Origin of the sequence: Bradyrhizobium canariense (assembly GCF_019402665.1) — a bacterium.
In the GTDB taxonomy this organism is placed as follows: Bacteria; Pseudomonadota; Alphaproteobacteria; order Rhizobiales; family Xanthobacteraceae; genus Bradyrhizobium; species Bradyrhizobium canariense.
The window spans coordinates 57,672-100,142 of the sequence record NZ_VSST01000040.1 but is presented as its reverse complement, the minus strand read 5'-3'; the positions used below and the strand labels follow the sequence as shown (position 1 = coordinate 100,142).

At 60.5% G+C, this 42,471-nt stretch carries 41 protein-coding genes (1 of these 41 cut by a window edge); 15 read left to right on the top strand and 26 right to left on the bottom strand.

Features of this window, described 5'->3' with window-relative positions; genetic code table 11:
* The 4 genes from FXB41_RS21615 to FXB41_RS21600 form a co-directional block, all read left to right on the top strand.
* On the top strand, positions 1 to 585 hold a 585-nt coding region (locus tag FXB41_RS21615), incomplete at its 5' end, for an N-acetylglucosamine-6-phosphate deacetylase (RefSeq protein WP_219683149.1).
* A 708-nt stretch (positions 586 to 1,293) separates the two neighbouring features.
* On the top strand, positions 1,294 to 1,962 hold the full coding sequence (locus FXB41_RS21610; RefSeq protein ID WP_219683148.1) for a hypothetical protein: 669 nt from the start codon (positions 1,294 to 1,296) through the stop codon (positions 1,960 to 1,962).
* 207 nt (positions 1,963 to 2,169) lie between these two features.
* Positions 2,170 to 2,346, top strand: a complete 177-nt coding sequence (locus FXB41_RS21605) for a hypothetical protein (protein WP_219683147.1) — start codon at positions 2,170 to 2,172, stop codon at positions 2,344 to 2,346.
* 181 nt (positions 2,347 to 2,527) lie between these two features.
* Positions 2,528 to 2,755, top strand: a complete 228-nt coding sequence (locus FXB41_RS21600; protein WP_007601192.1) for a hypothetical protein — start codon at positions 2,528 to 2,530, stop codon at positions 2,753 to 2,755.
* A 1,610-nt stretch (positions 2,756 to 4,365) separates the two neighbouring features.
* Here FXB41_RS21600 and FXB41_RS21595 read toward each other — a convergent pair.
* The 10 genes from FXB41_RS21595 to FXB41_RS41995 form a co-directional block, all read right to left on the bottom strand.
* Positions 4,366 to 7,485 carry an efflux RND transporter permease subunit gene (locus FXB41_RS21595; protein WP_219683146.1) on the bottom strand — a complete coding sequence of 1,040 codons (3,120 nt, stop codon included), beginning with the start codon at positions 7,483 to 7,485 and terminating at the stop codon, positions 4,366 to 4,368.
* Positions 7,482 to 8,726 (bottom strand): efflux RND transporter periplasmic adaptor subunit, encoded by a 1,245-nt coding sequence (locus FXB41_RS21590; RefSeq protein WP_219683145.1) that lies wholly within the window; start codon positions 8,724 to 8,726, stop codon positions 7,482 to 7,484. Before FXB41_RS21590 ends, FXB41_RS21595 begins: the two co-directional genes overlap by 4 nt.
* Positions 8,727 to 8,780: 54 nt before the next feature.
* A complete protein-coding gene (locus FXB41_RS21585; RefSeq protein ID WP_007601199.1) occupies positions 8,781 to 9,023 on the bottom strand; it encodes a hypothetical protein in 243 nt (80 codons plus the stop codon).
* A gap of 80 nt (positions 9,024 to 9,103) precedes the next feature.
* Positions 9,104 to 9,376, bottom strand: a complete 273-nt coding sequence (locus tag FXB41_RS42000) for a twin-arginine translocation signal domain-containing protein (RefSeq protein WP_354128989.1) — start codon at positions 9,374 to 9,376, stop codon at positions 9,104 to 9,106.
* An 18-nt stretch (positions 9,377 to 9,394) separates the two neighbouring features.
* On the bottom strand, positions 9,395 to 9,952 hold the full coding sequence (locus FXB41_RS21575) for an HdeD family acid-resistance protein (protein WP_219683144.1): 558 nt from the start codon (positions 9,950 to 9,952) through the stop codon (positions 9,395 to 9,397).
* 151 nt (positions 9,953 to 10,103) lie between these two features.
* Positions 10,104 to 10,589: a DUF992 domain-containing protein gene (locus FXB41_RS21570; protein WP_007601203.1), complete on the bottom strand. Its 486-nt coding sequence runs from the start codon at positions 10,587 to 10,589 to the stop codon at positions 10,104 to 10,106.
* A complete protein-coding gene (locus FXB41_RS21565; protein WP_219683143.1) occupies positions 10,590 to 11,189 on the bottom strand; it encodes a hypothetical protein in 600 nt (199 codons plus the stop codon).
* A gap of 11 nt (positions 11,190 to 11,200) precedes the next feature.
* Positions 11,201 to 12,325, bottom strand: coding sequence for an AI-2E family transporter (locus FXB41_RS21560; RefSeq protein ID WP_007601206.1), 1,125 nt, complete (start codon positions 12,323 to 12,325; stop codon positions 11,201 to 11,203).
* Positions 12,326 to 12,627: 302 nt separating this feature from the next.
* Positions 12,628 to 14,067, bottom strand: a complete 1,440-nt coding sequence (locus tag FXB41_RS21555) for a basic amino acid/polyamine antiporter (protein ID WP_219683142.1) — start codon at positions 14,065 to 14,067, stop codon at positions 12,628 to 12,630.
* 152 nt (positions 14,068 to 14,219) lie between these two features.
* A complete protein-coding gene (locus FXB41_RS41995; RefSeq protein ID WP_376707506.1) occupies positions 14,220 to 14,444 on the bottom strand; it encodes a DUF6894 family protein in 225 nt (74 codons plus the stop codon).
* Positions 14,445 to 14,689: 245 nt separating this feature from the next.
* On the opposite strand from FXB41_RS41995, the gene FXB41_RS21550 reads away from it, so the two are divergent.
* On the top strand, positions 14,690 to 15,403 hold the full coding sequence (locus FXB41_RS21550; protein ID WP_219683141.1) for a Bax inhibitor-1/YccA family protein: 714 nt from the start codon (positions 14,690 to 14,692) through the stop codon (positions 15,401 to 15,403).
* A gap of 6 nt (positions 15,404 to 15,409) precedes the next feature.
* On the opposite strand, the gene FXB41_RS21545 is transcribed toward FXB41_RS21550, so the two are convergent.
* The 8 genes from FXB41_RS21545 to FXB41_RS21510 form a co-directional block, all read right to left on the bottom strand.
* Complete coding sequence (locus FXB41_RS21545) at positions 15,410 to 15,913, bottom strand: DUF1269 domain-containing protein (protein WP_007601211.1); 504 nt, start codon at positions 15,911 to 15,913, stop codon at positions 15,410 to 15,412.
* Positions 15,914 to 16,099: 186 nt separating this feature from the next.
* A complete protein-coding gene (locus FXB41_RS21540; protein WP_219683140.1) occupies positions 16,100 to 17,887 on the bottom strand; it encodes a complex I subunit 5 family protein in 1,788 nt (595 codons plus the stop codon).
* Entirely contained in the window at positions 17,887 to 18,228 is a 342-nt protein-coding gene (locus FXB41_RS21535; RefSeq protein ID WP_219683139.1) for an NADH-quinone oxidoreductase subunit K, read from the bottom strand. The genes FXB41_RS21540 and FXB41_RS21535 overlap by 1 nt, the downstream gene beginning before the upstream one ends.
* Positions 18,225 to 19,166, bottom strand: coding sequence for an MnhB domain-containing protein (locus FXB41_RS21530; protein ID WP_219683138.1), 942 nt, complete (start codon positions 19,164 to 19,166; stop codon positions 18,225 to 18,227). The genes FXB41_RS21535 and FXB41_RS21530 overlap by 4 nt, the downstream gene beginning before the upstream one ends.
* Positions 19,163 to 19,456 carry a monovalent cation/H(+) antiporter subunit G gene (locus FXB41_RS21525; protein ID WP_219683137.1) on the bottom strand — a complete coding sequence of 98 codons (294 nt, stop codon included), beginning with the start codon at positions 19,454 to 19,456 and terminating at the stop codon, positions 19,163 to 19,165. The genes FXB41_RS21530 and FXB41_RS21525 overlap by 4 nt, the downstream gene beginning before the upstream one ends.
* On the bottom strand, positions 19,453 to 19,647 hold the full coding sequence (locus tag FXB41_RS21520; protein ID WP_246649021.1) for an MrpF/PhaF family protein: 195 nt from the start codon (positions 19,645 to 19,647) through the stop codon (positions 19,453 to 19,455). The genes FXB41_RS21525 and FXB41_RS21520 overlap by 4 nt, the downstream gene beginning before the upstream one ends.
* Positions 19,648 to 19,735: 88 nt before the next feature.
* Entirely contained in the window at positions 19,736 to 20,422 is a 687-nt protein-coding gene (locus tag FXB41_RS21515; protein ID WP_246649019.1) for a Na+/H+ antiporter subunit E, read from the bottom strand.
* Between the two features lie 81 nt (positions 20,423 to 20,503).
* A complete protein-coding gene (locus FXB41_RS21510) occupies positions 20,504 to 20,707 on the bottom strand; it encodes a DUF3551 domain-containing protein (RefSeq protein WP_007601212.1) in 204 nt (67 codons plus the stop codon).
* Positions 20,708 to 21,040: 333 nt separating this feature from the next.
* On the opposite strand from FXB41_RS21510, the gene FXB41_RS21505 reads away from it, so the two are divergent.
* From FXB41_RS21505 to FXB41_RS21470, 8 genes are all read left to right on the top strand, one after another.
* Positions 21,041 to 22,144 (top strand): efflux RND transporter periplasmic adaptor subunit, encoded by a 1,104-nt coding sequence (locus tag FXB41_RS21505; protein WP_219683135.1) that lies wholly within the window; start codon positions 21,041 to 21,043, stop codon positions 22,142 to 22,144.
* Entirely contained in the window at positions 22,141 to 25,203 is a 3,063-nt protein-coding gene (locus FXB41_RS21500; protein ID WP_219683134.1) for an efflux RND transporter permease subunit, read from the top strand. Before FXB41_RS21505 ends, FXB41_RS21500 begins: the two co-directional genes overlap by 4 nt.
* Before the next feature lie 143 nt (positions 25,204 to 25,346).
* Positions 25,347 to 26,780, top strand: a complete 1,434-nt coding sequence (locus FXB41_RS21495) for a basic amino acid/polyamine antiporter (RefSeq protein WP_219683133.1) — start codon at positions 25,347 to 25,349, stop codon at positions 26,778 to 26,780.
* A gap of 25 nt (positions 26,781 to 26,805) precedes the next feature.
* Complete coding sequence (arcA, locus tag FXB41_RS21490; protein ID WP_219683132.1) at positions 26,806 to 28,068, top strand: arginine deiminase; 1,263 nt, start codon at positions 26,806 to 26,808, stop codon at positions 28,066 to 28,068.
* Positions 28,069 to 28,270: 202 nt separating this feature from the next.
* On the top strand, positions 28,271 to 29,089 hold the full coding sequence (locus tag FXB41_RS21485) for an outer membrane beta-barrel protein (RefSeq protein WP_007601217.1): 819 nt from the start codon (positions 28,271 to 28,273) through the stop codon (positions 29,087 to 29,089).
* Positions 29,090 to 29,761: 672 nt separating this feature from the next.
* Positions 29,762 to 30,955: a sensor histidine kinase gene (locus FXB41_RS21480; protein ID WP_219683131.1), complete on the top strand. Its 1,194-nt coding sequence runs from the start codon at positions 29,762 to 29,764 to the stop codon at positions 30,953 to 30,955.
* Between the two features lie 65 nt (positions 30,956 to 31,020).
* Positions 31,021 to 31,647 (top strand): response regulator, encoded by a 627-nt coding sequence (locus tag FXB41_RS21475; RefSeq protein WP_219683130.1) that lies wholly within the window; start codon positions 31,021 to 31,023, stop codon positions 31,645 to 31,647.
* 156 nt (positions 31,648 to 31,803) lie between these two features.
* Entirely contained in the window at positions 31,804 to 32,439 is a 636-nt protein-coding gene (locus tag FXB41_RS21470) for a response regulator (protein WP_007601223.1), read from the top strand.
* Between the two features lie 402 nt (positions 32,440 to 32,841).
* On the opposite strand, the gene FXB41_RS21465 is transcribed toward FXB41_RS21470, so the two are convergent.
* Entirely contained in the window at positions 32,842 to 34,704 is a 1,863-nt protein-coding gene (locus FXB41_RS21465) for a sensor histidine kinase (protein WP_219683129.1), read from the bottom strand.
* A gap of 187 nt (positions 34,705 to 34,891) precedes the next feature.
* Here FXB41_RS21465 and FXB41_RS40910 point away from each other — a divergent pair, with 187 nt between their 5' ends.
* Positions 34,892 to 35,152, top strand: coding sequence for a hypothetical protein (locus tag FXB41_RS40910; protein ID WP_051058478.1), 261 nt, complete (start codon positions 34,892 to 34,894; stop codon positions 35,150 to 35,152).
* Positions 35,153 to 35,573: 421 nt separating this feature from the next.
* Here FXB41_RS40910 and FXB41_RS21455 read toward each other — a convergent pair whose 3' ends face one another.
* From FXB41_RS21455 to FXB41_RS21445, 3 genes are all read right to left on the bottom strand, one after another.
* The gene (locus FXB41_RS21455) at positions 35,574 to 35,891 is read right to left on the bottom strand and encodes a hypothetical protein (protein ID WP_219683128.1); all 318 of its coding nucleotides are present in this window, start codon (positions 35,889 to 35,891) and stop codon (positions 35,574 to 35,576) included.
* A gap of 131 nt (positions 35,892 to 36,022) precedes the next feature.
* Positions 36,023 to 36,505 (bottom strand): T6SS phospholipase effector Tle1-like catalytic domain-containing protein, encoded by a 483-nt coding sequence (locus FXB41_RS21450; protein WP_219683127.1) that lies wholly within the window; start codon positions 36,503 to 36,505, stop codon positions 36,023 to 36,025.
* Positions 36,506 to 36,868: 363 nt separating this feature from the next.
* Positions 36,869 to 37,138, bottom strand: a complete 270-nt coding sequence (locus FXB41_RS21445; protein ID WP_219683126.1) for a hypothetical protein — start codon at positions 37,136 to 37,138, stop codon at positions 36,869 to 36,871.
* Positions 37,139 to 37,619: 481 nt separating this feature from the next.
* Here FXB41_RS21445 and FXB41_RS21440 point away from each other — a divergent pair, with 481 nt between their 5' ends.
* On the top strand, positions 37,620 to 38,153 hold the full coding sequence (locus tag FXB41_RS21440; RefSeq protein WP_007601232.1) for an HdeA/HdeB family chaperone: 534 nt from the start codon (positions 37,620 to 37,622) through the stop codon (positions 38,151 to 38,153).
* A 211-nt stretch (positions 38,154 to 38,364) separates the two neighbouring features.
* On the opposite strand, the gene FXB41_RS21435 is transcribed toward FXB41_RS21440, so the two are convergent.
* The 4 genes from FXB41_RS21435 to FXB41_RS21415 all read right to left on the bottom strand — a co-directional run.
* The gene (locus FXB41_RS21435; protein ID WP_219683125.1) at positions 38,365 to 39,414 is read right to left on the bottom strand and encodes a SphA family protein; all 1,050 of its coding nucleotides are present in this window, start codon (positions 39,412 to 39,414) and stop codon (positions 38,365 to 38,367) included.
* A 279-nt stretch (positions 39,415 to 39,693) separates the two neighbouring features.
* On the bottom strand, positions 39,694 to 40,458 hold the full coding sequence (locus FXB41_RS21430) for an outer membrane protein (RefSeq protein WP_219683124.1): 765 nt from the start codon (positions 40,456 to 40,458) through the stop codon (positions 39,694 to 39,696).
* A gap of 950 nt (positions 40,459 to 41,408) precedes the next feature.
* The gene (locus tag FXB41_RS21420; RefSeq protein WP_219683123.1) at positions 41,409 to 42,461 is read right to left on the bottom strand and encodes an HlyD family secretion protein; all 1,053 of its coding nucleotides are present in this window, start codon (positions 42,459 to 42,461) and stop codon (positions 41,409 to 41,411) included.
* Positions 42,458 to 42,471 carry the 3' end of a glycosyltransferase family 2 protein gene (locus FXB41_RS21415; RefSeq protein WP_219683122.1) on the bottom strand. 1,252 nt of this gene lie beyond the right edge of the window, so only the last 14 of its 1,266 coding nucleotides appear in the window; its start codon lies beyond the right edge, outside the window; its stop codon occupies positions 42,458 to 42,460. Before FXB41_RS21415 ends, FXB41_RS21420 begins: the two co-directional genes overlap by 4 nt.

The following is a 42,471-nucleotide window of genomic DNA, read 5'->3' as shown; positions in this document are numbered from 1 at the left end:
AGCGACGCCACCGCAGCCGAAATCGGGCAGGCGGTCGATCGCGGTGTCTTGGGCGTGACTCATCTGTTCAATGCCATGTCGCAGTTGAGCGCCCGGGAGCCGGGCCTGGTGGGCGCCGCGCTTTGGGATGACCGGCTGTTTGCAGGGATCATCTGCGACGGCATCCACGTTGATCGCGCCGGTTTGCGCGTTGCGTTCCGCTGCAAGGGACGTGATCGATTGATGCTTGTCACCGATGCCATGCCATTGGCGGGCACCGACGACCGGCAATTCATGCTGCAAGGAAGGCAGGTCACATTGCACGAAAATCGCCTGACGGGCCCCGATGGCACACTCGCTGGCGCTCACCTCACCATGATCGAGGCGGTGCGCAACGCTGTTGAGCTGCTCGAAATCTCCCTTGTCGATGCTCTCATCATGGCCTCTCGGACGCCCGCGGCATTTCTGGGCCTTGAGTCCGCGCTTGGACGGATCGCGCCCCGACACCGCGCAGACCTTGTCGCCTTCAATCCGAACTTTGAAATCGTCGGCACATGGATAGGCGGTGTCGGTTCGATGGGCAGAGAACTTCACGCTGAAGATTGAAGGAGAGGACGCAAGTCGGCGGCCCGGTTCATAGCGGACCACCGACTCGCAACCGCGACACTGAGGCGGGCGGTGTTGGCCATCTCTTCCCGCTGGTGCTTGGGAAAGCCTCCAAGAGACCCGTCAAGCAACAGTGGCTGCCGTTCTCTCAGAACTCCGCAACGAAATCGCAACGAATTGGGTGAAGGGACCGTGAACAAAGCGGGACGGAAACGCCTGTCATCTCAATAAAAATCAATAACTTAGGAGATGTTCACTGCGTTCGGGACGCCGGGTTCGCAGGACGATGCCGACCTTCCGCCCATATCTACAAACAATGTCGTCGCTGGCGGTTCGGTTCTCGTATTGCCGACGGATCGGCCGACCGATCCGCCTGTTCAGGCCACCTAGCGATTTGAGATGGTTGCGGGTCCGTGGTTGTGCTGTCCGGCCCCTCGTATCGAGTGCTTGAAACCGGCCCTACCGAAGAATGTGGAGCCGAAAAGCGGTGGAGTCCAAAGAATGTGGCCCTCGATTCCATTGCCTCAGCGACGGCTCGGCATTTGGGGAAACCGTGGTAGAGCTTTTCACGTAGGGCGTGATCGCGTCCCTGATATTAGGATGACGACTACTTCTCGGTCAGCGTTTCGCTCAGGAATAGCGCGATCGCGCTTTCAAGATCCGTGGTGCTTCCATCTTCTTGCGTAACGGCGACGTTCGGGGATAGAAATGCGTGGCGCCGGGCAAGTGCACGATCCGATGTGCAGGGACATGGCAGCATCTTGCCATTACGCTGACGGCATTTTGTTGAGCAGCGGTGGTCGCCTGGTCGATGCCGTGTCCGCGGTCAGCGGAAAACTGCCCTCGCTCGACGTGGGCATCGGCGACGAGGTGCGCCGCGATCAGGTGATCGCCCGGGTCGTGCAGACCGAGACCGAGCAGCGCCTTCAGCAGGCGAGGGATGTTCTTCGCGAGCGCGAGCATGTCGAGCTCACCGGGGCGATCTCGCGCGAGATCGATGCCATGCTCCTTGTCTTTGGAGCCCCTGGCCAGCTTATCGCTGGCGCGGCAGGAGCACGGCCGGACCATCCCATTAGCGGACTTCCCTCCGTTCACCGACTCGACCGGCGGCAACAAAGTGACGGCCGACTCGCGAGAGAACAACGAAAGTTGCTTGGACTGGAAATTCCGCGATCCGAAGCACATATCATCGGCATGGTGACAATTGTGCAATGCACTTGCGGTGCTGAGTACAGACGCACCGAAGAGAAGTTCCTGGTACCGCATACAGGTGACGCGGTCTGCGCAATCTGCGGAGCTGCTCTGGAATCGTGGCAGGAAAGCACCCACGTTCCCAGTTACCAACTTATTGAACGTCCGAAGACGAAGACGGAGTGACAGAATGAAGCGGACTCCAGATGAAACCGATCTCAAGCAGCGATCGGCGTGAGGTCCCTTATTGGCCCGAATCTGAGAAACTCGACACTTACCTCTGGCTTGGCTGACAGGGATAACCGGACCTCGTCCGCGCCGGCCGCCAACTCCGTGTCTGCCCCGCCAAAAAAGGGGTAAAGTGCTCCAGGGTCACATCTGAGGAGTAACAACATGACCCTACTCCCCAAGTTAATTCGTGCGATCGACCGGCGTGCCTTCGCGATCATGGGCAACACGATGCCGCCCCAAGATCCTGATGATGACGAAGAGGAAGACGACGAAGAGGAAGAGGAAGAAGAAGACAAAACCGACGAACCGCCGGTCGTGCGCGAGCCGGATGAAGACTAAGCAGGGTCCTTATACGTAGCCTGAGCTTCGGAGAGCGTGATCCCCAGCCTGCGTGCCGGCGCGCTCGTGCGTCCGGCGGCTTTCAAGGTCGGTCTAATTCCGAGAGAGCAGCGGACAGGCGCTGAATGGACCACGGGTTCTCGGCGCACACTCTCGGCGTTCGCGGGTAGAGGAGGCGAGCATGACCCTCATATGGCTTGGTGTGCTCCTTGTTTTCGGCGGCGTGCTCCAAATGGCGTTTCAGCCCATTTGGCGAGGCCGACTCAGCGGTGGAAGGCGGCTTCGCTCCGGGCGTGATACGCTGGAGCCTGAAAGACCGGGTAGCGGCTTCGGCATCAAATCGAACTGGCCTGGACTTGTGATGGTCGCGCTTGGCGGCGCTTTTTTGCTGGCCGGTGCTGCCATCTGAGTTGAAACGAATGTCTCAGGCGTTGCCCGTTATCTGGCCAGGCCAATGTGCCAGAGCCATGTCTCCTCCTGGCCCGTGGCTGCCTTGATCCCACGCTGCCAAATGTCGGCTGATAGGGACAGACCGGAAATTTGCGGATGAGAATTGGCACTTTTGACGAAGCGGATATTGAAGGCGCCTAGTTCGCGCATCATCCCTCCGGCACGTCGGCTAGGCAGCTCTGCATTTGGGTTTATCCGACGTTCCGCCGTCTTCATGAAGGATGGCTTCCCTGGTGGGCGAGGACCTACGCCGATTTGACCTACCGTTTAAGCGGAAGATCGGAGGAAATATCGCAGATTTGCGCCATGTGAGGAAAAGCGGTAGCGGTCTCCCGCTACCATGTATCCCCCACTATTGTGGTGGGCCTGAGGAAAGACCTCGCCGCCTATCAGGCCTAGGCACCGACAAAGCGCGGCGAGGCTGCCATCGCGAACGCGGTTTATCACGCGATTGGCAAACGAGTTCGCAGCCTCCCCATTCCTATCGAGAGCATTATCGACCAAGGCATGGGCAAGCCCAGGTTAGGCTAAGTCAACGGACACCAACTTCGGCAAACCAAGCTAAGGTGCAGAAAAGGGATACCACCTGATACCCGTTGAAGCCCTTCCATTCTCGAATGGCTGCTTCTGGCGCAAAGTGGTCGATGGGATATACGAACTTAGATTTCGATAGCGATCACTGGATGGACTAGCTCAAACTTCGCCATGATGGATTGGATCGAGAGTTCAAGCTTTACAAGCGGTTAGAAGGCCACGTGTGCACGATGTGTGCACCGGGAGATCAAGAAATATCTCATTAAAAGCTATGTGGGCCTCTCCTGACGAGCCTCGCACGTTGACGCAACCGCAGACATCGAAATACCGGCGCGTAGGCGAGCGCTGACGAGCAGCCTCAGAGTGCGGAGGCGGGATGCGTCACAGCCATTCTGAGCATTGGCGCAACCCCCAGTACCATCGCGAGTGCGACTTGCACGAGACTAGTCGAGGTGGGCACGTCACGTTTTGTTGGCTTTATCTTCCGGTCTCTTTTGGTGCGCACAGCCTCGTCGTGTGGCTTACACCGATCTCTGTTGCGCATCGCATGCTCCAGAGCTTGTCGGACCGGTAAACCTTACCGCGGACGATTGCATTCCAACGCCAACTACATTGGTTGCCGGCCGCGCGACGCCGGCGGATACCACAATCGAGGACAGCTGCGCGGGCACCGCGTAGCCGCAGCCCCAAGTGGCAGCAGGCGGCGGTACACCGGTTTCTCTCACGAGGTCGAGCCCTTTCGGAACTCGCTTGGATCCAACGCGACCGGAATCCTTTTTGTGCCTTCAAAATCGATAACACATCCCGTCGGCAGTGCCAGCAGCACCGGCATCCTAGGAGTGCAAGGAAACCATCACGGGTTCGCACGTTCATTATCGTCTTCCTTTGCTTGCGCGATCTCCGGATGGATTTGGATGCGTGCCATGGACTGAATGATGCTGGATGCGAACAGAACCGTGCCCTTGAAGTAGCCAGGATGAGGAGCCCGGTACCAGCTGCATGGGGATCCGCGCTTCTGGAGTTTGCTGCGGCATGTCAATGGCCAAGGGCGCCCGTCTTCACGCGCTCGCGCAGGCGCTGGAACGTCACGTAGAGCATCGGCACCAGGAAGATCCCAACAGAGCTCGCTGCAAGCATGCCTGCGAACACGGCTGTGCCGACGGCCCTGCGGCTGAGCTCGGCGGCGCCGGTCGCAATCACAAGCGGCAGGAGACCAAGGATGAAGGCAACGGAAGTCATCATCACTGCGCGGAAACGCATATATGCGCCCTGGATCGCGGCTTGCTCGAGCGCCACGCCCGCCTCACGCTGCTCCTTCGCAAACTCGACGATCAGGATGCCGTTTTTGGCGGCGAGTGCGATCAGCACCACGAGTCCGATCTGACCGTACAGATCGAGATTGAGGCCAGCGACCTTGATGCCGACATAGGAGCCGAGCACGCCGACCAGGACCGACAACAGGACCGGGATCGGGATAATCGTGCTCTCATAGAGCGCGACCAGGAACAAATACGCGAACAGCACGGCAAGCGTGAGCACAATGCCGGTCTGGCCAGCGGCCTGTTGCTCCTGATAGGCGGTACCGGTCCACTCAAAACTGTAGCCCGCAGGCAGTACGGCATGAGAAACGTCGGCCATCGCTGTGAGCGCGGTGCCTGATGAGACACCGGGCGCCGGGCTACCGTTCACCGTCACTGAGCGATAATTGTTGTAGCGGGTGATCACCTGAGGTCCGGTCACGATCTTGATCCCGGCGAGCGATCTGATCGGCACCATTTGGCCGTTGGCGTTGCGCACGAAGATTTGCCAGATGTCCGAAATATCGGCGCGATCGAGCGCTTCGCCCTGAACGTTGACCTGCCAGGTGCGGCCAAACCGATTGAAGTTGTTGACGTAGATGCCGCCGAGCGTCGCTTGTAGGGCCGTGAAGATGTCGCTGATTGTCACTCCGAGCGCCTGAGACTTGCGGCGGTCGATATCGAGATAGATCGACGGATTGGTTGCAGTGAAGGTCGAAAAGACGCGCGAGAGCCGTGGGTCGGCGTTGGCGGCGCCGATCAGCGCACCCGTGACACTGGAGATTTCGGCCGGGTTCTGTCCTTCCAATGCTTGGAGTTGGTATTCGAACCCGCCGCCGGTGGAGAGCCCGATGATCGGCGGCAGATTGAACGGCAGGACATTGGCTTGGCGGATCTGCGCGCCAGCGGCGAAGGTTTGGCCGATCAGCGCTCGCGCAGAATCTGTTGCTGCCTTGCGATCGGCAAACGGCTTCAGGCGCGTGACCACCAGCGCGCTGTTCGGTTCGGATGCGCCGTCGAGCAGGGAAAAGCCGATGATGGCAAGAACATGATCGACCGCGGGCATCTGCTTCAGGATGCGTTCGACCTGTTGGGTGATTTCGCTGGTTCGTGCCACCGACGCGCCGTCCGGCAGTTGTACCGAGGTGAAGAAGGCTCCCTGATCTTCCTCGGGCAAGAAACCCGTCGGCGTGATCAGCGACATGCCGAAGATGCCGGCGCCGAATAGGGCAATCAGCAGGAGCGAGAGCCCCGCCTTCCGCACCAAGCGGCGCACGCCGCTGCTGTAGCGGTCCCGCAACCAGTCGATGCCGCCAAGCACACGACCGATCAGGCCACGCCGCGGCCCGGTGTGGCGCAGGAACAGCGCGCATAGCGCCGGCGACAGCGTCAGTGCATTCAGTGCCGAAATCATCATCGCGGCGCTGATTGTCACTGCAAACTGGCGAAACAGCATGCCGGATATGCCGGGAATGAAAGCGATCGGCACGAAGACGGAGAGCAGTACCAGCGTGATCGCGATGATCGGCGCCGTGATCTGTACCATAGCCTTCTTGCTGGCCTCGGCGGGAGAAAGCGAGGGCTCCTCCTCCATGATCCGCTCAACATTCTCAACGACGACGATGGCGTCATCGACCACGATGCCGATGGCGAGCACCATGGCGAGCAGGGACACCGTGTTGGCCGAATATCCGAGCACCAGCAGCACGGCGAAGGTGCCGATCAGGCTCACCGGAACGGCAACGGCCGGGATCACGGTGGCCCGGAGATTGCCGAGGAACAGGTACACCACGATCACGACCAGCAGGAAGGCCTCGCCTAGCGTCTGTAACACTTCCGCGATGGTGGCACGCACGAAGCTCGTTGAGTCGTATTGGACGAGGTAGCTCAGCCCGGTGGGAAAATGCTGCGACAGCCGCTGCATCGTCGCTGTCACCGCCTGTGCGGTGGTCACCGCATTGGCACCTGGTGACAGATAGATCGCGATCGGCACGGCCGCACGTCCGTCGATCCGCGCTTCGCTGTCGAGATTTTGCGCGCCCATCTCGACGCGGGCAACGTCGCCCACGAGCAGCGATGAACCGTCCGGATTGGCGCGCAGCACGATTTGGGTGAATTGATCGACGGTGGCGAGCCTGCCCAGGGTCTGCACATTGAACTGGAACTGCTGGTCGTCGCTGATCGGGCGCGCGCCGATGCGGCCGACCGGGGCCTGGACGCTTTGCGTACGGATCGCGGCAATGACGTCCGACGGCGTGAGATTGAGGCTGGTGAGCCGCTGCGTGTCAAACCAGATCCGCATCGAGTAGTTCATCTTCGCGAACAGGTTCGCCTGGCCGACCCCCGGCGTGCTGGCGATCGCATCAAGCACGTTGATGATTGCATAGTTGGTGATGAAGAGCGGGTCCTGTTGGCCATTTCCGCTGTAGAGTACGAGGAACTGCAGGATCGACGAGGAGCGCTTGTGCACCGTCACGCCCTGCTGCTGTACTTCGGTGGGCAATTGCGACAGAGCACTCTGCACGCGGTTGTTGACGTTGACGGTGTTGATGTCGGGGTTGGTACCGAGCGCGAACGAAACCGTCAGTGTGTAGCTGCCGTCATTGGCGCTAGTCGACTTCATGTAGAGTGCGCGGTCGCTTCCAATGATCTGCGCCTCCAGCGGCTGGGCGACACTGCTCTCTACAACCTCGGCGGACGCGCCAGGGAAGATGCCGGCGACCGTGACCTGTGGCGGCACGATGTCTGGAAATTGTGCCACCGGGATTTGCGCCAGCGCCAGTGCGCCGGCAATCGTGATGATGAATGCGATCACCATCGAAAGCCGCGGACGATCGATGAAGAGGGCGGACATCATGGTTTGTTATCCGCCGGACCAGCCTTGCCGGAGGGGCCGTGATCCGTTTGCGGAGCCGTGCCATCTGCGGCGGCTTTCATGCTCGACAGGATCCGCGCGCTGGCTGGTCCTGGCGACACGGTCTGGCCGGGACGAACCCGCTGCAGGCCTTCGACAATCACCTTGTCGCCGGCCGCAAGTCCGGCGATCACCGCCGCGACAGTCGGGGTCGATTGCCCGAGCTGGATGCGACGCTGTTCGGCTTCGTTGTCGGCGCCGACAGCGAGAACATAGTTGCCCTGCTGATCGGAGAGCACGGCCGAGCGAGGGATCACCAGCACCTCGACCGGCTGAACGCCCTCAAGCACTACGGTCACGAACTCGCCATCGGTCAACTCGTGAACGGAGACGCCGGCCGCCGAGGGCGCCCGCAGGATCGGATTGGCGATCTCGCCACGCACGGTGATCGTATCAGTGCTCTGGGCGATGGTATTGTCGACAAAGTTCAGCTTGCCGGTTTTTCCGTACATTCGCCCGTTCGGCAGTCGCAGCCTGATGACCACGGCTTCCAGACCGCCTTTCGGCGCGTATCGTTCGCGCAGCTCCAGTCCCTGACGCACCGGCACGGGAAAGGTGACATACATCGGGTCTTGGCTGACGATGCTGGTCAGTACCCCCGAGCTTGGACTGACGACGTTGCCCACCGTCACCGCCGTTCGTCCGATCTTGCCGGCGATCGGCGCGCTGATCACTGTGTAATCGAGATTGATCTGAGAGGCCTGGACCCCGGCTTGCGCGGCTCGCACCTGGGCTTCGAGGCTGCGCTGGTTCGCGATTGCTGCGTCGTAGGTGGACTGTTGCCCGGCAGGGCCTCCGAGCAAGGTCCGCGCGCGTTCGGTCGTCAGCTTGGCATTCTCGAGTGTGGCCTCAAGCTGGGACACCTGCGCCTGTTTCGATGCGAGATCCGATTCGAAAGGGCCACGCTCGAGCCGATAGAGCTCATCGCCTTTGCTGATTTCGGCGCCTTCCTCGAACAGGCGCCGTTCCAGAAATGCAGTGACGCGAGCAACGAGGTTGACCCGATTAATCGCCTCGATCCGCCCGAGAAATTCACTGCTCTCGGTGATCGGCCGCTTGGCCGCTTCCACGATGCCGACCGCGGGTGGCGCGGCCGAAGTCGACTGGGCTTGGGCCGATCCGCCGGCGGTGACCATCAGGAGAGTGACCCCCAGCAGCCTGATCGAGACGCCAGCAAAGGTCATTGTCCGCTCCTTGCAACGGATCCGGAGCCGGGTCAGTGCTTCACCGGCGCCTCGCTACTCCCGCCGCATGCGATTGCTGCGCGCGGGTTCGTCGTAGCCCTTGCGGCGGCTGTGGAACATCAGCCCGATCAGTCCGCAGCCGGTGACCAGCATCAGGATTGCAGCGCCTCCCAGGATGACGTTGCGGTAAAGCGGCATGGACGGCGTTGCCTGCCATACCGCCACGCAATACCAGGTTGCCGCAACGAGAAGAGCTGCCAGGAAGGTCCCAACGACCCATCGTTTCGTGATGCGCAAGGCTGCCTCCTTCGTCTGATTGGGACTGGTGCCGGCTTCGCGGAGTATCTGTCGACCGCGGATTGCGCGAGGACGCGTTGTTAGCGCCACCGCCATCCGCAACGGCGACGACCGCGATGCCACCAGCACACCCAGCGACGCCGGCGCGGCCGGCCCCATCCCCGACGACGAGACGGCGGTCCCCATTGTGCTTGCGTCGGGAGGTCTGGTTGCTCGCTCGGCCGGCCGAGATCGTGAGCAATAGGCATTGCTTCCGCGGCCTCAATGAAACGAACCCCGATGGCGCCGATCGCCACGGCAGCGACGGCATTCTGAGCAAAGCCAAGGAAAGCCCGACGGCTCGGTGTGTCCATCATGTTTCTTCTCCTTTGTTAGGCGGTTCGCCGCGCCGCCTGAAGCGCGTAAAGCAGCCAGGCGAGGCCGTGCGAAATCAGGTCGACGCCAAGCAGAAATCCGAGGGCCCAGACGCTGATGGTCGGAAAGCCGAATAGAATCAGCACGCCGGCGAGCAGCCCAAAAATGCCCGAGATCAGCATCATCCATCCGTTCTGCCGCCAATGGGCGAAGCTCAGCACGCATCGAATGACGCCTGAGGCGAACAGCACCGCGCCGAGGAGGTAGGTGAGGATCAGGGCACCCGAGGCGGGCTGGGTAAGCAGCACAAGGCCGAAGGCGGCGTAGAGCGCGCCGAGCAGGATCTGCCATAGGAACCCACCCCATCCCTTGGTCCAGAATGCATGGATGATCTCGAACGCGCCGGCCGCGATGGCCATCAGCCCGATGAACTTGACGCTGATGATGGTTGCGAACGCCACGTCGCTGAGAGCTGCGAAACCGGCGGCGATCATCACGATTCCGAGAAGGGCACAGACCCACAGCGGAGGGCCGCCCAAAGCCTCGATATCGGAGCGGTCGTCATAAACTGTCATCCCATCCTCCTGGTCTGCGTGATGGTCGGCACGCTTGGGACGCTAGCGTCGAACCTCCGCTATCGACATCCGACGAAACCCTGAGCGATGGGGCGGGAATGTTCTCGTGGGCCACGAGCGGAGCGATTGTGTGCTCGATCGCCTTTGCAAGCTATCGCGGGCCGCGCGGACCCAGCGTCAGGTTAGTGACGCCGGCGGCCAGGTTGATCCCGATCGATCGCTCGATCGACAGGGGTTGCAACATCACGCTCCGTCGCGAGCCACCGATCAGGACGTTCGCGCCGAGCCCGGGGCCGAACGCAAAGCTGCCGCTCGCGCCGACATAGTTGCCGCGCAAGGTGGCGGATCCGATCCGCGAGTTTTTGGCGAGCACGGCCCAAGACAAGGTGCCTGCGCTGGTCACGCCGATATCAAGGCCGACACGCCGGATTCGTCCCTCATAGATGAACTGCCTCGGCGGATTTCTTGCAAAGAATGTGCAGCGCAACGACTGCACCGATCCGAGCACAAGCCCGACGCGCGGGTTGCTGAAGCACAGGAGCCGGCCGACCCTGAACGTTTCGGCGCGCGCCGGCAGGGCTGCGACGCATAGCAACGCGGACGTGCCGAAGACTGCCACAAACCGCATCATTCGCATTCAGGCCTCCACTTGACTGTTGGTATCGGAGAGCGCGCTCCTCGGTCGGCTGTCCTGGCGGAACCAGAATGTGATGCCGAGTCCGATCAGCAGCACTGCGCCCAGCAGGAAGAAAAAGACGGACTGCTTCAGCCAGGATATCGCCGGGACGGCAATGCCCATGGCAAGGCCGAGGAAAGAGATCTGCAGCGATAGAAGGTTGACGCCAGCGAGGAACGTGCCGAGCGCAAGCAAAGTCAGCAGGACAAGGCCGGTCGCCGGGGTCGGAAGCAATTGCTGAACGCCCGAGACCAGAATGATGTTCATCGTGACCAGCACGGCGACCCAGTGCAGCGCCTGGGTCCAGATCAAGCGGAGCCGGGCCTCCTTGCCTTGGGTTTCCGGCCATTTGGTGACGACGCACACGATGCAGATGGCAAGCGCCAGGAATTCCCAGTAGCCGACGAGAGGTTGGTGGGAAACGTTAGTATAGGCGACGCCCGCGATGGCAAGCACCAGCGCCACGACATAAGGAAGCTGCTGCCACAGGAATTGAGCCATTGTCGATTGAGGCGAGGGAGGATCGGTACCCTCCTGCCGTGGCGCCCCGCTCTGGTTCATGGGGTCCTCACTCACGATTCACCGCTGTTGAACGTCTGCTTGAACTCGTCGCCGAGGTAGTCCTCGACATAGAATCGGATGATTGCGACACGGCCGATCGCCACCAGCGGCATGGCGAGCGCGATGCCCAGGACGCCGAACAGCGCACCGAGCAGGACGATGGCGACCAACGTCCAGGCAGGAGGGATCTCGACGGCCTGGCGCTGGATCAGCGGACCGATCACATAGCCTTCGACAGACTGGATGATCGAGTAAATGAGGACGGCCCAGATCAGCAGGGAACTGCCGAGCGGCATTGCGACCAGCGCGATCGGTATTGCGGCTACGATTGGTCCGACATAGGGAATGAAATTCGACAGGCCCGCCTGCAGTCCGAGCACGAAGGGTCCAGGCAACCCAATGAGGTAGAGCGCGGCCCAGACCCACAACGTCATGAGTATGACGCGGATGAACTGCCCGACGAGCCACAGCCGCATGACATTGCCCATCTCGTCCATGACCGTTCTCGCCCGCTGGCGCTGGGAGGGCTTCACCAGCATGACCAGGCTTTCACGGTGGCTGGTTGGGTCTAGACCAAAGAGGATCCCGAGGAACAGGACCACTAGGACACCGGTCAGAAGGCTCGACGCTCCGCCAAGCAGGAACTGAGCATGGCTGAGAAACCGGCCTTGGTCCGAGAACAGCCACTGCGCAAAGTCGCGGCCCCATTCCGGACCGAGCAGATCCACGCCATATGACAGAAGATGCTCCTGCAGGATGTCGAGCTGGTTGTCCATGACCTTCAGCAAGAGGCGCGTCTGCTCCGGCAGCTTGCCCGCGCCCCAGATCAGTCCAAATCCCGACAGAGCGGAGAACAGCAACAGAACCAGCGTCAGCCGCGAGGCGCGATTGAGCGGGAGGACGGCCGCCAGGGCCCTTGCGCAAGCATCCAGAAACGCGGCGAACAACACGCCTGCAAAGATCAGCAGGAGACTCGAGACCGTCTGCCACACCAGAAACAGCAAGACGCAGGCAGCCACCAGGCCGAGCCCGGTTGCGAGAATGCCGCGTCGTGTGCCGTTCTCCGGCACGACGGCGGAGCCATCGCGTGGAGCGATCTCGCAGAGTCTCTCCGGTGCTGTCCTGGACTCGTTCATGGTATCGGTTCAATCGCCGTCGCCTGTGGTACCTAGGCCCGGACGCGCCGGCTGCCAAAGTGCGGATGCTTTCCTCCGCGATGACGCCAGTAGCGGTGCTTCGTCGGGTTCGTATTGGTGTTTGGAGCTGCTTTCTCCGGTGGCGACGCGCCGGCGCCGCTTTGGGCAGACACGCCGGTCTCAGTCGATTGGGCCAGCGACACGGTTGGAAAGGCGCAGACCGCCATCGATCCGTATATGATCAAGGCGCCACAGATGGCCCGTGTGCTCATATTCGCCTCCATGCAACTAGGGACAAAGATTCAAATCGATATGGCTCCGGTTGCGAGTGCGTAAACGCCGGCGCACGCGGCAATCGTGATCGCTGCAAAAAGCACAGCTTCGAATGGCCCGAAGATCGTTTCCTTGCGCTCGCGTTTCGCAAGCAGGAACAGCAGAGTGCCGGGTGCATAGAGGATGGACGACAGCAAGAGAAATTTCGGTCCGCCGGCGTAGATCATGCCAGCTGCATAGATCGTTGCGATAGCCGATCGGATCCAGTCGGTGGTGCGAGCGCGCTCGCCCGCGCGGTAGGTCTCGCCCGACCAGGCAAGCTTTAAGCCGTACGCCGCGACAATGAAATACGGGATCAGCGTCATCGCGCTCGTCATCTTCAACGCGAGTGTGAACGCGTACTCCGCAAACCAGGCGACCAGCAGAAAGATCTGGATGACGCAATTTGTGAGCCAGAGCGCGCCGGCAGGGACCTTGTGCGCATTCACCCTGGCAAGAAAGGAAGGCATGGTGCGGTGGATCGCCGCGGAATGCAGGATCTCGGCCGCCAGCAGTGACCAAGATAGGTAGTTGCCGAGAACCGAGATCAGGAGCGCCAAGCTGATGAATACGCCGCCCCAGCGGCCGACAATCGCTTCCATCACGCCAGCCATGGATGGCGTCGGAAGATCCGCCAGTTCAGCCCTCGGCAACACGCCGTAGGACAAGAGCGTCACGAGAACGAGCAGACCGAGCACCGTCAGAAATCCGGCAATGGTTGCGAAGCCGATGTCGGCACGGCTCCGGGCGTAGCGGGAGTAGACGCTCGCGCCTTCAATTCCGACGAACACGAACACGGTTAGCAGCATCGTGCCGCGAACCTGAGAAGACACACTCGACGCATCCGACTGCTCCGTTCCGTGGAAATTAACGGCGAACAGATCGCCGTTAAAAGCAATGACGGCAGTGCCGATGAACAGCAAAATCGGGATGATCTTTGTGTAGGTCGCAATCGTATTGAGCGTGGCTGCGCTCTTGATGCCGCGCAGCAGCAAAATGTGCACTCCCCAGAGCAGGACAGACGCCGAAGCGATCGCCACCGGAGTTGTCCCGTCGCCGAACACGGGAAAAAACTGCCCGAGCGTTGCCTTGATCAAGACGAGACAGGCGACGTCTGCAAGACAGCAACCGATCCAGTACCCGACGGCTGAAGCAAAGCCGATGTAGTCGCCAAATCCGGCTCTGGCATAGGCATAGATTCCGGCATCGAGGTCGGGCTTGCGGTGTGACAACGTCTGGAACACGAAAGCCAGCATCAGCATGCCGCTGCCCGCGATAGCCCAGGCGATCATTGCTCCAAGCGCACCCGTGGTTCGTCCGAACGCCGCAGGTAGTGCGAAAATGCCGGACCCCACCATCGAGCCGATCACGAGCGCGATGAGAGCATTCCGCGAGAGTTTCTGGTCGGCCGCATTCGGCGGGTGAGCCATGACGGGATGGCCTTCCAATCCGGGATGCGACGGGCATTGATGCCCGCCGCATTGGAGAGGACCCTAGACGTGGCTTTCCCCTTCGCACATCCGGGATTCTCTGTAGGCAGCGAGGGCAGGAAATTGACGTACTGTAAGGTTGGGCATCGCCCTCAAGTTTTTGGGGGAGGGGCAGTCGCGATTTGACCGGGACCGGATGATGGCCCGGAAGCGGCCGCCAAAAGCACGACGCTGAAACGGCAGAACTCGCCGGCCTTCGCGAGCTCAGCCGCTATGCATCGGGCATGCAGGGACGCTGCGTCCTGATTGGCGAGCTCGCATCCGGTCCTATCGGGCGAGAGACCGTATTTGTCGACGATATGAAAGTAGAAGCGCATACTGGCCGGATTAGGCCGGATCGCGGCCGTTTTCCAAGTGACAAACGCGTAACGCGTCTCCGCCCAAAGGAGGACACTTCCGGCGGTTTCGATTACCGGTTCGTAATCACCGTGCTCAGGTGCGCAGTAAAAAGCTGTGCGATAGGGTGATTGTCCTTGCCAACTCTCGGGTGATTGTCCGATGCCGTCTACTGATACCCAGAGATAGCATGACCTGATTAGCGAGCTCTGGCAGGAGACAGGCAATGTCGAACTATGATCCGAACGTGACGATGGCGGGAGCGGGCGGCGGCGCGGCAATCGCGGTCAATGCTGGACTGCGTAGCTACATGCTGCGCATCTACAACTATATGGCTGCCGGCATCGGCCTAACGGCCGTTGTCGCGTGGCTCACCTATCAGCTCACCAGTCCTGCACTGCTGCAGAGCCCGTTGATGTGGGTCTTCATACTGGCGCCGCTGGGTTTGGTCTTCTTCATCGGCTCGCGGATCAATACGCTGTCGGTGTCGACCGCGCGTCTGCTGTTCTTCATCTATGCGGCGCTGGTCGGCGTGTCGCTCTCGACGCTGCTCCACATCTACACCAGCGCCTCGATTTCGCGCGTCTTCTTCATCACCGCGGCGACGTTCGGGGCGCTCAGCGTCTTTGGCTATACCACAAGGCGCGACCTATCCGGTCTCGGCACCTTCCTGTTCATGGGCCTTATCGGGATCATCATCGCCACCCTGGTGAATCTGTTCCTGCAATCCAGCGGGCTTGACTGGCTGATCTCGATTGTGGGCGTCGGCGTGTTTGCCGGGCTGACGGCCTACGACACGCAACGGATCAAGGCGATGCATGACAGCCGGGACGACGAAACAACCAGAGGCCGCAAGTCGGTGATTTCAGCGCTGTCGCTGTATCTCAACTTTATCAACCTGTTCATGATGCTGCTGCGTCTGGTCGGCAATCGCCGCTAAGTGGCTTCAGGCCGCCGGCCGCTCCGCGGCGCTTGCGAGTGCGTCGCGCAGAGCCTGTTCTTTGGCGTCGTCCAGGGACGTCTTCAGCACGGTCCCTCCGGCGTCCTTGATCTCCTTCAAGACCTTGTCCGCAGTCATATTCTTGATCAGCACGAACAAGGCGGCGTTGCCCGTGTGAAGTGATACTGATAATTCCTTCATGAAGGAGTCGTCGATGCCGAAATCGGACAGTGCGCCGCCAAGTGCGCCGGAAGCTGCGCCGACAGCGACACCGAGGATCGGATTGAGGAAGATCATGCCGATCAGAAGTCCCCAGAAACCGCCGGTCACCGCGCCCATCGACGTCGTGTTGACGAGCTGATTGAGCTTGATGCCGCCGGAATCCGTCTTCACGGCGATCACTGCGTCGCTGATGGTGATCAGATATTCCTTCTGCAGCTTGAGTAGCCGCTGACGCACTTCCTCGGCCTTCGCCTCGGATGGATACACGATCGCTACTAGATCGGACATGCAAACCTCCTGCTGGATCAAGCTCCCGCGGCCAAGACGATGCGCCAACCGGTGCAACCGTGCCACTGGCGGAACGCGCTGTTGAACACTAGCCTTCGATCGGTCGGCTTGGGATCGGAGAAAACCCTGAGGCGTGGGGATGGATGTTCCTGATCGTTGTTGCTGGAGGGGCGCCTGAGGCTGACCTTATCCCGGCCGAAAGGTATGCGCCCCAACCATCAGCGCGCCAAACAGCAGCGCCAGGATGAGGAGGAACATGCTGGCCGCAGGCCACTGGCAGAGAACGTGATTGGCCCTCTCTAGGCAGCCAACGGACCTATGGCAGCTGCGTTGAAATAGACCGAGTATGCTGGCGACCATTTTCCAGCGCGTCAAATAGGCATCCGGATGCGGCCAGGGAGCGATCAGGATCGCCAGCACAACGCCGCCCAGGACGGAGGAGAGTGTTTTGGTGAGAGTCTCGACCGCAAAGAAACCTGACACCGAACCGTGCGAGACGGCTAGATAGGAATCCCAAGGCAACAGGCCGAGCGATAGCGAGCACAGGGCCAGCACAAGCGCCGCGATGTTCCGGACGTGTAGTGCAGGACCGGTCGATGCAATCCGCCCGTCCGTAGGCACCAGTGCGTGAGCCAGGACCAAGACAACGTAGGCCGCTGTAAGCATTCCGCCCGCCTCGAGCACGACCGCCCACCACCACTGCCCCCTTTCGGCTGCGGCACGAAGCAACAGCTCTTTTGCCAGCGACGCACCGCTCGGCTGTACGCCTACCAACGCGATGCCGGCGAGAGCAAAAGCTAAGACGCTCAACGGCATCGTTCTCACTAGACCATGCAAGTCTGTGAGGCGATCATGACCCAGCCTCGCATAGATCGATCCGGCAGCCATGAACATCGCCGCTTTGGCCGTGGCATGGGAGACGGCCTGCAGCAGACCGCCTGACAAAGCGTTGCCGTCCTCCAGCTTGCCCGAAGCCTCGAACGCGAGCGGAAACATCAGGAAGAGATATCCGAGCTGTGCTACGGTCGAATAGGCGACCAAGAGCTTCAGCCTTTGCTGGCGAAGAGCGAGAACGCTGCCGAAAATGATCGCCGATGCTCCCAGAGCGGCGAGCAGCTGCGTGGCTGGCAAACCAGGCAGCGCGGGCATCACCTTGAACCAGAGCCGCACGATGATGAAGAAAGATCCCTTCACGACAAGGCCAGACAGGATGGCGCTGGCGGCCGCCGGCGCGCCCGCGTGGGCGGGGGGCAGCCAGAGATGTAGGGGGAACAGTGCGGTTTTGGCCAGAAGACCCGCCGTCATCAATGCCGCCGCGAGGAATGAGGCGGGTTCTGCCTGGATCCGATGCGACAGCAGCGCGATATCCAGCGTACCATAGCCGCCATAGAGGAGCGCCGTGCCCAGCAGGTAGAGCACGGAGCCGAGCAATGCGAACAGCAGGTACCGTATCGCAGCTCGGAGCGTATCCGGATGGCCTTCCAGCGAGACCAGCGGCACTGCGGCGAACGTCAGCAATTCCAGGGCGACGTAAAGCGTGAAGAGGTCTCCGCCGACAAAGATCGTGTCCAGCGCCGCCCAGATCGCCAGCAGCAGGATCCAGAATGCGAATGGCGCGCGCGTCGCCGTATCCTTGAAATCAGCATGGGCATAGACGGCGACCGCGCAGATCACGACCGCGGTCGCCGCGAGCATCACCGCAGACACTCCGTCCGCGCGCAGAGCCACCCCCAATGGCGGCGGCCAAGCGCCCAGCAGGTAAACGAGAGGCCCTGCGCTCTGCCGAAGGGCCACCAGAATCGTGACCGCGATCGCCAGCCCCAGCGGGATTATCGCGTACGCGACCAGCCTGACGTATCGGTCACCAAGAACGAAGGCCAGCACAACGCCGGTAAGGGGCACGGCAATCGACGGCACCAGCAGGAAACCGCTCGGAGTTGTTATGGCCTCGAGCGCGGGGGCAGGGGGCAGCATCAGCTAGCGGCCCGATCTGGGTCATCGCCTGGGGCGGCACGAATGCTCGGCTCCAGAAAGGCGGTCGTCTGGAACAGCCGCAGCAGGAGCGCAATCGCCAGAGCCGTTGCTGAAAACGCGACGACGATGCCGGTGATCACCAAGGCCTGCGGCACCGGATCGTTGCCTATCCCTGCCGCCGCACCGCGCCGCCCGACGACGCCGAACAGGAGAAACACGCCGCTGCCCAGCAAATTGAAGGCGATGATCTTCCGCAGCGGCCGCGGGTCCGTGATCAGACCGTAGAGTCCAAGACTGGCCACCGCAGCAGCGCACAGTCCGAACACAGTCACGGTGCTCATGGTTGTGCGCTCCGTTCTGGTGCGCCCGCAAGCAGCAGGCCAAGCGTTGCCGCGATCGTCAAAGTCATCGTGACCTCGATGCCGAGTATCAGCGGCTTGGCCAGCGCCGGCGGATAGGAAAGGAATGCGTCGTCAAACAGAAGTCCGACGAGGCCAACAACAAGGAATAGGCCGGGCCCGGCGACGAGGATCAGCCTTATCCAGCGAAGGCTCACGGATGGCGTGTCCGCCAGACCCGTCATGATGGCCAGCAGCCACATGGACGCGAGGATCGCGCCGCCCTGAAACGCACCGCCAGGCTGGTCGGCGCCGGCCCAGAGGACATGAATCCCGACGACGATGCCAATCGGGGGCAACAGGCGCGCAAGAAAGACGAGGACGCCGCGTGGATCGGCTTCGTGGCGCGGCCCGGGACGACCGCCCCAGGCAAAGTCGGATGCAAGTGACCAAACGCCGACGACGGCCAGCAGCAGTACGATTTTCTCGAGCATGGTATCCATCGCACGGAACGCCATCAGCACGTTCGTGACCGGATTGGACAGACTTGTCGCCCCGGCCTTTGCAACAGCCGCCGGAGCAAGCGTCGGAGCTGGATCGGGCAGCACCAGGACCGCACCGGCCAAGGCTGCGGCCATCAACACCGACAGCGCTGCCGCGCTCGCTCGCAGCGTGCCCGGCGTTTTCTCCGCCATCAGGTCGGCATCACGCAATCGCGCCGCCGCACCCAGCAGCAACACGCCACCGAGCCCTCCGCCGATTGCGGCCTCGGTCAGCGCGACATCGACGGCGTCGAGACGTACCCAGACAAGTGCCACCAGCAGTCCATAGGCGACGAATCCGACCGTGGCCGAAAAAGTCTCCGGCACGACGATCGTCCAGACGCCAAGTCCCAGAACGACCGCAGCGAGCACAATTTCGAAGACCGTTGCAATGCTCATCGGTTCAATTGGCCATGGCGCGCCGCGCGCGCAATCAGTTGGGAGACTGTGGCGCCGGCGAGCAGGCCAAGCAGCCAGATGCCGACCAGCTTCAACCCGTCGCGAAGGCCCGCAGCTTGCGGGAGCAGTCCGAGCACGACGAGACCGAGGCCGAGATTGTCCGCCTTCGTGAGCGCGTGCAGACGTGTTAGGGTGTCGGGAAAGCGAAGCAGGCCGACCGTGCCGGCCAGGAAGAAGAACGCGCCGGCTGAGACGGCTGCAACTGTCATCATGTCGCGTGCGAGGCTCATTTGTCCTCCGCTGATGTGATCCCATCAGCTTCGAAGCGCGAAAGTCCCTTCTTGACGAACGCGATGGAGGCGAAGGTGGCGAGCAGTGCCAAGGTCAAGGCCACGTCGATTGCCGCGGGTGAGCCCGCCACAGTGCCGAGCAGCAGCAGCGCCGCAATACCTCCGGTCCCGATCAACTGCGTCGCCATCATGCGGTCGGCGTCTCCTGGACCTCGCAGGATAGACACCAGGCCAAGCGCCAGCATGGCCAGGATGAAGCCGACTGCGGCCGTCAGGAACTCAGTCGTTGTACAGCGCTCGGACCAGAGCAGCCTCCTCTTCGGCAAGCTCGGCGACCACGGGATGTTCGATATTCAGACAGTGATAGAGGATCTGCGCGTCATCTTCTGCGGCCGGCACGGTGCCCGGTAGCAGGCTCGTCAGCGTTGCAAACACGTTACGACGAATGCCGCGGGGAAGACGGGTTGGATATGCGATAAACCCCGGGTGTAGCGGCAGGCGGGGGTCGAGTGCCCGCCTCGCGACGTCCACTCCGGCAACAATGGAGTGATATAGGAAGAGCAATGTCAGTCGCGAGATGGCGCCAGGTGAGCGCCGCGATCCGCCAGGTTCCAGCCAATGCAAGCTCGTCCACGTTGCCGCCGCGACGGCGACTGCCGCGGCAGGAATGTCATCGAGAGCGGCGCCGGAAAGTACCAACCAGAGGCAGAGGAACGAAGCCGCGCGGGACGTCGCGCTCCACCAGGACGCGCGGGCTGTGGCGCCCGTGAGCGCATCTGGCTTTCCCGCCGACCCTCTCACAGGCGATTCCTCGATTGGCGACGGATGGCGCCGTCCCGTGCGGTGCTTCGAAAATCCGGCATCGTGTATTGACTGGCGGGTGTCCGGCGGCACGACTGTCGGTGTCTGCAGCCGGGTATCCTTCGACGTGCGGATGCGTGAGTTGGCGTAGCGATACAGCAGCATCCACACCGGCTCGAATGGCGTCCACGAGCGGATCGTTCGACGCCATCGTTTTGGATGGCCCTTCGCTGCCCTGCTACGCAACTAGCGCGACGCCTGCCGGGGGAAGCAGGTGCCGCCCCTCCCGCTTCGGGACGCCTGGCACTGATCTTGGGTGGAGTACCTGCAGTTCACATGCCCCTTGAACTTGGAGCACCATTGGTTTTGCTCGGTCTGCGCTGATGCAGTCTGTGGCATGATGGCCAGCATTCCCGAAACCGCCATTGCAACTAGGATAAATCTCCGCATTCGAAAATCCTCCGGGTTCATCGGGCCGACAGGCCCGATCGCTTTAGCTGACCCTGACGATGCGCTCTTGATACGACCTGCGATATTGGGTCTTTGCCCGATTAGGCGGCAGGAATTCCCCGGAGCGCTCCATGAGGCGCCGTTTCATATATCGCCGGCGTTTCGCCTGCGACTGCGGCCCGCGGTCGCGATTGCATCCGGACGCACCAAGTAGATTTGCCGATGTGTGTGGCCCCTCCTTTGGGCAAGAATACCAGGGACGACACCGTAGATCGCGAGATGTGAAAGGGCGACCTGCCTGATCTAACGTCTGGAATCGAGGAGGGCATGGCGATGCGCGGTAGGCGAACCACATCTCGGCAAGTCTTCGCAGTGACGTTGATCGCCTCCGTGTTCGCACCGTTTCTGGTAGCCTGCGGCCGCCAAGCGGAAACGAAGGAGCTGCCCCCGCGTCCGGTTCGGACCACGACGGTCGAGAAGCGCGATAGCCTGGTGCCGTTGATTTTTACAGGCCGCATCGAGGCCGAGGACGAAGTGGCCGTCGCCTTTCGGATATCCGGACGCTTGCTGGCGAGCCATGCGAAACTCGGAGACAGGGTCGAGGCCGGACAGTTGCTGGCGCAACTGGAGTCCCAGAACGAGCTGAGCACATTACGGCAGGCAAAAGCGGCTCTTTCCGCTGCGCAGGGCCAGTTGACGCAGGCACGCAACCACTACGAACGTCAGGAAACGCTGTTGGCGCAGGGGTGGACCACGCGTGCCAATTTCGAGGCGGCGACGCAGGCACGACAGGCCGCGCAGTCGCAGGTCGAGGCGGCGGAGGCGCAAGTCGACTCCGCGCACGACCTCGTCAGCTTTACGGAGCTGCGGGCCGATGCGCCCGGCAAAATCACCGCGACAGGTCCCTCTGATGGCGAGGTCGTTCAGGCCGGGCAAATGATCGCGAGGATCGCGAGGCAGGACGGCCGTGACGCAGTCTTCGACGTTCCGGCTCAAATGATCAGATCGACGCCGGCCGACGTGCAGGTCATGGTCAGCCTGACAGATGACGCGAAGATCACGGCACAGGGCCGCGTCCGCCAGGTCGCGGCGCAGGCCGACCCCGTCACCCGCACGTTCGAGGTCAAGGTCGGTCTAACGGATCCGCCATCAGCCATGCGGCTCGGCGCCACCGTAAACGGCCGCGTCGAGTTGGGTTCCGGACCGGTGATCGATGTACCCGCTACCGCCTTAACAAGAATAAATCAGCAGCCGGCCGTCTGGATCCTCGATCCCCAGACGAACATCATATCGGCGCGTAATGTCGACATCCTTCGTTTCGACCAGACCGACGTCATCGTCTCGCAGGGACTGAATGCCGGCGACATCGTTGTCACCGCGGGCGTCCAAGCGCTCCATCCGGGCCAGAAGGTGCGCGTGCTCGGATCAGAGCCATGACCGGGTTTAACCTCTCCGGATGGGCGCTCAGGCACCGCTCGCTCGTCGTCTATGTGATGATCGTTGCCGCGATCGCAGGTTATCTCGCGTTTTTCCGCCTTGGCCGGAGCGAGGATCCTTCGTTTACGATCAAGACGATGGTCGTGCAGGCTACCTGGCCGGGGGCAACGGCCGAAGAGACGATGAAACAGGTGACCGAGCGACTCGAGCGGCGATTGCAGGAAACGCCCCATCTTGAGTTCCTGCGCAGCTTCACTCGCGCCGGTCTCGTCACTATCTTCGTCAACCTGAAGGGAAGCGCGAACAGCAGGGAGGTCGCCGATACCTGGTATGAGGTGAGGAAGAACATCGGCGATATGCGCCACACGCTTCCCGCTGGCGTTGTCGGCCCCGGCTTCAACGACGATTTTGGTGACACGTTCGGGATCGTCTACGGCTTTAGCAGCGACGGCTTCACACAGCGAGAGTTGCGAGATTACGTCGAGAATGTCCGTGCGCGCTTGCTTCAGGTTCCTGACGTGTCGAAGATCGAGCTACTGGGTGCCCAGGACGAGGTGATCTTCGTCGAGTTCTCCAAGCAGGACCTTGCGACCTTGCAGGTCGATCGGGCGGCTCTGCTCGGTGCGCTGCAAGCTCAGAATATTGTCCGGCCGGCGGGGACAATCCAGACGGGCAAGGAAACCATTTCCGTTCGAGTGTCCGGCGGCTTTGGGTCGGAGCAGGACATCGCCGGTGTCAATTTCGTCGCAGGCGGTCGCACGATCCGGCTAAGCGACATTGCGAAAGTACGGCGTGGCTACGCGGATCCGCCGCAGCCGATGTTCCGGGTCAACGGCCAGCCGGCAATCGGGCTTGCTATCGCAATGCGTGATGGCGGCGACATTCTTGCACTTGGCAGAAATATCAAGGCGGCGATGGCCCAGATGACCGCCAATCTCCCGATTGGAATCGAGCCCGCGCTCGTCGCCGACCAGGCTGCGGTGGTCGATAGTGCGATCAGCGAATTCATGACCTCGCTACTACAGGCCGTCGCAATCATTCTAGTGGTGAGTTTCATCAGCCTCGAAATTCGTCCGGGCCTCATCATCGCGCTTGCCATTCCGCTGACCCTAGCCGTCGTGTTCCCGATCATGGAGATCGCCCGCATCGACATGCAACGAATATCGTTGGGCGCGCTGATCATCGCGCTCGCACTCTTGGTCGATGATGCGATGACGACCACGGACGCCACCCTCAACCGGCTGGCCCAAGGCGGCAGCAAAATCGATGCAGCGACCTTCGCCTACCGCAGCCACGCCTTTGCTATGCTTGCAGGGACTCTGGTGACGATCGCAGGCTTCATCCCGGTTGGCTTCGCCGCGAGTTCGGCCGGCGAGTATACATTTTCGCTGTTTGCAGTAGTCGCGATCGCTCTCCTGGTGTCATGGCTCGTTGCTGTGATCTTTACGCCATTGCTGGGTGTGATCATTCTCGTTCCGCCGGGACAGGAGAGCTCGGACGCGCCAGGCAGGATATTCCGCTTCTATCGCACGTTTCTTACGCTGGCGATGCGCGCCAAGTGGCTCACGATCGCCACCTCGCTGGTGCTCTTTATCGCGTCGGTTCTTGCGCTTCCGCTGATTCCGCAGCAGTTCTTCCCATCGTCAGATCGACCTGAACTGCTGGTGGACCTCAGTTTGCCCCAGAATGCATCGATCCATGCGAGCGAGCTGGCAGCCAGGCGCTTGGATGCCGCATTGACCGGCGATCCGGACGTCGATCATTGGAGTACCAACGTGGGGCGCGGTGCCATCCGTTTCTATCTTCCGCTCAATGTCGAGCTTCCAAACGATTCGTTCACACAGGCGGTTGTCGTGGCGAAGGACGTCTCGGCGCGCGAGCGTCTGCGCGTGAGGCTGGAACGTTTGCTCGCGGAGGAAGTTCCCGCCGCCGTCTCGTCGGTTTCGCCGCTCGGTCTTGGCCCACCTGTGGGATGGCCGCTGCAATATCGCGTCAGCGGACCGGATGTCGAACGGGTACGTGAGATTGCGCTCAAGCTTGGGCAAATCATTGCCTCCGAGCCCAGGGCCAAGGGCGTCAATTTCGATTGGATGGAGCCGGAACGCCAGCTCCGCATCCAGGTCGATCAGGACGAAGCGCGACGTCTCGGACTGAGCTCGCAAGCGATATCGAGCGTGCTGAACACGGTGATATCCGGCGCAATCGTCACGCAGGTCCGCGACGACATCTATCTGGTCAATGTGGTGGCCCGGGCGGTCGATGAGCAGCGCATCTCGCTGTCCAACCTGCGTACGCTTCAGGTGCCTTTGCCCAGCGGCAGGACGGTATCTCTCAGTCAGTTTGCGACATTCGCGTATCACCAGGAGCATCCGCTGATCTGGCGGCGCGACCGCATTCCAACGCTGACGGTGCGCGCCGATATTGGCGGCGGATCACTGCCGGCTGCGCTGGTGGACGCTCTGTCGCCCGCAATAGGCGAGTTGAGGAAGACACTACCGGCGTCCTACGAGGTGACCGTGGGCGGAACCGTTGAAGAGAGCCGGAACTCGCAGGCGTCGGTGCTTGCTGTGGTGCCGATGATGCTGTTCGTCATGCTCACGGTCCTGATGATCCAGTTGCAGAGCTTTCCGCGACTGCTCATGGTCATAAGCGTGGCGCCACTCGGGATGATCGGTGTTGTCGCCGCACTGTTGCTTTCCGGCAGACCGATGGGCTTTGTCACTATCCTCGGAATTCTCGCGTTGCTCGGCATGATCAGCAAGAACGCGGTGATTCTGATCAGCCAGATCGACGCCGAACGGGCACAGGGCAAGAGCCCGTGGGACGCAGCGGTCGATGCCAGCAGCTCCCGGTTTCGTCCCATCATGCTGACGGCGGTGTCGACCGTGCTCGGCATGATCCCGATCGCTCCCACCGTATTCTGGGGGCCTATGGCCGTCGCAATCATGGGCGGTCTTCTGGTTGCGACCGTTTTGACGCTGGTCTTGCTGCCTACATTGTATGTGAGCTGGTTCGGAGAGAAGGGGCGGGTAGGGACTTCCGCTCAATCGGTCGGCTAAGCCGCTGGTTTCCGGCGAGGGGAATCCTGTCTCGGGATTAGGAGTTCACCTGATATTCCGGGCTCCGCCCGAGGTGCATGGTGAAGTGCCGGCAAGTCGATCGGCCAGGATGTTGCGCACCCGCGCTATCGCGAGGTCTTCACATGACTGGGACGCCGTCAGTCCAGAAGCTCTCCCTGTTCGCGTTGACCGCGATGGTGGTCGGATCGATGGTTGGCTCGGGCATCTTCTCGCTCCCGAGAACATTCGGCATCGCCACTGGTCCGTTCGGAGCGGTCTTCGCCTGGTGTATAGCCGGCGGCGGCATGTACACGCTCGCGCGGGTGTTCCAAACGCTGGCTGAACGAAAGCCAGAGCTCGATGCTGGTGTCTATGCCTATGCGAAGGAGGGATTTGGTGATTATCCTGGTTTCCTATCGGCGTTCGGATACTGGATCGGCAGCTGCATCGGCAACGTATCCTATTGGGTCCTTATCAAGTCGACCTTGGGCGCCTTCTTTCCTGTCTTTGGAGACGGGAATACGGTCACCGCTATCATCGTTGCCTCGATAGGAATCTGGCTGTTTCACTTCATGATTCTTCGCGGCGTGCAGCAGGCCGCGGCGATCAACACCATCGTCACGATTGCGAAGATCGTGCCGATCCTGGTCTTCATTGCTATCCTGATCTTTGCGTTCAAAGCCGATCTTTTCCGCGCCAATTTCTGGGGCGGCGAGGGGATGCCGAACAAGAGTCTGTTCGACCAGATTCGCGCGACGATGCTGGTGACGGTGTTTGTCTTTCTCGGCATCGAGGGCGCCAGCGTCTACTCGCGCTATGCCAAGGAACGGGCGCATGTCGGCGCGGCGACCATTTTAGGGTTTGCGATCGTTACGACCCTGATGGTGCTCGTGACCATGCTGCCATATGCCGCGCTGCCCCGCGCCGAGATCGCCGGCATGCGACAGCCGTCCATGGCAACGGTATTGGAGGCGGTGGTCGGGCATTGGGGCGCGATCTTCGTCAGCATCGGACTCCTGGTTTCGGTATTGGGGGCCTATCTCGCCTGGTCGCTAATCTGCGCTGAGGTGCTCTCCGCCGCCGGACGAACGAAGGATATGCCAGCTTTGTTCGGCACCGAAAATGCGAACAAGGTGCCGGCTGCGGCGCTCTGGCTCACCAATGTGATCGTTCAGCTCTTCGTCATCAGCACCTATTGGTCGCAGGATGCATTCGCGCTGATGCTCAATCTCACGAGCGTGATGTCACTCATTCCGTTCTTCCTCGTCGCAGCCTACGGGCTCCTGCTCGTCCGTCGCGGCGAGACCTATGAGAAAAGCAGCCGTGATCGCAAGCGCGACATGATCTTTGCCGGCGTCGCCTTGGTCTATACGCTGTTCCTGATCTATGCCGCCGGGATGAAGTTCCTGCTGCTGTCCTTGATCCTCTACGCGCCAGGCACTGCACTCTATTTCTGGGCGCGCCTGGAACAGAAGGCGCGGGTCTTTACAGCCATCGAGTGGGGCCTCTTCATTGCAGCCGCCCTCGGCGCTGCTGTTGGAATACACGGACTGGCCACCGGCTACATCACCATCTAGGCAGGCAACTCCCGGGAGAACTCCCATGGCAAAGCAGACATCGGACACCTCGGCTCCCTTCGGCGTCCATTCAGAGGTCGGCCAGCTGAGGAAGGTGATGGTCTGCTCGCCAGGGCGGGCTCATCAGCGCCTTACGCCCTCCAATTGCGATACTCTGTTGTTCGATGACGTGCTGTGGGTGGACAATGCCAAGCGCGACCATTTCGACTTTGTTCAAAAAATGCGTGACCGCGGGATCGAAGTCGTCGAGATGCACAATCTGCTCGCCGAGACGGTCGCGATCCCCGAGGCCAGGAAGTGGATCCTGGACAACCAGGTTGTTGCCGATCAGGTCGGTCTCGGTCTGATCGACGAGCTGCGCGGCTATTTGGAAGGTCTCAATCCGCGCGAGTTGGCGGAAACGCTGATCGGCGGAGTATCGACTCACGACTTTCCGGATGCCCATGGCGGCGAGATGCTCAAGCTGGTGCGCGAAGCAGCCGGGATGACCGAGTATTTGCTACCGCCGCTTCCCAACACCTTGTACACGCGGGACACCACTTGCTGGATCTACGGCGGCGTCACGCTGAATTCGCTCTACTGGCCAGCGCGGCACGAAGAGCCGATCCTCGCCGCAGCCATCTACAAGTTCCATCCGGATTTCGCCGGCAAGGTCAACGTCTGGTGGGGCGATCCGACGCACGATCACGGCCTCGCGACGCTGGAAGGCGGCGACGTGATGCCGATCGGCAAGGGCAACGTTCTGATCGGATTGAGTGAGCGCACCTCGCGGCAGGCGATCAGCCAGGTTGCCGCAGCCTTGTTCAAGAGAAAAGCGGCCGAACGTGTGATTGTGGCGGCCATGCCGAAGCTGCGCGCGGCGATGCATCTCGATACTGTCTTCACGTTCGCAGATCGGGATTGTGTCCTGCTCTATCCGGACATCGTCAACAACATCGCGGCCTTTTCCTACCGGCCGGCCGACAATTCCGCCGGCCTCGATCTACGCAGGGATGAAAAGCCGTTCGTGGATGTCGTGGCCGAAGCGCTCGGCCTGAAGAAGTTGCGCGTGATTGAGACCGGCGGCAACGCGTATATGCGCGAGCGGACCCAGTGGGATAGCGGCGCGAACCTGGTCTGCGCCTCTCCGGGCGTGGTGTTCGCTTATGACCGCAACACATACACCAACACCTTGCTGCGCAAGGAGGGGATCGAGGTGATCACCATTGTCGGTGCAGAGCTGGGACGCGGCCGGGGAGGCGGTCATTGCATGACCTGCCCGATCACCAGGGACGCGGTGGATTATTAGCCGACCTGCGGGCGCTCCGGCCCTGAAGGAGGGCGTTCACGGCCGCGTGGCATTCGGCCGTTGCTGGGTAGCATCCGGGGAGTTCCAGCCAGACGGCGTCTGCCGCCTCAATCACAGATTTAATTCCTGACCATTAACACGCCACAATCAGCACCCACGCTCAGCTGATTCCAGGTGTACGCAGAAGCCATCGGGGGACACCATGCGCGCGCTGACGATTCTTTGGCTGGTCGTTGGATGGTTTGGAGCAGACACCGCTTGGGCGGCGGATGTTGATCTCACCGAACTGAAGGCGAGCGGTCCTGTGCCGTATTATTCCGCTCCGTCATGGAGTGTCGTTGGCTCCGTCGCGCCAACCTTCACTGACAATGCTTTGTTCAGCCGGAACAACCGCAGGTCGGATTTTTATTATGAGCCCGACGTCAGTCTCAGGTTGGATGGGAACCTCACAAGCGACCTGTCGTACCGGCTCTATGCTCGCGCCCAATACGAGGCCTTTGCGACCGAGAAGGACGGCAACGCCGCAGTGGCGCGAATGGGAGCGCGCTTGACCGAGAATTGGGACGGCTGGCGCTTCTCCGCTATTTACGAGAACCGGTACGATTTCGACGGTGTCTATCGCGATCTTGCTTTCACGTCCCACGACGTGATGGGCTCGGTAGCGCGCGACTTCCGCGTGAACAATGTCACGCTGTCGCCACTGTTGCTCCTGACCTACCGGTTTTCCGATCTTGCGGAAGCCCGCCGCTGGCGCTTTGACGCGGTGCTGGGTATCGAAGTCAAGCTGGACCCGAAATGGTCGATTGTGAGCACGCCATTGTTAGAAGCCTTTTGGTTCACGGACGGGCTGAACAGGGGCCGACAGGATCAGATCTACTCAGCGGACGTCGGGCTGAGGTATAGTTTCGCCAGCAACGTGTCGATCACGACCAGCGTATTGTACGAGGCGCGAACATCGAACGTTCCGGAGCGGCGATACAGGGATCTCAGGGTTGGTCCCCGACTTGATTTCGCGTTTTGAAGGGCTTGGAAGATGACGAGATGCGGGTGTGTATTGGTGGGAATCATCGTTGGTCTAACGGCCGCCTCCGTGGCTTCTGCGGATCCCCGCGATTCTGCTGACCGGAGCCAGCGCCTGGATACCGATGCACTGAGGGATGATGTCGGCGTCAACCGCCTCCAGGTGCCGTCTCATCCGCTGGTGCTTTCGCCGCCTCAACAACCCGCTCCGAGCGCGAAGGCAGGAAAGAAAAAGAAATCCAGCGCGAGCGGAGTTGGAGCCCGGTAGCGCACGGACGCAAGTGCGGCCGGATTGCCGTGGCGGTACCCGAGAACGACTTCACGAGTCTCGGAAGCCGCTGATTGCGCATTGGGGAGCTGTTGTCGACACAAGCAGCTCATGAAGGCTTTCTACGATACTTTAGCATCTGTTGCATTTCATTTGAATCCAGTGCTGCCCAGTCTGGAATGAGTTGCATATTTCGATCACCTCCAGGTTCCATCTGGATCCGCGATTTTAAACCGTGACGATTACTACCTCTGGTGCAGTCAATCAGACGGTGTATAATCGGCGTGCGCCGCAAGGACGTCCGTACTCTGATTGACAATGGACGCCTCGCGCGCGGCACAGGACGGCGAGTCTCGATGTTGAGCTGCAATGTCGGATGTTGCCGCAGCTAAGTGAGTGCGTACCGTGAAGCTCCGTAGCTTTCCCGCCCGCGGATCAGTTCGAACCAGCAGTACAGGGTGGTTGCCGCTCGGGTTTGAAGAAGCCAGCGACCGCCTGTACTGGATGTACTCACCGGATTTTCTTTTCGTCGTGCGCCCTTTGCCCTGCGGACGCTTCGTCTATGAGGGGATCAATCCGGCCTTCGAGTCGCGTCTTGGCATTTCGGCCGACGACGTCCGGGAGATGGATGTGTCCAAGTGCATGAGCAGGGACGACGCCAGATCTACCCGCGAAGCTCTCCGCGCCTGTCTCGCAGAAGGAGCGGAAGTGAAGATTCGCCACCGTCTCGCATTTGCGGGCCCGCTACAAAATATGGAAACGACGATTGTCCCCGTCGTGGACCCGGCCGGCAGTGGCGCGAACCGGCTGATCGGGAGCCATCGTCGCATGCACAATAGCGCGCCCGAAGCCGCGACCGACGGAGCGGACAACGCGTATGTCGACCTCGATTTGGCGTCCATCCAGGAAGGAATCCAGCAACGGATTGCTTCCGATCTCCACGATTCGACTTGTCAGCATTTGATTGCCGCGAGCCTCGGCCTGATGCGAATCCGGCGAAGCATCAGCGATACGGTCGACGCCGAACGGCTTTGCGATGACATCGATGCGTCAATCGACGAGGCCCTCAGGGAAATTCGTGCCTTCTCGTATCTGCTGCACCCCCGAACTCTGACGGTCGACAGGGTTAAAGCCGCGATAGAAAACTACGCCGATGGATTTGCGGTTCGGACCTCATTGCGGGTCACGAGCAGGATCGTGCCCGACGTCGATCGTCTCCCGTACGAGAAGCAGCGGACATTGCTGCGGATCGTCCAGGAAGCGCTCACGAACATATTTCGCCATGCGCAAGCGACAGAAGTGAGCATCGTCATCGACGCGGTCGATAACCAATTCCGATTGACGGTCAGCGACAACGGGCGGGGGTTTGGCGCAGACAACGGCAAGCAACGAGCAAAGGCGACATCAATCGGCGTCGGGATTCCGGCGATGAGGGCAAGGCTCGAGCAGATTGGAGGGACGCTGGACATCAGATCCGATCCGGCGTCACGGCGCCCCGGCACCATCTTGCGCGCGGTACTTCCGCGTGAGCTCGCGACGAATGCGGATAGCCGGCGAAGGGCAACGATCTCCGTGAGGGTCCGTGCAGGGGCCCACTGAGAGAAGAAGAAGAAGGGTTACCGGTGGCGGGTGGCTACCGCGTAACGACATTGGAGCGCTCTGCCATGAAACGCATTCTTATCGCGGATGATCACGAAGCGGTGCGATCGGGCTTGCGAGCGGTGCTCGAACAGCGGGCGGATTGGGAAGTCGTTGCCGAGGCGAACGACGGCAGCAAGGCATTGACGGCGGCAATCGAAAGCCGGCCGCATGTGGCCATCATCGACTTCTCCATGCCGCGGATGACCGGCGTGGAGGTCGCACGGCGGATCAGGGATTATCCGTTGCAGACGGAGGTGTTGATCTTCACGGTCCACAAGTCGGGTCTGCTGGCGCAGCAGGCGTTTGAGGCAGGCGCCCGCGCGTTTCTGGCGAAGTCGGATGCTAACAGATTGCTGTTGGCGGCCGTCGACGCACTTCTGGCGCACAAGCGGTTCTGTAGCGAAAGCTGTCGAGACGAGCTCGATCACGGCGGCGAGAGCGCAGACGGGCGCCGGAGGCTTACGCCACGCGAGCAGCTTGTGGTCAAATTGGTGGCGGAGGGTTACAGCAACAAAGGCATTAGCGCGATCCTGAACCTCAGCGTCAAGACGACTGAAGCTCACCGAGCGGCCGCGATGCGCAAGCTGGAGGTGAACTCAACCGCAGGTTTGGTTCGGTACGCTGTTCGTTCGCATCTGGTCGAGGCATGACAGCATATGATGTTCTTGAGGACCGCCACGTCGGTACATTCGCGGTGGCAGGCTCAGGGTTTTGCACGATGGCGCTTAGAACCATGAGCGGCATGATCGTCTGGCCTTGCCGCACTGAGCGTCTCCAGGGGTGCGGCCGGAATCGAGAACGGCGCCATGAAACGCATCTTGATTGCGGATGATCATGCGGTCGTACGTTCGGGACTTCGCGCGATCGTCGAAACGCAGTCCAACTGGATCGTCGCCGGCGAAGCGATCAATGGTGAACAAGCCATCGGATTGGCTCTGGAAACGAGGTCGGACGTCGTCATCGTCGACTACTCGATGCCCCTGATGAACGGGTTGGAGGTCAGCCGTCGGCTAAAGGCACTTGATCAGCATACGGAAGTACTGATCCTGACGATGCATGAAGACGAGGAACTGCTGAGGGACGCTATTCTGGCGGGTGTCCGCGGCTTCCTGTTCAAGTCGGATGCCAAGAAGCATCTGATTTCGGCGATCGAGGCGCTGCTCGACGGCAGGCCTTATTTCACCAGCGCCTTGATAGAGAAGCTGCTGAGTGATTACCAGCTCAACAAGCAGGGCAGGTCGGAGATGCTGCTGACGTCACGCGAGCAGAGCGTCGTCCAGCTGATTGCGGAGGGGCATACCAACAGATCGATATGTAATCTCTTGAACTTGAGTGTGAAGACGGTGGAGACCCATCGGGCGTCGGCCATGCGCAAGCTCGGGATGTCATCCACCGCCGAACTGGTCCGCTATGCCATTCGGAAGAAGCTCGTGGCGCCCTGAGGGATTCCGCCGTTGTCCTGAATGCCCGAGCGGTGGGTGGCTGTCGGCTTGGGCTGCCTTGTGCTGTTCCATTCGCGGGCTAATCCAATGTGAGCCGGCCAGCGGCCGTGGCCTGAGCACGACGCCTGCGCGGGCAACGCAACCTGCTGGATATCAACTTACTGGCAGTACACGCCCCGCCTTTGCTGGCGTGGGATTGAATGCGAGACCCGCAAGCTCCAACAGGACGCCAGTGGCAATCCCGGCAACTGTCGCTGACTTGATCCAAAGACGCTTCCTCGGATGCATGGCGAACCTCCTCGGCGCTGCCGATAACGGGAGCCGCATCAGGCGCAGCTGAACAATTGCATGAGCCTCGTGGACCGCTGACGTTGACTTCAGATCGGGGAAGATCCTGCCCCATTAAACAAGAGGAAGTCTGATCGTGAACGTTGCGCCGCCGTGATCTCGATTTTTTGCGGCTATCGTCCCTTGGTGCGCTTCAACAATAGTGTGGGCCATGGACAGGCCCATGCCCATGCCTTCCGCTTTGCTAGTAAAGAAGGGTTCGAAGACTTCCTTTAATTGGTCTTTTGGAATGCCCGATCCGCAATCCGACACGGACAGCTCGGCAGAGCCCTCGGCGCGCGAGGTCTGGATGCTGATGATGCGGCTTTCGCTCGGAGTGTCCTTCATCGCCTCGATCGCGTTCACGACAAGGTTCAGAATGACTTGTTGAAGTTGGATGCGGTCGCCCAGGATCGGAAGCGCCTCCGGCATGATCTGTTCAATCAGCTCCACTTTTCGTCCAACGGCCAGCATCGAAAGAAATTCGATGGTCTCACGAACAAGATCATTGAGATCCAGTTTTTTCAGCTCGAAAGGTGCCTTCTTAAGGAGGCTCCTCATCCTCCGGATGACTTCGCTGGCGCGCCGGTCATCCCGCAAGATATCGTCAACAATCTCGGCCAGCCCCGCAATGTCAGGGTTCTGAGATTTTAAGATTAACTGCGCGGTCTCGGCATTAGTCAGAATGGACCCGAGCGGCTGGTTGATTTCATGCGCGATTGTTGCGGTCAGTTCGCCAGCTGTCGAGAAGCGATTAACATGGGCCAGTTCGGCCATGCGTTGCCGGGACTGCACTTCCGCCAAATGACGTCGATGATGCTCCCGAAGCAGGGTCGATATCAGCCCGCCTTGCAAAAGTATAACGCCGGTGATCAACGAGATCTGCCACCAATACCGTTCCCACACTGACGGCTCGCGGAAGTAGATGGTGCTGCCAGGCGGCAGACGGCTCTCGGAAATTCCCCAGCGCTGCATTTGTCGCCAGTCGAACATGGGCGCTGCCGGGACGACGAATGTCGGCTTAATGTCGCCGGCCCTTTCACCGTCAAGAATGCGCAGGGCGACCTCCGCGGCCTTCTTGCCCTGTCCGGCAATGACCTGCATTGGACCGCCGACGATGCCTCTACCGAAAAAGGTCGCGTCGTGGAAAAAGATCGGTGCATTGGCCGCGTCAAAAAGCCGTGAGAACGCGCTGTTGCCTTCATGGGTCACTCCCGCCGCATCGACGGTCAGTCCAAGCCAAAAAATGGCGCTGTGTGGCGGGAGGTTGGCCGCGTCTTTGAGCATATCCTCAAAGGAAAGCTCATCGTACCACCGAAACTGCACGCGGTCGGCAAACAGCGCGGTGGATTTGGCCAATTCGTTCCGCCAAAATGTTTCGCCCGGCGAAGCTCCCACAACAATGGCGATAGTCTTTGTTTGGGGCAGGACGCGCACGACGTTATCAAAAAAAGCGACGTCATTGTTGGCAACCGCCACCACCGTGTCGTATTCGGTCAGTTTGTCGAGGTCCACCCGGCGACGCTCTACCAACGTGAAGAGCATAGGGGTTGTTGGAAAAAGGTCCTTCCGGTGCGCCTGCACGAAATTCGCGGCGGGCGAGCCGATAGCGATGATAAGGTCGGGCTGCTGATCATGGTTGAGCGCACGAAGGTAGTCGACAAATGCTGCGTCTGATTTGTCGCTGGCCGCCCGGGCATTCAGAAGCGAATGGTCCTGAAAGGTCACGAAAGGACGTTGGCTTATTCCGGCGCGAAGGGCCTCGGAATAGTCGGTCCACGGTTGGAAGCGAAGACCGTATGAATGCAGCATCAGAATCCGTTTCGGCGTTGGACCAGCCGCTTGACTTTGACACGGGGTCGCCAGCAACCATGCAATGGCCAGCGCAGCGGTGAATATCCGCGCAAAAAAAGGTCGCCATGGTACCGCCAAGCGCATAGTGCTCCGTTCTCCGACTGAACAGGAACCGTAACGGCTCGACCAGACGATTGACAGACGAAAGAGCGCTACCAGAAAGTCGGATCTGGAAAAGCACTGGAGCGGCTTCGAAGCGCAGATCAAGGCCCATTTCGCGAGCGCCGGCAAGCAGATCCAGCAGCAGCAGGCTACGCGTAAGGACACCGCAGTGGCGCAGGGCGAGGCGTGGCGCGTGGCCGCGGATCGGATCCGTGAGGCGGCCGGCAAAGTGGCGGGAGCGCGGACCACCGATCTCGATGCCGTGCTCAAGCAACTGAAGTCGGACGGCGTCCCAAGCTGGAGCACGCCTCCAGAAGCGGAAGCTGGCGGGCAGCGAGTCCTCGTCTTGTCTGCGATTAACCAGCGATTCTCAGGTGCCGATCGGCCAGTGTGGGCCGAAGGTGCGCAGGCGTGGTTGTCGGCACTGTGAGCATGGACCGTATTAGCCGGAGCTAGCTCAAACTTGCCCATGATGGATTGGACCGATTGATCAGCCAGCATAGAAGCTCGAATGTTCAACGCGGCGAACTCTAGATTGATCATTGTGCAACCGGCAGGCCTACGCTTCTGTCGGAATCGACCGTTGATTGCGCGTGCGCATCTTTCGGCGCGGAAGCACCTCGAATTCCAAAATGCTGAACCCACCCTCGAATGACGCGAACGATAGCGGGGTGATGCGCCACCCCAAGCGCACTCGCGGTTGGGGTTTTCGCTGTAAGCCGTTGATCTGCAATGATCGGATATTGGGCCAGTTGGAAAAATTCGCTTGAGAAACCAATGGCGGTAGCGTGCCTCTTAATCAGCGGGTCCCAGGTTCGAGCCCTGGTGCGCCCACCATTTAAATCAAGACCTTAGCGAGAGAAACCGTTTGAGAAGGCCGAAATAAAACGGTTTTTCAAACGGTCTTTTTTGACGGCCGGGCGGCGACTCTCGGCATTGTGATGTGCTCTCCTCGTCTCCGCGGAGGCCAAAGGCGTCTCGAAGGCCGCCGGACAGAACTGCTCCATCAATGTTGCATCTGGGTCAGAGCCGCCCGAGACATGGTCGGCATCTTCCCACTTCCTTTCAATGTCATCGGCGGCGCATTGGGGCAGCTGCGCCGCGCTCCCATCGAAGTAGTGGTTGAAGTCGACGTGCACCCTCATGTTGTCCGGGCGGTAGGCCGCCATGCGATCGTGGAGAAGAACGGACGCTGCTCCGAACGCCGATAGACCGATTTGTGCATCGGTGATCTCGAGTCTTCCGTCTCCGGGTCGATCGGCAGGTCACGAACCCGGCCTTGAGGAAGCCTCCCGCCTGCTCATTGTGCACCCGCGGGATTGGGCGACAGCCGTAGCATACTGCCGTCCCGTTTCAGGCCGCCAGGGATGAGCGAAGCTCCGGCGAGCAACCAGTTGAGCGCGACGTCTGAGAGCCGAGCCTCGTTCTCGAGATAGCCGCCGCCGACATCGGCGTGCACGCCCGAAAACCAGACCTGTTCGAAGAAAAGGTTGTCGTGCACGTCTCGTTTGTCCTGCTTCTCGGCCGTGGGCGACCAGGTGACACGCTTGAAATCGGCGCGGCTCTCGTCGATCGAGATCGCATGTTTAGCGTAGCCCACCCTCGGATTGAGGGGCGCGTCGTAGAATTTGTGCTTCGGCGGAGCGAGATGCACCGTCTGCAGGCGCTTCCAGAATCCATAACCGGGCAAGATGGCGCGATCTTCAGATAGTTCATGAAAAAAGCAATCGGCGCTGTGGCGATGCCGAGGTAGCTCAGAATCCAGGCCACCCATCTGGACCATGGAAAGACCGGCTGAAGGAAGCCACCTAGCCAGTGCAACCCGATCAGTAGCGCAATGCCGGAGGTCACGAGCGCCGCGCCCAGATATTTGTGGCCGAGGGCGGCGGGATCAACTTGGCGCCTTCCGCGGGCGTCAAGGCGAAGCTGCTTGGCAGCAACTGGATCGGTCGCTTTGAGTACCAGCACTACGACTTCGGTAGCGCACATCTCCAGTTCACTGCCATCTCCACCAGCCCTCCTAGTTCGGCGGACAGGGGCGGAAGTCAGACACTGGATGTGGTACGCGCCCGTCTATCGTACAAATTTGGTGGGGATGCGGTCGTCGCTCGTTATTGAGGCGCAGTGCGGGCCAGCGAGGCAGCCTTCACTTGGCTTCGTCCTTGACGATGTCTGTCAGGCTCTCAAGCTGGTGGGCCAGCGCTGTCCAGCTACGGGCGACATTCATTAGTACCGAGCACCGGCGGGCAGAAATCCGCCCCTCCTTTGCTTTGGCGTTGCATTCGGCAGCATACTCTCGGCACTTTTCTGCGCTTGGCACTGCTGTTGCTCCTGTCAAGAAGCTTAGCTTACGTCCGATAGCCAGAAGAGAATTGAAGCAGATCAAGCAGGCAGCTCGCAAATCGATTTTTGCCATTACCGGCTACATCGGCGAATGAGAACAGATCGCAATTGTCGTCGCATCGCGAGAAAAGCCGCTCCCTGGGCAGTGGACAGAGCCACCGCGCACGGACAAGCGCGGCCTAACGCGGCATGCTTATGTTTAGCAAAGCCCCTTGCAAAACCGATCGCCAAGTCAATGTCCGATCGGCAAATATCAATGAGCGACCTGCACATGCCGCGGGGACCCGCTGGCAGGGAGCACACCGAAGCACAGCATTGCAACGTGTTTGGCAAGACGGGATTCCACGTGACATCAGTCACAACGGTGACACGATTTGCAGTTTATCGCGTCCCGCGCAGCGGGCTGACTCTCCTCCTTACCACCTGGTGGGTTGATCTAGATCAAATCGGGCACTTGCCACTATGGGTGATTACTCTTTGGATCCGCGGGATGCAGGTCCTGTGACAGCAAATCGCGATTAGTCTGTCGGTCACTCGTTACGGGAGTCATCACAATGAGGTGCAGGTTCAGTATCGTTACGTTCGTCCTAATCGCCCCAACGTTCGCCAGTGAGGCGCTTGGCACAACGACGGACATTCGCAGCATCACCTGTAGCGAATATCTCGCCATGCCGGCTACACCGTCGGGCAAATTTTCGGCTTGGATGACCGGCTGGTTTAGTTATGAAAGTCGGAGGACGTTTGTTGATTTTGACCTGCATCGGGCAAATGTCACAAACGTAAGAGGGTGGTGCCAGTCCAACCCGAATGCCAGTGTGATGGTAGGGCTGGAAAAATCGATAGGCGTAACTGCGGTGCCTAACGCTACGCTGGATTTTAACAAGATCACCTGCGGAACTTGGTTGGCATACGGTCCAGCGGATCAAGATTTTGTAAGATACTTCATGAGCGGCTACTACAACGCAGCAGCAAGCAACAGTGTATTGGACTACGAGCGCCTGCAGAGGAACTCCAGTGCGGTCGTCGCATACTGCAAGAAGAACAAATCCCGCACTTTACCAACGGCCATTCAGAATAGAGCTAGTTAGCTGGACCAGTCTCCCGCCACTTGCGAGCAACAGAGCGCGCCCTGTATTAGTTTGACTCCTGTTGATGGCCGTCAGCCAAGTAGCGGCGCATTTCATCGAGGTTCGCTCAGTGACGCATGTCGGACAAGATTTGCGAAGCTTGGAGTTGTTCGCAGTTTGACTCATTTGAGACCTCGGCCGACCGCAGCCGACCTTCCAGTTCGGAACCGATTTATTTCACAACCAAATGCTTCCTGGCGGCTACGGCGGCGGGAGCGGACGGGGAAATAGTGAACGTTAGCCAGGTGTTCCATCCCGACGGACGGTTCGCTGCACCAAATTCGCCGTATCCCCTCAGACCAAGGAAGCCCTGCATGTCTGCGACCGGGAAGCTGTACCCGATTTGCGGACCGACACCGAAAACGCGTGACCTGAAACTACCGAGGATCGGGTTCTGGCCGGAATCGTCGGTGACTTGCTGGTAGGCGTATCCGACAATGCCGACGAAAAGCTGCTTAGTGAGGGAGTGCGATGCGCCCCAGTCGAAGTGGAAATCGATGCCGCTCCGGTACTGGGTGTCGGGATTCCTGAAATTGTAGGTCAGGCCGGCGACGCCCGAGATTTCGTTTCCTGCCGCCGGGTCGAAATAGGTGTAGCCGCCCCCAATGTCGATCGCGCCGTGCCCGAGCCCGATATTGGGAATCCGCGTCGGATCATAGTCGCCGACGGGAACATTGCCCGTGACGTAAGCCATGTAATTGTCGACGCCAAGGTTCCATAGTAGTTGCGCGAAGGGCGCGAGGTCGCCGTAGGAGGTAAGCGAGCCTTCGAGCATTCCGGTACGCGTCACCACAATCGGTCCGGCTATCGCTGTCAGTGTTCCGGCGATACTAGTGGCGGCTCTGCCGTACTGGCCCGATATACCTACGACCAACTGACCGCCAAGCTCCGCCGTAGCGAAAGTATACGATGGCGTAAGGGCGACCAGATCGGCCCGCCCGTTCAGACGCAGATTCAAATTAACGTTGACGTTCGCGGGGATTTTGCCGGCCAGGATCTCTTTGGCCGCAGCAGCACTCCCCGCGGCGGCGACGCTGGAATGGTAATCGATGACACTGAGCGCCCAGCCCGGTGTCTGCTGCACCGCGGAGAGACTTGCAAACTGACCCGGAAACCAGAATGAGCTACCGCCCTGGTCGGCATGCGAAACATCAGCGCAAAGCACGAGAGCGGCCACCGCCAGATAGTCGATGACGCAGCTTCTCTGTTTGTTTGATCCCATTTGCAAACCTCTGGGCAGCACTTGCAGCAAGCGCTGTTACAGCAAAGCGCTCCGCGAACTGCAGGACCCAGGTTACGACGGCCTTCACTACTAGGCACAAGCAACGTCCAAATGCGTCACAGAATGGTAACAGCTCGAGACAATTGTCTTGGGCGATGACGCAGTTGCAGCCCTCAAGGTGCTTGCGCTGGAGATGCTCGGCTTCTCGAGCGCCAAGAATTCATAAGCACAAAAAAAGCCCCGGCATGCCGGGGCTTTGGTTTGTAAAAGTTGGTGCGATCAATATCTTGCCGCGACCGGTGCGCCGTATCCACCGAAGCGGTAGTTCAACCGAAGCGTGACCATATCCACATCTTGGCTGACGCCGCTGCCGGTGAGGACGAACCCTCCGGGAGTGACTACGCCTGCGAAGCCGGCATTATCACGGCCCATCCAGAGATGGTCGTATTCGATACCGAACGACCAATTGGGCGTGAAGCCGTACTCCCAGCCCACGCCAAGGGCGCCGCCCCAGCGCGTGTGGCCCGCCGATGCCAGGCCGACCCCGGTGACGTTGTTGAATATATCGAATCGGTTGCGCGTCACGGCGCCGCCGCCCTTCACGTAAAACAGCGAGGCATTCCACGCCCAGCCGAGCTGCGCCGTGAAGAGCCCGATGGCGTCAATCTTACCGGTTGTCGAAATCAGCGGGTCGATCAGACTGACGCGCGTATTCTTGATTTCTGCCCAATCTCCCTGCGCTTCCAGGCCGAGCACAAACTGATTGGTTTGCCAGCGGTACCCGATCTGTCCGCCAGCGAGGCCGCCGGAGCGATCGGCGCAACCACCTGCGACCGTCCCTGCTGGCGTCACGAAATCCACACAGCCGTGGCTTTGTCCCCAACCGCCGTTGGCGCCGATGTAGAACCCGGTCCAATCATAGATCGGCGCGATCACCGGGGGCGGGGCCTTGACATAAGGTTTAGCAGCCAGATCAGCCGCTGACGCGGGTGCCGCCATGCTCACGGCCAGCAAGGCCATGCCACTCAACCAAATCTTCTTCATTCTTTTTGCTCCATCCACGTTTCACCCTAACGATGCCGGCTCTTTTCTTGGCAGTCCCGCATTCCAGCTCGAAGCTAGCTGAGCCGCCTGGAATTCGGTGTGCTTACGTGGCAACAGTTGGGAAAATTGAGCAACTTGCGCGTTTGAGTTGTGTCAGGAATGTTGACCAGTCAACTGGCCGCCTGGAATTTTCCGCGATGGGGGGCAAGGGCGCTTGGTCTCATCCCCGCACCCTTATGCTGAGATCCTAGGCTCCGCGCCAGACGTGCAACACGCCTTCGCGGAAGCCGCCGACGAACTGATCAGATGCGTCCGCTGGCAGAATCTCGCTGAGATCATCAAACGACCCGCTCACCATGGTTCAAGCTCGTGCGCCGAAGCATGCTCTGCCCAGCGGCGACCCAACTCCAAACCTCGTTGCCGATCTGCCTCTGTGTCCATAGTCCAGGACCATCCCGGCGTCCGTGGCCCCGGCGAAGCTGATGCCGCGCCAGGGCCTGTACGATCTCGCCAATCCTGGAAGCTTGGGGGCTGGAAAGAATCGGCAAGGCGCACTCTAGACAAGCAGATGCGCAGTGCTTGGCCAGTGCACTTTGTGCCAATGGGTGAATGCCCCGGCCGGAAATAGCTTTTCGGGCTGCCGGCATACAAGACGGACCGCTGACCCTTACGCGCTAGCCGGCACACTCTGGCGCCATGACCATCTCACCCCGACATCGGGTGCAGCGCGCGCTAGTCCCCACGATCTCGCAAGCTGGGTCAGCTGGCACAATGCCCCGGCAGCACTTCGGGCACGTATATCCCGCGATGTTTGGCGTGAAGTCATACTCCGGACCAACATAGGCGCACATCATGTGGTGGAATACTGGAAACAATTCTAGCGTGGAGGAGCCGCAAGCCGGGCAACCCGTTTGGTTCGCTTCGACCTGCATGCTGCACCTCGCTCACTCTCACAGCTCGTCGAGCCCGAATAATCTCACCAGCACTGAAGCGATCCGCGCGCTCAGTTGTGTGTAGTGCATGTGAACGTCGACGGCCGAGTTCAGCGCCGGGCGATGAGCGCCTGGGTTGAACCGAATTCGCGCGATTTGCGAGGCGGTACGCTCGCGCGCCGCCGACGAACCCGCCCCGGGGTACACATCTGACGCCGGGAGGATTTCCGCGATCTTGCCCAGAATTCGTCGGTTGCCGAACAGCACAAAGACTTCGTTGCCGACTTTTGGATCGGACAGGCGTTCGTTAGGAACGTACCAGTCGACAAAGACATCCGTGGGGTCGAGAATTTCTGCAATCGGAGTGCCCGCCACCAGGGATTGGCCGGCGCGCGCAGGATTGTTCGCGACTATGCCAGCTATGGGCGCGAAGACTCTCCCGTCTGCAAAGCTGCTTTCAACCTTTTCGAGGCGATCACCGAGTTGCCGGCTGAATTCGTCGAGAGCGGCCAATTGAGTGCTGGCTTCGGCGGCTTCCGCCTCCTGCGAGACCACGGCTTTGTTCGCCAAGGCGCGCTCCCGGGACATGTCTATGCGGTAATTCAGGCTCGCGGCCGATGAGTTTGCGATAAGTTCGACAGCTTCCTCAGCAAGCCGCAGATGTGAGCGCGCCGCGTCGAGAGATTCGCGCGCAACCCGGGCCTTAACACGCAGTTCCGCTTTGCGACCGGCGATGTCCGCGAGCGAGCGCATATAGGTGGCGACAATCTCATCGTGCTGCGGAGACCGAACCCTTCCGATTTCGTCGCCGGCCTTGACCGATGCACCTCTCAGCACGGTGATGCTGTTGATCTGCACGATGTAAGGCAGTGAAACCAAATATCTCGGTGAGGACACGCTGCCCGGGCCGCCGAGATAAAGAATTGGCCTCCCGAAATAGACGACAAAGAATGCGAGTATGCCGAATACGATTGTCGCATAGGCGGCGCGGACGGCCCGTCCGGCCGCACGCCGACGGCTCTCGATGGGATCGGGGATATGGGGATCGAGTCGTGTTAGGGTGACGGTCATTTGGCCACTT

What these genes read in the sequence shown, in the direction of transcription:
- FXB41_RS21605 (WP_219683147.1), top strand. Translation starts at nt 2,170, where the DNA reads ATGACCCTACTCCCCAAGTTAATTCGTGCGATCGACCGGCGTGCCTTC.
- FXB41_RS21520 (WP_246649021.1), bottom strand. Translation starts at nt 19,647, where the DNA reads ATGATGGCGACGCAGTTGATCGGGACCGGAGGTATTGCGGCGCTGCTG.
- FXB41_RS21525 (WP_219683137.1), bottom strand. Translation starts at nt 19,456, where the DNA reads ATGAGCCTCGCACGCGACATGATGACAGTTGCAGCCGTCTCAGCCGGC.
- FXB41_RS21590 (WP_219683145.1), bottom strand. Translation starts at nt 8,726, where the DNA reads ATGACCTTTGCTGGCGTCTCGATCAGGCTGCTGGGGGTCACTCTCCTG.
- FXB41_RS21470 (WP_007601223.1), top strand. Translation starts at nt 31,804, where the DNA reads ATGAAACGCATCTTGATTGCGGATGATCATGCGGTCGTACGTTCGGGA.
- FXB41_RS21495 (WP_219683133.1), top strand. Translation starts at nt 25,347, where the DNA reads ATGACTGGGACGCCGTCAGTCCAGAAGCTCTCCCTGTTCGCGTTGACC.
- FXB41_RS21535 (WP_219683139.1), bottom strand. Translation starts at nt 18,228, where the DNA reads ATGAGCACCGTGACTGTGTTCGGACTGTGCGCTGCTGCGGTGGCCAGT.
- FXB41_RS21445 (WP_219683126.1), bottom strand. Translation starts at nt 37,138, where the DNA reads ATGGCAAAAATCGATTTGCGAGCTGCCTGCTTGATCTGCTTCAATTCT.
- FXB41_RS21420 (WP_219683123.1), bottom strand. Translation starts at nt 42,461, where the DNA reads ATGACCGTCACCCTAACACGACTCGATCCCCATATCCCCGATCCCATC.
- FXB41_RS21500 (WP_219683134.1), top strand. Translation starts at nt 22,141, where the DNA reads ATGACCGGGTTTAACCTCTCCGGATGGGCGCTCAGGCACCGCTCGCTC.
- FXB41_RS21465 (WP_219683129.1), bottom strand. Translation starts at nt 34,704, where the DNA reads ATGCGCTTGGCGGTACCATGGCGACCTTTTTTTGCGCGGATATTCACC.
- FXB41_RS21565 (WP_219683143.1), bottom strand. Translation starts at nt 11,189, where the DNA reads ATGAACCAGAGCGGGGCGCCACGGCAGGAGGGTACCGATCCTCCCTCG.
- FXB41_RS21610 (WP_219683148.1), top strand. Translation starts at nt 1,294, where the DNA reads ATGCGTGGCGCCGGGCAAGTGCACGATCCGATGTGCAGGGACATGGCA.
- FXB41_RS21575 (WP_219683144.1), bottom strand. Translation starts at nt 9,952, where the DNA reads ATGACAGTTTATGACGACCGCTCCGATATCGAGGCTTTGGGCGGCCCT.
- FXB41_RS21510 (WP_007601212.1), bottom strand. Translation starts at nt 20,707, where the DNA reads ATGCGGAGATTTATCCTAGTTGCAATGGCGGTTTCGGGAATGCTGGCC.
- FXB41_RS21455 (WP_219683128.1), bottom strand. Translation starts at nt 35,891, where the DNA reads ATGGCGGCCTACCGCCCGGACAACATGAGGGTGCACGTCGACTTCAAC.
- FXB41_RS21560 (WP_007601206.1), bottom strand. Translation starts at nt 12,325, where the DNA reads ATGAACGAGTCCAGGACAGCACCGGAGAGACTCTGCGAGATCGCTCCA.
- FXB41_RS21515 (WP_246649019.1), bottom strand. Translation starts at nt 20,422, where the DNA reads ATGCTGCTGTATCGCTACGCCAACTCACGCATCCGCACGTCGAAGGAT.
- FXB41_RS21530 (WP_219683138.1), bottom strand. Translation starts at nt 19,166, where the DNA reads ATGAGCATTGCAACGGTCTTCGAAATTGTGCTCGCTGCGGTCGTTCTG.
- FXB41_RS21595 (WP_219683146.1), bottom strand. Translation starts at nt 7,485, where the DNA reads ATGATGTCCGCCCTCTTCATCGATCGTCCGCGGCTTTCGATGGTGATC.
- FXB41_RS21485 (WP_007601217.1), top strand. Translation starts at nt 28,271, where the DNA reads ATGCGCGCGCTGACGATTCTTTGGCTGGTCGTTGGATGGTTTGGAGCA.
- FXB41_RS42000 (WP_354128989.1), bottom strand. Translation starts at nt 9,376, where the DNA reads ATGGACACACCGAGCCGTCGGGCTTTCCTTGGCTTTGCTCAGAATGCC.
- FXB41_RS21475 (WP_219683130.1), top strand. Translation starts at nt 31,021, where the DNA reads ATGAAACGCATTCTTATCGCGGATGATCACGAAGCGGTGCGATCGGGC.
- FXB41_RS21435 (WP_219683125.1), bottom strand. Translation starts at nt 39,414, where the DNA reads ATGGGATCAAACAAACAGAGAAGCTGCGTCATCGACTATCTGGCGGTG.
- FXB41_RS21600 (WP_007601192.1), top strand. Translation starts at nt 2,528, where the DNA reads ATGACCCTCATATGGCTTGGTGTGCTCCTTGTTTTCGGCGGCGTGCTC.
- FXB41_RS21505 (WP_219683135.1), top strand. Translation starts at nt 21,041, where the DNA reads ATGCGCGGTAGGCGAACCACATCTCGGCAAGTCTTCGCAGTGACGTTG.
- FXB41_RS21450 (WP_219683127.1), bottom strand. Translation starts at nt 36,505, where the DNA reads ATGGTCCAGATGGGTGGCCTGGATTCTGAGCTACCTCGGCATCGCCAC.
- FXB41_RS21430 (WP_219683124.1), bottom strand. Translation starts at nt 40,458, where the DNA reads ATGAAGAAGATTTGGTTGAGTGGCATGGCCTTGCTGGCCGTGAGCATG.
- arcA (WP_219683132.1), top strand. Translation starts at nt 26,806, where the DNA reads ATGGCAAAGCAGACATCGGACACCTCGGCTCCCTTCGGCGTCCATTCA.
- FXB41_RS41995 (WP_376707506.1), bottom strand. Translation starts at nt 14,444, where the DNA reads ATGCGCTTCTACTTTCATATCGTCGACAAATACGGTCTCTCGCCCGAT.
- FXB41_RS21550 (WP_219683141.1), top strand. Translation starts at nt 14,690, where the DNA reads ATGTCGAACTATGATCCGAACGTGACGATGGCGGGAGCGGGCGGCGGC.
- FXB41_RS21570 (WP_007601203.1), bottom strand. Translation starts at nt 10,589, where the DNA reads ATGCGAATGATGCGGTTTGTGGCAGTCTTCGGCACGTCCGCGTTGCTA.
- FXB41_RS21545 (WP_007601211.1), bottom strand. Translation starts at nt 15,913, where the DNA reads ATGTCCGATCTAGTAGCGATCGTGTATCCATCCGAGGCGAAGGCCGAG.
- FXB41_RS21540 (WP_219683140.1), bottom strand. Translation starts at nt 17,887, where the DNA reads ATGCTGCCCCCTGCCCCCGCGCTCGAGGCCATAACAACTCCGAGCGGT.
- FXB41_RS21555 (WP_219683142.1), bottom strand. Translation starts at nt 14,067, where the DNA reads ATGGCTCACCCGCCGAATGCGGCCGACCAGAAACTCTCGCGGAATGCT.
- FXB41_RS21440 (WP_007601232.1), top strand. Translation starts at nt 37,620, where the DNA reads ATGAGGTGCAGGTTCAGTATCGTTACGTTCGTCCTAATCGCCCCAACG.